The sequence below is a fragment of the Winogradskyella vidalii genome, from assembly GCF_013403955.1.
In the GTDB taxonomy this organism is placed as follows: domain Bacteria; phylum Bacteroidota; class Bacteroidia; order Flavobacteriales; family Flavobacteriaceae; genus Winogradskyella; species Winogradskyella vidalii.
The window spans coordinates 230,687-288,357 of the sequence record NZ_JABFDG010000004.1 but is presented as its reverse complement, the minus strand read 5'-3'; the positions used below and the strand labels follow the sequence as shown (position 1 = coordinate 288,357).

The 57,671-nt window shown below is 32.4% G+C and carries 52 protein-coding genes (2 of these 52 running past the window's edge); 7 read left to right on the top strand and 45 right to left on the bottom strand.

Features of this window, described 5'->3' with window-relative positions:
• Nucleotides 1-223, bottom strand: the 5' portion of a protein-coding gene (locus HM982_RS11705; RefSeq protein ID WP_179353418.1) for a lysophospholipid acyltransferase family protein. Its footprint begins 533 nt before the window's first position; 223 of the gene's 756 nt are visible here — the first part of the coding sequence; its start codon is at nucleotides 221-223; its stop codon lies off the left edge, out of view.
• A gap of 124 nt (nucleotides 224-347) precedes the next feature.
• Between HM982_RS11705 and trpS the strand changes: the two genes are divergently transcribed.
• Nucleotides 348-1,316 (top strand): tryptophan--tRNA ligase, encoded by a 969-nt coding sequence (gene trpS, locus HM982_RS11700; RefSeq protein WP_179353498.1) that lies wholly within the window; start codon nucleotides 348-350, stop codon nucleotides 1,314-1,316.
• 84 nt (nucleotides 1,317-1,400) lie between these two features.
• Here trpS and HM982_RS11695 read toward each other — a convergent pair whose 3' ends face one another.
• The 3 genes from HM982_RS11695 to dprA all read right to left on the bottom strand — a co-directional run bounded on the left by HM982_RS11695 (nucleotide 1,401) and on the right by dprA (nucleotide 10,084).
• The gene (locus tag HM982_RS11695; RefSeq protein WP_179353417.1) at nucleotides 1,401-4,706 is read right to left on the bottom strand and encodes a T9SS type A sorting domain-containing protein; all 3,306 of its coding nucleotides are present in this window, start codon (nucleotides 4,704-4,706) and stop codon (nucleotides 1,401-1,403) included.
• Between the two features lie 747 nt (nucleotides 4,707-5,453).
• Nucleotides 5,454-8,741, bottom strand: a complete 3,288-nt coding sequence (locus HM982_RS11690) for a T9SS type A sorting domain-containing protein (protein ID WP_179353416.1) — start codon at nucleotides 8,739-8,741, stop codon at nucleotides 5,454-5,456.
• A 239-nt stretch (nucleotides 8,742-8,980) separates the two neighbouring features.
• Nucleotides 8,981-10,084, bottom strand: coding sequence for a DNA-processing protein DprA (gene dprA, locus HM982_RS11685; protein WP_179353415.1), 1,104 nt, complete (start codon nucleotides 10,082-10,084; stop codon nucleotides 8,981-8,983).
• A 249-nt stretch (nucleotides 10,085-10,333) separates the two neighbouring features.
• On the opposite strand from dprA, the gene HM982_RS11680 reads away from it, so the two are divergent.
• Both HM982_RS11680 and HM982_RS11675 read left to right on the top strand, forming a co-directional pair.
• Nucleotides 10,334-11,272: an HU domain-containing protein gene (locus tag HM982_RS11680; RefSeq protein ID WP_179353414.1), complete on the top strand. Its 939-nt coding sequence runs from the start codon at nucleotides 10,334-10,336 to the stop codon at nucleotides 11,270-11,272.
• Between the two features lie 174 nt (nucleotides 11,273-11,446).
• Nucleotides 11,447-11,956, top strand: coding sequence for an acyl-CoA thioesterase (locus HM982_RS11675; RefSeq protein ID WP_179353413.1), 510 nt, complete (start codon nucleotides 11,447-11,449; stop codon nucleotides 11,954-11,956).
• Between the two features lie 8 nt (nucleotides 11,957-11,964).
• Here the strand turns inward: HM982_RS11675 and HM982_RS11670 are convergent, their stop codons facing one another.
• From HM982_RS11670 to HM982_RS11560, 23 genes are all read right to left on the bottom strand, one after another.
• Entirely contained in the window at nucleotides 11,965-13,185 is a 1,221-nt protein-coding gene (locus HM982_RS11670) for a murein hydrolase activator EnvC family protein (protein ID WP_179353412.1), read from the bottom strand.
• 80 nt (nucleotides 13,186-13,265) lie between these two features.
• Entirely contained in the window at nucleotides 13,266-14,057 is a 792-nt protein-coding gene (locus HM982_RS11665; RefSeq protein ID WP_179353411.1) for a DUF4292 domain-containing protein, read from the bottom strand.
• Nucleotides 14,058-15,419 carry a tetratricopeptide repeat protein gene (locus HM982_RS11660; protein ID WP_179353410.1) on the bottom strand — a complete coding sequence of 454 codons (1,362 nt, stop codon included), beginning with the start codon at nucleotides 15,417-15,419 and terminating at the stop codon, nucleotides 14,058-14,060.
• Nucleotides 15,420-15,579: 160 nt separating this feature from the next.
• Nucleotides 15,580-16,599 carry a sugar phosphate nucleotidyltransferase gene (locus tag HM982_RS11655; RefSeq protein WP_179353409.1) on the bottom strand — a complete coding sequence of 340 codons (1,020 nt, stop codon included), beginning with the start codon at nucleotides 16,597-16,599 and terminating at the stop codon, nucleotides 15,580-15,582.
• A 169-nt stretch (nucleotides 16,600-16,768) separates the two neighbouring features.
• Nucleotides 16,769-17,203, bottom strand: coding sequence for a dUTP diphosphatase (gene dut, locus HM982_RS11650; protein ID WP_179353408.1), 435 nt, complete (start codon nucleotides 17,201-17,203; stop codon nucleotides 16,769-16,771).
• Nucleotides 17,204-17,349: 146 nt separating this feature from the next.
• Complete coding sequence (locus tag HM982_RS11645) at nucleotides 17,350-18,807, bottom strand: oligosaccharide flippase family protein (protein WP_179353407.1); 1,458 nt, start codon at nucleotides 18,805-18,807, stop codon at nucleotides 17,350-17,352.
• A 174-nt stretch (nucleotides 18,808-18,981) separates the two neighbouring features.
• A complete protein-coding gene (locus tag HM982_RS11640) occupies nucleotides 18,982-19,521 on the bottom strand; it encodes a hypothetical protein (RefSeq protein ID WP_179353406.1) in 540 nt (179 codons plus the stop codon).
• 333 nt (nucleotides 19,522-19,854) lie between these two features.
• Nucleotides 19,855-20,715 (bottom strand): ATP synthase F1 subunit gamma, encoded by an 861-nt coding sequence (gene atpG, locus HM982_RS11635; protein ID WP_179353405.1) that lies wholly within the window; start codon nucleotides 20,713-20,715, stop codon nucleotides 19,855-19,857.
• An 84-nt stretch (nucleotides 20,716-20,799) separates the two neighbouring features.
• Nucleotides 20,800-22,380 carry a F0F1 ATP synthase subunit alpha gene (gene atpA / locus HM982_RS11630; protein WP_179353404.1) on the bottom strand — a complete coding sequence of 527 codons (1,581 nt, stop codon included), beginning with the start codon at nucleotides 22,378-22,380 and terminating at the stop codon, nucleotides 20,800-20,802.
• A gap of 58 nt (nucleotides 22,381-22,438) precedes the next feature.
• Nucleotides 22,439-22,975, bottom strand: a complete 537-nt coding sequence (gene atpH / locus HM982_RS11625) for an ATP synthase F1 subunit delta (protein ID WP_179353403.1) — start codon at nucleotides 22,973-22,975, stop codon at nucleotides 22,439-22,441.
• Nucleotides 22,976-22,982: 7 nt separating this feature from the next.
• A complete protein-coding gene (locus HM982_RS11620) occupies nucleotides 22,983-23,483 on the bottom strand; it encodes a F0F1 ATP synthase subunit B (RefSeq protein ID WP_179353402.1) in 501 nt (166 codons plus the stop codon).
• Nucleotides 23,484-23,572: 89 nt separating this feature from the next.
• Nucleotides 23,573-23,761 (bottom strand): ATP synthase F0 subunit C, encoded by a 189-nt coding sequence (atpE, locus tag HM982_RS11615; protein WP_173587677.1) that lies wholly within the window; start codon nucleotides 23,759-23,761, stop codon nucleotides 23,573-23,575.
• Between the two features lie 38 nt (nucleotides 23,762-23,799).
• Nucleotides 23,800-24,969, bottom strand: coding sequence for a F0F1 ATP synthase subunit A (atpB, locus tag HM982_RS11610; protein ID WP_179353401.1), 1,170 nt, complete (start codon nucleotides 24,967-24,969; stop codon nucleotides 23,800-23,802).
• A gap of 90 nt (nucleotides 24,970-25,059) precedes the next feature.
• Nucleotides 25,060-25,452, bottom strand: coding sequence for a DUF6168 family protein (locus HM982_RS11605; protein ID WP_179353400.1), 393 nt, complete (start codon nucleotides 25,450-25,452; stop codon nucleotides 25,060-25,062).
• Entirely contained in the window at nucleotides 25,445-25,696 is a 252-nt protein-coding gene (locus HM982_RS11600) for an AtpZ/AtpI family protein (RefSeq protein WP_179353399.1), read from the bottom strand. Before HM982_RS11600 ends, HM982_RS11605 begins: the two co-directional genes overlap by 8 nt.
• Nucleotides 25,656-26,039, bottom strand: coding sequence for a bactofilin family protein (locus tag HM982_RS11595; RefSeq protein WP_394354354.1), 384 nt, complete (start codon nucleotides 26,037-26,039; stop codon nucleotides 25,656-25,658). Before HM982_RS11595 ends, HM982_RS11600 begins: the two co-directional genes overlap by 41 nt.
• 60 nt (nucleotides 26,040-26,099) lie before the next feature.
• Entirely contained in the window at nucleotides 26,100-28,688 is a 2,589-nt protein-coding gene (gene porW / locus HM982_RS11590) for a type IX secretion system periplasmic lipoprotein PorW/SprE (protein ID WP_179353397.1), read from the bottom strand.
• Nucleotides 28,689-28,899: 211 nt separating this feature from the next.
• Entirely contained in the window at nucleotides 28,900-29,625 is a 726-nt protein-coding gene (locus HM982_RS11585) for an ABC transporter ATP-binding protein (RefSeq protein WP_179353396.1), read from the bottom strand.
• Between the two features lie 5 nt (nucleotides 29,626-29,630).
• Nucleotides 29,631-31,103 (bottom strand): DUF5687 family protein, encoded by a 1,473-nt coding sequence (locus HM982_RS11580; RefSeq protein WP_179353395.1) that lies wholly within the window; start codon nucleotides 31,101-31,103, stop codon nucleotides 29,631-29,633.
• A 50-nt stretch (nucleotides 31,104-31,153) separates the two neighbouring features.
• Nucleotides 31,154-31,843: a hypothetical protein gene (locus tag HM982_RS11575; protein ID WP_179353394.1), complete on the bottom strand. Its 690-nt coding sequence runs from the start codon at nucleotides 31,841-31,843 to the stop codon at nucleotides 31,154-31,156.
• Nucleotides 31,844-32,566, bottom strand: a complete 723-nt coding sequence (locus HM982_RS11570; RefSeq protein ID WP_179353393.1) for a hypothetical protein — start codon at nucleotides 32,564-32,566, stop codon at nucleotides 31,844-31,846.
• A 57-nt stretch (nucleotides 32,567-32,623) separates the two neighbouring features.
• On the bottom strand, nucleotides 32,624-33,271 hold the full coding sequence (locus tag HM982_RS11565) for a hypothetical protein (RefSeq protein WP_179353391.1): 648 nt from the start codon (nucleotides 33,269-33,271) through the stop codon (nucleotides 32,624-32,626).
• 64 nt (nucleotides 33,272-33,335) lie between these two features.
• A complete protein-coding gene (locus tag HM982_RS11560; protein ID WP_179353389.1) occupies nucleotides 33,336-33,668 on the bottom strand; it encodes a PadR family transcriptional regulator in 333 nt (110 codons plus the stop codon).
• 129 nt (nucleotides 33,669-33,797) lie between these two features.
• Here HM982_RS11560 and HM982_RS11555 point away from each other — a divergent pair, with 129 nt between their 5' ends.
• Entirely contained in the window at nucleotides 33,798-34,856 is a 1,059-nt protein-coding gene (locus HM982_RS11555; RefSeq protein WP_179353388.1) for a ferredoxin--NADP reductase, read from the top strand.
• 157 nt (nucleotides 34,857-35,013) lie between these two features.
• On the opposite strand, the gene HM982_RS11550 is transcribed toward HM982_RS11555, so the two are convergent.
• Nucleotides 35,014-36,030, bottom strand: coding sequence for a glycosyltransferase family 9 protein (locus tag HM982_RS11550; protein ID WP_246296754.1), 1,017 nt, complete (start codon nucleotides 36,028-36,030; stop codon nucleotides 35,014-35,016).
• A gap of 133 nt (nucleotides 36,031-36,163) precedes the next feature.
• Complete coding sequence (locus HM982_RS11545) at nucleotides 36,164-36,772, bottom strand: DUF4254 domain-containing protein (RefSeq protein WP_179353386.1); 609 nt, start codon at nucleotides 36,770-36,772, stop codon at nucleotides 36,164-36,166.
• A 72-nt stretch (nucleotides 36,773-36,844) separates the two neighbouring features.
• Between HM982_RS11545 and upp the strand changes: the two genes are divergently transcribed.
• Nucleotides 36,845-37,504: a uracil phosphoribosyltransferase gene (gene upp, locus HM982_RS11540; protein WP_179353385.1), complete on the top strand. Its 660-nt coding sequence runs from the start codon at nucleotides 36,845-36,847 to the stop codon at nucleotides 37,502-37,504.
• Here upp and HM982_RS11535 read toward each other — a convergent pair.
• Nucleotides 37,493-38,410, bottom strand: a complete 918-nt coding sequence (locus tag HM982_RS11535; protein WP_179353383.1) for a DUF6427 family protein — start codon at nucleotides 38,408-38,410, stop codon at nucleotides 37,493-37,495. The genes upp and HM982_RS11535 overlap by 12 nt on opposite strands.
• A 208-nt stretch (nucleotides 38,411-38,618) precedes the next feature.
• Between HM982_RS11535 and HM982_RS11530 the strand changes: the two genes are divergently transcribed.
• The gene (locus HM982_RS11530; RefSeq protein WP_179353381.1) at nucleotides 38,619-38,846 is read left to right on the top strand and encodes a DUF6341 family protein; all 228 of its coding nucleotides are present in this window, start codon (nucleotides 38,619-38,621) and stop codon (nucleotides 38,844-38,846) included.
• A 25-nt stretch (nucleotides 38,847-38,871) separates the two neighbouring features.
• Here the strand turns inward: HM982_RS11530 and purD are convergent, their stop codons facing one another.
• Nucleotides 38,872-40,143: a phosphoribosylamine--glycine ligase gene (purD, locus tag HM982_RS11525; RefSeq protein WP_179353379.1), complete on the bottom strand. Its 1,272-nt coding sequence runs from the start codon at nucleotides 40,141-40,143 to the stop codon at nucleotides 38,872-38,874.
• A 166-nt stretch (nucleotides 40,144-40,309) separates the two neighbouring features.
• On the opposite strand from purD, the gene HM982_RS11520 reads away from it, so the two are divergent.
• On the top strand, nucleotides 40,310-41,560 hold the full coding sequence (locus tag HM982_RS11520) for a phenylacetate--CoA ligase family protein (protein ID WP_246296752.1): 1,251 nt from the start codon (nucleotides 40,310-40,312) through the stop codon (nucleotides 41,558-41,560).
• Here the strand turns inward: HM982_RS11520 and HM982_RS11515 are convergent.
• From HM982_RS11515 to HM982_RS11450, 14 genes are all read right to left on the bottom strand, one after another.
• Nucleotides 41,544-42,323: a glycosyltransferase family 2 protein gene (locus tag HM982_RS11515; RefSeq protein ID WP_179353375.1), complete on the bottom strand. Its 780-nt coding sequence runs from the start codon at nucleotides 42,321-42,323 to the stop codon at nucleotides 41,544-41,546. The genes HM982_RS11520 and HM982_RS11515 overlap by 17 nt on opposite strands.
• A gap of 23 nt (nucleotides 42,324-42,346) precedes the next feature.
• Nucleotides 42,347-43,759 (bottom strand): exopolysaccharide biosynthesis polyprenyl glycosylphosphotransferase, encoded by a 1,413-nt coding sequence (locus tag HM982_RS11510; protein WP_179353373.1) that lies wholly within the window; start codon nucleotides 43,757-43,759, stop codon nucleotides 42,347-42,349.
• Between the two features lie 6 nt (nucleotides 43,760-43,765).
• Entirely contained in the window at nucleotides 43,766-45,112 is a 1,347-nt protein-coding gene (locus tag HM982_RS11505) for an exopolysaccharide biosynthesis polyprenyl glycosylphosphotransferase (protein WP_179353371.1), read from the bottom strand.
• 204 nt (nucleotides 45,113-45,316) lie between these two features.
• Entirely contained in the window at nucleotides 45,317-46,447 is a 1,131-nt protein-coding gene (locus HM982_RS11500; protein WP_179353370.1) for a glycosyltransferase, read from the bottom strand.
• A complete protein-coding gene (locus HM982_RS11495; RefSeq protein ID WP_179353368.1) occupies nucleotides 46,440-47,639 on the bottom strand; it encodes an O-antigen ligase family protein in 1,200 nt (399 codons plus the stop codon). Before HM982_RS11495 ends, HM982_RS11500 begins: the two co-directional genes overlap by 8 nt.
• A 1-nt stretch (nucleotide 47,640) precedes the next feature.
• The gene (locus HM982_RS11490) at nucleotides 47,641-48,441 is read right to left on the bottom strand and encodes a glycosyltransferase (RefSeq protein ID WP_179353367.1); all 801 of its coding nucleotides are present in this window, start codon (nucleotides 48,439-48,441) and stop codon (nucleotides 47,641-47,643) included.
• Nucleotides 48,434-49,816, bottom strand: a complete 1,383-nt coding sequence (locus HM982_RS11485) for an O-antigen ligase family protein (RefSeq protein WP_179353365.1) — start codon at nucleotides 49,814-49,816, stop codon at nucleotides 48,434-48,436. The genes HM982_RS11490 and HM982_RS11485 overlap by 8 nt, the downstream gene beginning before the upstream one ends.
• A 6-nt stretch (nucleotides 49,817-49,822) precedes the next feature.
• Nucleotides 49,823-50,731: a sulfotransferase family protein gene (locus HM982_RS11480; RefSeq protein ID WP_179353364.1), complete on the bottom strand. Its 909-nt coding sequence runs from the start codon at nucleotides 50,729-50,731 to the stop codon at nucleotides 49,823-49,825.
• Nucleotides 50,732-50,745: 14 nt separating this feature from the next.
• Nucleotides 50,746-51,987, bottom strand: coding sequence for an MATE family efflux transporter (locus tag HM982_RS11475; RefSeq protein ID WP_179353362.1), 1,242 nt, complete (start codon nucleotides 51,985-51,987; stop codon nucleotides 50,746-50,748).
• Between the two features lie 270 nt (nucleotides 51,988-52,257).
• Nucleotides 52,258-53,721, bottom strand: a complete 1,464-nt coding sequence (locus tag HM982_RS11470) for a hypothetical protein (protein WP_179353360.1) — start codon at nucleotides 53,719-53,721, stop codon at nucleotides 52,258-52,260.
• A gap of 9 nt (nucleotides 53,722-53,730) precedes the next feature.
• Nucleotides 53,731-55,101, bottom strand: a complete 1,371-nt coding sequence (locus tag HM982_RS11465; protein ID WP_317167428.1) for an MBOAT family O-acyltransferase — start codon at nucleotides 55,099-55,101, stop codon at nucleotides 53,731-53,733.
• Between the two features lie 164 nt (nucleotides 55,102-55,265).
• On the bottom strand, nucleotides 55,266-56,123 hold the full coding sequence (gene rfbD / locus HM982_RS11460; protein ID WP_179353356.1) for a dTDP-4-dehydrorhamnose reductase: 858 nt from the start codon (nucleotides 56,121-56,123) through the stop codon (nucleotides 55,266-55,268).
• A complete protein-coding gene (rfbC, locus tag HM982_RS11455) occupies nucleotides 56,120-56,665 on the bottom strand; it encodes a dTDP-4-dehydrorhamnose 3,5-epimerase (protein ID WP_179353355.1) in 546 nt (181 codons plus the stop codon). The genes rfbD and rfbC overlap by 4 nt, the downstream gene beginning before the upstream one ends.
• A 21-nt stretch (nucleotides 56,666-56,686) precedes the next feature.
• Nucleotides 56,687-57,671 carry the 3' portion of a hypothetical protein gene (locus tag HM982_RS11450; RefSeq protein WP_179353354.1) on the bottom strand. Its footprint extends 68 nt past the window's final position, so 985 of the gene's 1,053 nt are visible here — the last part of the coding sequence; its start codon lies off the right edge, out of view; it ends in the stop codon at nucleotides 56,687-56,689.

Sequence of the window (57,671 nt, the reverse complement as noted above, 5' to 3'; positions counted from 1 at the left end):
TATTAGGGTCTGGCGTTTGATCTCTTTTAATTTTATAGCCAAAGCCCATACCTATTAAAATAAATTTAGACCATATACGCGCCAATTTAAAGAAGTAAGGGTACCATTGCTCTTTTGCGATAGAAATAATCAACAAAGGAAACAGCACAATGATAGGAATGGCTACTAAAATATAGAACCAAATACGATATAGAAGCCAAAGTGGATACTTTATAATAGACATGGCATCAAAACTAGTTAATTAAATTAAATGCCTACATATAGTTCTACTAAAAAATTTACCTTTGTTTATTATTTTAATACTGAAGTTTAATTTAAAAGAGATACCTGCTGTAGTAGGTAATGTTATGGCTAGAATTTTAACCGGTGTTCAAAGTACAGGTACACCACACTTAGGAAACATTTTAGGAGCTATTTTGCCAGCAATAGAAATGGCAAACGATGCTAAAAACGAATCGTTTTTATTTATTGCAAATTTGCATACACTTACGCAAATTAAAGATGCTGAAGAATTAAGAAACCACACCTATTCTGTCGCAGCAACTTGGCTTGCTTTTGGCTTAGATATAGATAAAACGGTTTTTTATAGACAAAGTGATATTCCACAAGTAACCGAACTCTCTTGGTATTTAAGTTGCTTTTTTCCCTATCAACGTTTAACCTTAGCACATGGCTTTAAGGATAAAGCAGATCGTTTAGAAGATGTTAATTCAGGTTTATTTACCTATCCCATGTTAATGGCTGCAGATATTTTATTGTATGATGCTGAAGTTATTCCAGTAGGAAAAGATCAATTACAACATATTGAAATGACCCGTGATGTCGCGTCTCGTTTTCATGCTAAAATGGGTGAAACTTTTGTATTACCTAAAGGGAAAATCCTAGAAAGCGGTATGCTTATACCAGGAACCGATGGTGAAAAAATGAGTAAAAGTCGTGGCAATTTTATCAATATCTTTTTACCAGACAAAAAACTACGTAAAAAGATAATGTCTATTGAAACCGATAGTACACCATTAGAGGAACCAAAAGACTGGGCCACTTGTAACTGTTTCGCAATCTATAGCTTATTGGCTTCAGATGTGCAAATTGCAGAAATGAAAGCTAATTATGAAGGTGGTAACTACGGTTATGGTCACGCCAAACAAGCACTATATGAATTAGTTGTAGAACGTTTTGCAGAACAACGAGAACGCTATCATTATTATATGAATCACCTAGATGAAGTTGATGCAGCATTAGCCGTTGGCGCAGAAAAAGCTAGACTAGTTGCAGATGATGTTTTAGGACGTGTGAGAGAGAAAGTTGGGTATTAACGCTACGTTTAAGAAAATCATTATAAATAAAAAAAGCCTTCAGTTATCATAGCTGAAGGCTTTTTTTAATACTAAATGCGTCATTTAGTGAATTACTTTCCTCGTAACAACAGCGCCATTATCTAATTTTATAGAAGCGATATATACACCATTAGAAAACGTAAACGGAGAACTAAAATAACTACCGTTGTCACCTACTACATAGTTGGTAATTTGTTTACCACTCATATCATAGATTTCAATTGATTTAATCGTTTGTGAGGACTTTACATATAACATGCTATTATTAATATAGGCAAAAGCATCTGAAGCCGAAACTTCAGTTACAGAAAGTGCAGATGCTGTATACCTAAGTATAAAACGATCATTAAATTCACCCGCTTCACCTGTAAATGTATAGGGCGCTGCTCTTAAATCGTGAATCTCATTAGTATATGTATCTTCAAGGTAAATAGCTTGTTCTTGTTCTTCAAATAAACTTCCTTCTAAATGAGCTATAGCAATAGTATAAATACCCTCTTGTTCTAACTCAAAACCTAAAGGCACTGTATTTGTTTCTACAAATGGTAACGGCAGTCCTTGGATGACTAATTTTTCGTCTTCTGAAATTAAAGAATATAAATTAAAGTCTTCATTATTAGTGTATGCATCATAAAGTCTATCTTTTCCTTCAGTAGCGCCATCTACGTAACCTATTAAAGTACTAATAGCATGGTCATTTTCATTAGATAAGCTTAACCAAACTAATTGTTTTTCTAGCGTAACCATTTCTTCTGAAATACCTCTAAAAAATTGATTATTATCATAAGCAACTATACTATCATGACGCATTGCATTAGTGAAATCAACAGGATACCCACTATCACTATATGGTGCATCATCATCAACTCTTACAAAAAAGGCTTGACCTGAAGCAATCTTACCATTAAATGTGTTTGATGGATCTGGTGTTGAAGTTCCTGTACTATTGAATGTAATATATTGGTCTCCGTAATTTACTCCAAAATCATCGTAAAATGCATCGTCTGCACCTGTAACATCAAACAGACCTGTATCATGCGTCCATATATCTACACGGCCTTCAAGAATTGTATTAGCAGTTAAAAAAGTTTCAGCATCTATCGCTGAAGGGTAAGGGTTACCTATTAAATTCCAACTACTATCATTATAGTCCATTGTGTCATATTCAGATGATTTTTCAACGTTAATACTAAGAGGTCCATTATTTGGTTCTCCATAAAATTCTGTTGTAAAACCACTTAATTGACTATTAGCCACTCTAACAATATAACCTTCTCCAGGAGTCATTATAGTGCTAGCCGCAGACACCCAATTTCCTACACCTGTATCATTATTTGAGGCATTAACATCCCATTGGTATGTTGGTGTGTTAGAAATCCCTGAAATATTAAAGGCTGTTACAGGAGATGCCCAATACACATAATCATATGGATTAATTTCACTCCCACTCAATGCGCGTTTTACTTTAATTTTTCCACTATTTTCAACATCATTAATTTGAATTAAACTGGCATCATCTTCTAAGGTGAAGGTACCTGCATCAACCCCCTGAACAATGACGACTTCATCTCCTTCAACTGTATCTGTTACCTCTATAATTTCTGGTTCTACAGTAATTTCGTTGTAAATAACCATTTTTGATTCTTTGGGCATAATAACGTTAGCCCCTGAGGTTACTCTACAATCACAACCAACTAAATCTTCTACTTCTTCAGATAAACTTGGATAATCTCCAGTAAAAACGAATCCTCTTTCTTTCTCTTCTACCGCGCCATAAGGAGATGACCAACTCGTACCATTCCAATAATAAGGTGTACCACCCTCACTCAAGGTAACAGGTAATATTATTGTACCTCCATTTTCATTAGAAATCTCTACCTTATAAGTTGCTAAATCTGTAGAATTTACACCAGTGATACTAAAAGTTTCACTCGTCTCTCCTGGGATAGCTGAATTATATTTTCGCCATTTATAATCTAACACCAAGTCCGTATCACTTGGGTCTGGTGTTACCATATTTCCATTACCATCATCTATACCTGCAGTGACACTAAAAGTTATATCTGTAGTACCATCAGCTTTACAAACAAACTGAGGTAATATTGGTTCGGCGATAGGTGCTTTTATATCAAAAGCAGATTGGTTGTAAGCAATAAAAGCCATATCTGCAGAACCTCCTGCAACAGAATTTATATTCTCTACAGAACTTAAGTTGCTGCTATCTAAATCAAAATCCTCCAAATTGAAGCCAACAATCTTGATATACCTGTATTCATTATTTCCAAATGTTCTTGATTGCGGGTTTGCGGTATTTATATCTGCACCGCTTGGGAGTGAATATAAATCTAAACCCCATCTTCCCAAATTATTTGTACCATTATGCAAATATAGTTGCACTGGCGTTCCTACTACGTTTCCGAATTCATCAGCATAATAATAGTTATCCCAACTACCTGAATCTGCTATTTGCGTAATAATTAAATCGGGTACTCCATCAGATACAGCACCAACATCACCATTTCCACTAAAAAAACGAATAGAAGCCGATTTATTGTAATTAGTAACACCTGTTCCTAAATCTAAACCATTAACTCCATCTACCATAACCTGAAAAACAGTTAAATCTAAAATATCTGCTGACGTAATGGTAGTACCTTCATTAACAACACCGTCAACCAAATCTCCAGTGGCTATAAAATTGGCACCGTTATTAATAGTCCCCGTAATTCCATTTGTAGAATAGGCTTTAAACACTTCATCACTGTAAGAAAATCCACTAATACCATCAAGAAGGTCGTCATCTACTCCCGTAGAATAATAAACTCCATCATATTCAAAAGCCAATAATTCATGACTATCATTAGGGTAAGTACTTGAATCCCCATATGTATAATCAGTAGAAGACCTCCAGTATCCCTGATTATCATAATTCCAATTGGTAATAATACTTGTTATCTTCTTAAAATACTCAGAGTGACTACTATTAGTTTCATTGTTCTTTTTCAACTTAGCGCCTACATATTCAAATTTCACCTGATTTCCAGGTGCATCGGAACCTTTATAGACATTTTGGTTATTTATTTTTAATGCTTTATTGGTAAGAATTGTGGTATGAACATCTCGAGTAATCTCAAAACTTAACTCCGTACCATCTGGAGTTACCGATACCGTACCAATTGAAACACCATCTATTGAAACGGTGGTAGAACCTGAAAATCCAGAACCAATAACTGTGATTAGACTACTTTTAGTAACACGTGTCGGAAAAACGTCAGTGACCACTATTTGTGAAAAAGACAAAGCACTTATAAAAAGCAAGAGCGTAGCCATTACTTTTTTAGATGAGACGAAGGATAAAATTGCTTTCATAGGTTAAGAATTTAGAATTGATATTAGCAAAAAATCAGTCTTTACTATAAATATCTCTTAAGTGTAATTTAGGGCTTACAGCACAAAGATTGTGCTGTTTATAGAATAATCAAAATAAACTAGTTGACGCGTAGGCAATCTCCTTTGAGATGCAAATTTTAACATTATAATTAACAAAAAAATAATGTTTTAGAGCTAGTAAAAAAAACAGTTAACAAATAACTTTAATGAATTTAGCTGGCGCTACTGTTAATAGACCTTTGGCCTATATTTAGAAATAATCTGAAGAGGTAAAATTAAGGTGTTTCGCATAGTGATATAATGGCACCAACGACTATCTTTTTAGTTAATTTTATAACAACAAAAAGCCACACAAACAACTGTTATTTAAGAGATTAAACAACTAAAAATTGGAGTACTATTATGCAATTACGCTTACTGATTTAATCTCTAAGGCACTTTGAATAACAGCTATAACTTTATGGTATTTAATACCAGTAGACCTCTATGTTTCAACTCGCTGTAGCCCTTTTTGAAACCGTAAATTGTTTTTTACTTTAAGGATTTAAAGTTGTAGTTTCCCAAATTTTAAGACCGCTAAAATCTAGAAAATAAGTGTATTTCTTATTTCCTTTTTAATCATTTAAACAGCACCTAAAACTTGTAAATTAGATGATTATTGCAAATCTATAGCTATCAAGACAGTAAACCCGTAAAAAAGCTTTTGAACATGAGCCTGCTTAAAGCTTAGTTTACAACCTTTTTTATAAATTCTCTATCACCTTCTAAGGTTATAGAAACGAGATAGACACCTTTAGAAAATTGAAAGTTTTCAGTGAGTTGTAGTTGGCCATTTGATGCATAAGAAATTACATTTCTTCCGTTTAAATCATAAACTTTTACCGCTGTAATACCTTTATTAGATTTTACATTTAAGACACTGTTTTTTATATAAGCAAATGTACTATTAGCTGACGCTTCGGCAACAGAAAGCGAGGACGATTCTGAATATCTAAGAACAAAACGATCATTAACAACACCCGCTTCACCCATAAACGTGTATGGTGAAACTCTTAAGTCATGAATCACTCCAGAGTAAGTATCCTCTATGTATATATTTTGCGCTTGATCCACAAACAAACTGCCTTCTAAATCTCCAATTGCAATTTTGTAAATTCCATTTTCAGCTAATTCTACACCCAAAGGCACAGTACTAGTATCATCAAATGGTAGTGGAAGTCCTTGTATTTCTAATTTTTCAGCTTCAGAAATTAGAGAATATAAATTAAAACCTTCATTATTAGAAAACGCATCGTAAAGTCTATCTTTACCTACCGTTGCCCCTTCAGCATAACCCACTAAAATAGTAGAAGCTTTATTATTTTCATTAATTAAGCTTAACCATATTAGTTGTTTTTCAGTGGTTTCTGTAGTTGCATCGGAATTGCTTCTGTAGAATTCTGAATTATCATAACCATTTTCAGCATCATCATAGCGCATATTATTAGTAAATGTAATTGCCGGATTAGCACCTGCACTTTCTAAAACCTTAACAAAAAATCCTTGTCCAGACGCAATAAAGCCATCAAACTCAGTTTCAGGAGTAGAAGCCCCCAATTTATTATAGGCTAAATATTGATCGCCGTAATTAACAGGAAAATTTTCATAAAACGGATTGGTATTAGCTGTTGAAGCTGGTGAATGGTGCTGCCATAAGTATATACTACCATCTATATCAGTATTATCCTCCGTAAATTTATCTGCACTTAGAGCTGAAGGATATGGATTACCGACTAAATTCCAATGGGTATCTGCTTCAACCATACCTGTTGTAGTTCCTGTTTTATAAACATTCCAAGATAGATTACCATTATTTGGCACACCTGTAAATAAGGCCGTATAATCGCTTGCAGAAGGTACTCTAGCAATATAACCTCTTCCTACAGACATTGTACCACTAGCAGAAGACCAATCGCCACGAGTTCCTAAATCATTTATATCATTTGTATCCCACTCATATTTTAAATTCCCTGGAAGCGTGGACATTGTTGCATCTCCTACTGGTGATGACCAAAACACATAATCGTTTGCATTTAAATTATCTGCTATTCGCTCTACTTTAATCTCACCACTATTAGTGACAGCATTAATCTGAACTAAACTAGCATTATTCTGTAAAGTAAAAGACCCTGCTGGCACTTCATCAACAGTAACACCATCCTCTACCGTTTCAGCAATCATAGGCTCAACAGTAATAGCATTAAAGAGCACCATAGAAGATCCATCTGGAATCACAACTACTTTTCCTGCATTTACAGTGCAATCACAACCTACCAAATCTCCAGATTGGTTATAATTATCAGAAAAAATTAGATTACGATCCTCGTCATTAATTGTTATACCATCATAGATAGAAGGCAGCTCCCAACTTGAACCATCCCAATACGCAGGCGTACCTCCTTCAGAGATTTTAAAAGGTAAATCTACAGCGCCATAGCTGTTTGCTACTCTTACTTTATAATTATTATCTGTTAAATCTGAGCTAGTTAATCCAGAAGGAATGGTAAGTGTATTAGACGTCTCTCCTAATTCTATGTTGTTTTTAAACCAGGTATAGGTAATTGCTTCTGCTGCTGCCTCAGTAGGATCAGTAGATGGAGTTCCCTCTATATCTCCCTCTGCGCTAAAAACTAGACTAGAAACTGATGGCAATCTGCAAATAAATCGTGATACTGGAGATTTTGAAATTACTGGAGATTTAATTTCAAAAGCAGCTTTATTGTAAGCCATAAAAGCCATATCAGATGAACCACCAGCTCCAATATTAATATTATCAATATCATCAATAGTGGCGTTGATGGTTCCATCAATACCAAAATCTTCTAAATTAAACGCAGCCATTCTATAACCTCTCGTCTGTCCATTACCAAAAGATTCCGTTGTTGGAATAGCAGTTTCAAAGGTTGACCCAGTAGAGAAATCTAATCTGTAAAAATCAACTTTCCATTCGTATAATCTAGTAGCATTATTATTTACAAATGATAATTTAATAGGTCTACCAACAACATTACCATCAACATCGGCATAATAATAGACATCACTACCTCCTGGCTGAGCTATTTGCGTAATTAACAAATCTGGAACACCGTCATTAACGGCTCCAACATCTCCATTACCGCTATAAAACCTTATATCTGCTTGATTATTAAAATTGGCGATTCCTGTGCCCATTTCTAACCCTTTATCTCCATCAATGATAACATCGTAAACTGTTTTACGCACAGCATTGTTTAACACTATAGAGCCATCAAAACCATCTATTTTATCAGCAAATCCCATATAATTATTAGAATTTGGTTTTCCACTAATTCCATTGGTAGAATACGCTTGAAAATTCTGACCTACATACTCAGTACTAGTTTCAGACACGTCTACGCCTAAGCTTGATAATTGAGCTTCTAATAACGTATCATCAATTCCTGTTGAAAAAATAATATCATCACCATCATATTTCATTTTAAATCCTAATAACTCATGACTATCATTAGGCATGTTATTATTTGAGCTAAAATCTGAAGATGCCCAAAAACCAACACCATCATTATCATGGTCCCAAGTGGTATAAACTTCTCTAATCCTATTTTCACTATTTTCAGAAATGGATTTACTTGCTGGCCCTACGTATTCAAAATCTCTGTCTAGCCCAGAACCATATGTTGCACCGCTCATAGTAAGTGTACCATTAGTATCTCCTGAAATTCCGCCAGTATTCCTAGATACTACGCAAGTAACTTCTGTAGAGCTAACCAAAGTTCTTCTTACAATATTTATTCCTACTATATAAATATCACCAATATTTGAAGCTGTAAATCCTGAACCAATAATAGTAACCTTACTACTTGTAGTGACTCGTTTGGGAAACGCATCTGTTATAGTCTGAGCCATAACTAGAGTTGAAGATGACATAAAAATTGCTAAAGTAAAAAGCAGTGATAAGGCAAAACGGCCTAAAGCGCGAGTAGTTTTTAACATCATAAGTAGGAAATTATATAATAAAACAAACACCAATTTGGTGAATCTTATTATTTTAATTTAGTTGAGGGCCTACAAATATGATATAAAAAAACGGAAAAAAAAATTAAAAATCAGTTTATGTGTGCAAAAATCACGATTAAATACGGTTTAGTGGTTGTTTTAGGTAAAAAATAACTTACAAAGCCTTGTTTATAAATCACAGAAACCACTTATTGTATCCTTTTAAGAATTATACTTATCTATATGGCTTCAAATAACTTTCCTGGCAACGGTCTAACAACCCCTTTCAATTCCATTTGTAGCAATAAGCCTACGAGTTTATAGGTTGGCATTTCGCAACGTAAGGCAATAACATCTAGTAGCACCTTATTATTTGCTTTCAAAAAATTATAAACTATTTTTTCATCCGGTTCTAAGTCTACAAATAACTGCTGCTGCACTATGGGTTTTTTATTGGCTTCCAATTCCCAATTCAACATATAAGGCACATCTAAAGGCGTGGATAGTAAATGGGCCTGTTGAAATTTGATTAAATTATTGCAACCAACACTTTGGCTATCAGTAGTACGGCCAGGCACAGCAAAGACGACTCTATTATAGGAGTTGGCGATATCTGCAGTTACTAAACTACCGCCTTTTTCTGCAGATTCAATGACTATAGTCGCCTCACTAAGTCCTGCTATAATTCTATTCCGTTTTAAAAAGTTATTCCGGTCAAAATTATCTGAGCTCCAAAAATCTGTATAAAACCCACCATGATTTTCTATAGCTTCGACGTATTTCTTATGGACTTTAGGGTAGATTTGATTTAAGCCATGCGCCAAACATCCTATCGTTTGTAAATTGTGTTTTACAGCCGCTTTTTGTGCGGTAATATCAGTGCCGTAAGCAAAGCCAGAAACAATAATGGGGTTAAATGGCGCTAAAGTCTCAACCAGTTTTTCGCAGAATGCGATTCCACTAGTCGTTATTTTACGAGCCCCAACAATACTTATGATGCGTTTCTGTTTAATATTAATGTTTCCTGATTGAAATAAAACAAGAGGTGCATCGATACAATGTTTTAAACGTTCAGGGTAAGTGTCATCTGTAAAATAATGTGCAATAATGTTATTGTCTCTTATAAATTTTAATTCTTTTTCCGCTTCTTCAATATGGCTTTTATCAAAAAGGCCTTGAATAGTAACGGATCCTATACCATCAATTTTTAATAGTTTAGACTTCTTTTCTTTTATAACAGCTTCAGCAGAACCACAATGATTAATTAATTTTTTAGCCGTTGTCGCTCCAATTTTTGGAACGTGCTGTAAGGCTAAAGCATAAATAAGTTGTTGATTTGTCATTGATAATTAAGCATTTGAAGCGTTACATCTTTGATAACGAATATAATTATTTAATTTTTAACCTATCTTTACTTTTTAATTTTACACAAAAAAGTATCCCTATTTTAGAACCTGTTATTTATAATTTTTAAATTTATTTCATTAAGAATCTATAGAAAATCAAACACATAGACTTTAAAATTTTTTGATGTTAATAACTAAATCCAAGTAAACTTCGTTCACAAATAAAAATTTTTAACTTTGCCTTATATGCAGTTAGAGACTTACATTAGCGACCTTTTATACCGTTACGATTGTGTTACTGTTCCTGAGTTTGGAGCATTTTTGACGCATCGTGTATCGGCTAAGATTCATGAAACCACTCATACATTTTATCCGCCAAAAAAAGCCTTATCTTTTAATGAGCAGTTACAACAAAATGATGGTTTATTAGCAAATTATATTGCTGAAGTTGAAAAAATCCCATACGCAACAGCCTTAAACCAAATCAGTAAGGAAATAAAATCAATTAAATCTTATTTAGTTGAAGGCGAGACTATTCAATTTAAAAATATAGGTGAGCTTGTATTAAATAATGCTGGGAAAATTCAATTTGATCCTTCTAGCCATATTAATTATTTAACCGATGCTTTTGGTTTGTCTCACTTTACCACTGCCAACGTTACTCGTGAAATTCACAAAGAAACCGTAGCAACTATTGAAGAGACTACTCCAATAGCTTTTACACCAGAAAAACGTGATAATCGCAACTGGCTAAAATATGCTGCAGCCGCTGTAATATTATTAGGCATTGGTAGTTTTAGTGCTGCTACTTACCACAATAATGCTGTAGAAAATCATAATGAAATAGCCCAAGAACAAGCCAATGAGCAACTTGATGCTAAGGTGCAAGAAGCCACTTTTGTAATTAGCAATCCTTTACCAGCTGCAACATTATCTTTAGAAAAACAAAGCGGCAATTACCATATTGTTGCAGGAGCTTTTAGAGTAGAAGCTAATTCTGAAAAGAAAGTTGCCCAACTGAGAAATCAAGGATTTAAAGCACGCAAAATCGGTACTAATCGCTTCGGTTTACACGAAGTGGTTTATGCGAGTTTTGAAAATAGAGCTGATGCACAAATTGAACTTTCTAAGATTCGTCGTGATTATAATCGTGATGCTTGGTTGCTCATAAAGAAGCTTGATTAGTTTTACATGGATTTCTTCTAATCTTAATTAGAAAAAGCATTTGATAAGGGTTTAATTAATGCGTTTGTTTAGTTTTTGGCTTTACGTTATAAATACTATAACATAGATTTACCGTATTTCCTTACCTTTCTACCCATAATCACTTTATATTCGCACTTATTTTTAAATCTATTTATGCCATCTAGAACCGCATCTCAATCTCAAACTATTGCCACTGATTTGGTATTACCAAGTGAAACCAACCCACTTAACAATTTATTTGGAGGCGAGCTATTAGCGCGTATGGATAAAACCGCCAGTATTTCTGCAAGACGCCATTCTAAACGTATTGTTGTAACGGCTTCCGTAAATCACGTCGCTTTTAATAGAGCGATTCCCTTGGGTAGCGTTGTTATGATTGAAGCTAAGGTATCACGTGCATTTACATCATCTATGGAAGTGTATATGGATGTCTGGGTTGAGGACAGAGAGTCTGGAGAGTGTGTGAAAGCTAATGAAGCCATCTATACTTTTGTAGCTGTAAATGAAACCGGACACCCCGTAAAAGTGCCAGAACTTATACCTGAAACAGAATTAGAAAAACAACGTTTTGATGCTGCTTTGCGTCGAAAACAGCTGAGTTTAGTATTAGCAGGAAAAATGAAGCCGTCTGAAGCTACAGAGTTGAAAGCCCTTTTTGTATAGTTAATTAACTATTGATTTGCTAACCATGATTGTGGATTCAACTTTAAATCATTTTTATAGATTCTAAAGTCTAAAAGCGTTTCTCCTGTTACGTTGTTACTAAAGACCTCACCAATGACTTGGTTGGTGGTAATTTTGTCACCTCTTTTTACATAGAGTTTTGATAAGTTATGGTAGATTGTTAAATAATCACCATGTCTTATTATAATGGTTGGGTTTCCTCTTTTCATTACATGAATGGAAGATACCACACCATTAAAAACAGCTTTAACTTCTGCGTTCTTATCTGTTGCAATTTTAACTCCTGAATTATTGACCTCAACCGAACTATCAGTTAATGATCGACCTTTACCAAACTTAGCTTTAATAACACCTCTTGTTACTGGCCAACCTAGTTTTCCTTTATTAGCAGCAAAACTCGAGGCTAGCTTTTTTGCTTCAGGTGTTAAAACAAATTTGCCCGTAGAAGATTTTTTACCTGCTTTTTTATTAGATGCAGCAATAGCCTCTGCAATTAAACGGTCTATTTCCTTGTCTAAACGATCCGCCTCTTGCTGCTTTTGTTTAATCTGAGACGCAAATTTACTCATATCTGTCTTTATGGATGCCATTAAGACTTCACGCTCCTTTAATTCACTTTCTAGTTCTCTTTTAGCAATGCGGTTTTCTTCTATGAGCTTTTGTTTGTCTTCCTTTTGCTTAGATAATTGAATATTTAAAACCTGTAATTCCTTCGTTTTTGTTTTAATGGCTTCGCCTTGTTCTTTTTGATAGTCTCTATACTGTTTAATATATTGAAGGCGTTTATAAGCTTGTTGAAAGTTACTAGAGGACAACAAAAACATCACTTTACTTTGCTCAGATTTGCTCTTATACGATTTTACAACCATTGCAGCATAATCATCTTTTAACTCTTGTAATTGCGCTCTAAGGCTTGTAATTTCGTTTTGATTTGTATTTATTTCTCTGTTTAAAAGGTTGGCTTGTTCATTAGTTATTCTAATGAGGTTTTTTCTAACGTTTACCTTATAATTAAGGTCCTCAATTAATGTAATAGCGGATTTCTCTTCCTTTTTTTTCGTAAATAACAAAGCATTGATTTGCTTCATTTCTTTAATAATCTGCTGGCGTTGAAGCTCAAGTTTTTTTTGCTTTTCGCTTTGAGAAAATAGTGCAGCAGAAGACAGCATAAACACGATACAAAAAAGTATATAAAAATTCTTCTTCATTAATTATTTAATGATATTTAATCTGAGATTATACAAACATTCCTTTAGCTTTTAGAAGGAAGTAATAAGCGTTTTTAAACTTACTTTATCACAATTTCTTTATAACCCGCAGGAATATTAAAAGGAAAACGAACTTCACCGTTCAAAGATACAGATTTAAACGCCATAGAAATGGCTATTTGGTCTGCATTTTCAACTGCAATAATTCTAATATTTTCAGGTATAATTTGCTTTTCAACTTCTTGATAAGACGAATAATCTACTTTAAGCATTCGCTTTTCTAGCTGTTGAAACATCTGCAAACTATCCATTTTAAAATGCGAAGGGTTAATCAAATAAAATAATTCGATTAGTGCATTTTGGTCTTTTGGACTTAATGCATACGAGTTTTCATTCACTGAAACTTGATAAGGCTCGTCGTTAAAATCATATATGGTTTGACCTAAAAGAATGTTCTGGACTTTCATAAAATCTAAATCTACACCAACAACATCGCTCAATAACTTGTAATCGCCATCAAAATATTCATTATCAAGTTTATTATAAAACTTCACTTTATCTGGTGTAATCATCATACGTGCAATACCAAGTGGTGCACTTAGCCAAATGGTTTTATCTTTTTCCATTCTAAAGCTAAATGTATAGCCTTGTTCACTTTCACCTTGAACAAGATTAATTGCAACTCTAGCATTCATGGTTTTAAAGTCCGTTTCATTTTTTTGATATTGCTTAATCACTTGTTTTGCAGAAAGCTTATCACTAGCCTCTCCTGAAGCAATAACACTTCTGGCACCACTACAACCCAATATAAAAACGAAGAGAAATATACTTAACGTAATGTGTTTTATAAGATGACTTTGAGGTATTTTCATTTACTGTTTTACATTTAAAGCTTCTGCCTTTTTAGCAAACGCTTCAGATTTACTAATATTATTTAAAGCTTTGTAGGCTTGGCTTAATTCAGAATAGAAATCGGCTTCCATTTTAGGGTTATCAACTAAAAAGTCTAAGCCCATTTCAAAATTATCAATCGCTTTTTTTGGTGCACCCAAATTGTTTAGCGCAACACCATTCACTAAATACAAAATAGGTTGAGCAGGATATAGTGCCAAAGCATGTTCACTATCATTTACAACCGCTTGATAATCCTTAATATCGAGCTGAAGTAATAAGACGTCTTTAATTAATTTAAAGTCGTTAGGGTCTTGTTTTAAAGCTTCTTTAAAATTTGAAAGCGCCTTAACCTTATCACCTGCTTTTAAATAATAATGCCCTAAATCGCTATGCGTTTGTGCATCTTTATTGTCATCAATTAGAGCTGTAATATCAATGAGGTCTGATTCATATTCGGGGTTTTTGGCTACAAATGCCACAAAATCTTTAAGCACTTTAGCTTTAGCATCTGCATTAATTTCAGGACTAGTTAATACTGTTTTTACAGAACTAATAGCCTTATCGACCTTTTCTTCTTGAAGATAAAACTTATACAAAGCTAAATGCACAAACTTAGAATCTGGCTTCTCTTTAAGTAAGTTTTGTGCAGCTTTATAAGCTTTTTTATGGTCGCCTGTTTGGCTATACCTATATATAAGCTTTAAGTGATTATCTTCGTTATTAGGATTATTAGCGACTCGTTGTTCTAGGTTTTCAATTCTATCATCGGCATTACCTGTGATGCTGTAAATATCGTTTCGCATGGCGTCCCTAGACTCGCTCAATCCGTATTCAGCATCCAATTCATCTAATAAATCTAAAGCTTGCTTATACTTTTCTTCTCTAACATAAAGCGTGGCTAAATCTTCCTTATAATCCGGATGATATTTTACCAATTGTTTTATGGTTTTTAAAGCATTTCTGATATCATCTTGTTGAAAATAAACATCGTAAAGTTCATCTAAAAACCACACATTATCGGGTTGCATGCTGATGGCATCTTTAAGATAATCTTCAGCAGCACCAAAATTTTTAAGTTTATTATAGTTTTTACCGAGCTCGAAATAAATGACTGGTTTTTTACTGTCTAAATTCAAACATTTATGAAGTGCCTCTACTGCTCTATCGTAATTTTCAATGCCTTTTTGCTTTAAAGCTTCAAAGAAATGTTCTTGAAATTCATCTTCTACATTTCCTAAATCGTCATCTGGGCGTTTATTAAAATCGACTTGGGCATAAGTAACCTGAGGAATAAATAAAATTCCAATTAGTAGAATAATAATGTAGCATTGTTTTTTCATATGTGTTCTCCTTTGGGACAGAGCATATCATTTTAATAGATGCTTAGGCACACTCAGCATGATAAAATAACTTTCAAAAGTTATACCAAATATAAGCAGTACTAAAAGTCTTAAGATGAGCTTCGCTGAATCTTTGATGTATTACTTTTGCAGCAATTTGTTATTCTATAACAGTATAATCGCCGATACTAATTTTAGTGAATTCGCCATTATACTTCACGTGATTACCTATCATAGCTTCGTCTAAATTAGCATTTTTAATAGTGCTCTCATTCTGAATTAAGCTATTTTTAACGGTTGAATTTTCAATCACACAATCTTTTCCGATGGATACGTAAGGACCAACTGTAGTGTTTTTTAAAACCGTGCCTTTACCGATAAAACAAGGCTCTATAATGTTTGAGTTTTCTAGAACAACAGATGCATCAACTAACTGCTCTTCATTATCGGCTTTTAAGAAGCCAAGCATTTTAGCATTTGTATCTAGTGTCACGGCTTTGTTACCACAGTCCATCCACTCATCAACGGTTCCTGTTTTAAAGATTTTCCCTTCAGCCATCATGCGTTTTATACCATCATTAATTTGGTATTCGCCACCATGCATTACATTTTCATCTAAAACCTCTTGCAATTTATCTTTTAGGACAGCCACATCTTTAAAGTAATAGATTCCGATAACGGCTTGATCGCTCACGAAATTTTCAGGCTTTTCAACCAATTCAACAATGTTTTGTTCATCATTAAGCTTTACCACACCATATGCTTCAGGGTTGGCAACACGCTTAGTCCAGATAACACTATCTGCAGTTGGGTCTAAATCGAATTCTGCTCTAATTAAAGTATCTGCATAAGCAATAACTGCGGGCCCAGATAACGACGGTTTTGCGCTCATTATAGCATGCCCAGTTCCTAAAGGTTGGTCTTGTCTATAAATAGAGGCTTTAGCTCCTAAACCTTCGGCTAAGGCTTTTAGACTGTCTACAACAGCATCTCCAAACCATGCTGGATCACCTAAGACAAAAGCAATTTCTTCTATTGGTTGTTTTAAAACTTTAGCAATGTCCTTTACCAAACGGTGTACTATTGGTTCTCCTGCAACAGGAATTAAAGGTTTTGGTACGGTTAAACTATGTGGTCTAAGGCGAGATCCACGACCTGCCATTGGTACGATTATTTTCATCGAAAACTATTTTTCGTTTCCACGAAAGTGGAAATCTTTTTAGGTTAAACTTAATTTATATGTTTGGTTACGATTAAATATCCAATTCTATAATAAAATAATATCTACAAGGTTTTAGAAACCTTGCAGGAAATTTCTATGCTGAGATTCCTGCGTTGGCCGGAATTTATTACTTAACTCCAGTACTCCCAAAGCCACCTTCGCCGCGATCGGTTTCCGACAAGACTTCGACTTGTTCCCATTCAGCACGTTCGTGTTTTGCAATGACTAATTGGGCAACGCGTTCGCCATTTTCAATGGTAAAATCTTCGTTAGAAAGGTTGACTAAAATCACACCGATTTCGCCTCTATAATCGGCATCTATTGTTCCTGGTGCATTTAATACGGTAATTCCTTTTTTTGCTGCCAGTCCGCTTCTTGGTCTTACTTGTGCTTCGATACCAACAGGTAATTCTATAAACAAGCCTGTACCAACAATACTGCGTTCTAAAGGTTTTAATACTCTAGGTTCTGATAAGTTGGCACGTAAATCCATACCTGCAGATGCAATGGTTTCGTAATGTGGTAATTGATGCGTGGATTTATTTATAATTTTTATTTTCATATTTACTTTCCGTAAAAGCGGTAATCTTTATTTATTAATTTATTGAAATGCTTTAAATGTTCTTAAGCTTTTAACCTTCATAACTATGCCTGTACGGCAAGTGGGCAAAGCCTCAGCAACACACGTCGCTCAGTATAACAACATTCTTAACTTTTTAGTATTTCTTTTATATCGTTCTTTTCAAGCGAAATAACTAATCCCAAAAATACAATTAACATTGTAATTCCAATCATATAATTTTCGCGATATCTATAGAAAAAAACGAATGAAAATAGAATTGAGACACTAAGATACAAACCTATTTTCTTCAAATTATAAGGGATGGGGTAGTATTTTCTTCCGAAGTAAAATGATAATAAAACCATGATACTATAGGCGGAAAGTGTTGCTATGGCCGAACCTTTAAAACCAATTATAGGAATTAAAATATAGTTTATAGCCAAGGTTACAAGAGCACCAAGTATAGAAATATAAGCTCCAAACTTTGTGCGGTCCGTTACTTTATACCAAACCGATAGGTTGTGATAAATACCCAAACAAAAATTAGCTAAAAGTATGAATGGTACAATCCACATGGCTTCATAATAGGCTTCACTTCTAATAATAAAAGGTTTTAAAACATCGGCAAAAATGACCACTGCTAATAAAATTAAAGCGCCTAAGGCTACAAAGTATTCTAAGATTTTAGCATAGTTTTTTTGTGGGTTTTGAGCTTTAGAGTGACTAAAGAAATACGGTTCTATGCCTAGACGAAATGCTGTAGCAAATAAGGTCATAAATAAAGCTAATTTATAACAGGCAGAATACATACCAATTTGTTTATCTGCAGTATCAGGCGGCAATAGGTATTCTAGTAAAATACGATCAAACGTTTCGTTAACAGAGTAAGCAACACCTGCAATAAGAACTGGCATCGCATAACGCATCATTTTTTTCCAGAGAATCGTATCGAAGTTCCATTTGATTTTAGCGTAAAAGGGCAACAATATAAGTAAAGTTAGACCGCTTGCTATAAGGTTAGAAATGAAAATGTAACTGATTTCAAAGTTGGGCTTATAAATACTATTGAAAAATGAATGGTCTTCTGCCCAACCTTGTAGATATAGTAATAGGAATACATTTAGCCCTAAATTAACTGCAACATTTAGAATTTTAATAATGGCATATCGCATTGGTCTTGCTGTAGCTCGTAACCATGCAAATGGAATAATAACCAAAGCATCTAATAACAAAATAACAAAGACCAAGTTGAGATACTGCAATTCAATATTTATCAGTGTAGATATATGATTTCTTAATAGAAAAGCGATACCTAAAATCGACAAGGAACTGACTATTAAGGATATTGTTGATGTACTTGTAACTTCTTCCTGATTATCTTCTTTATTAAAAAACCTAAAGAAAGCAGTTTCCATACCATAGGCCAAAATCACATTAAACAATACAAAATAGGCAAATATAAAAGACACACGACCGTACTCTTCAACCGACAATACACTTGGGTCTGTATAAAGTGGTACTAAAATAAAACTCAACATTCTAGGCAGCACAGTAGCTAAACCATAGATAAATGTTTGTTTAAAAAGTGATTTAAATCCGCTCAATGTAATTGTTTAATTGAGTTCAAAAGTATTGAAATAATTTGATACCTAATCAACTTCAAAACAGCAATAGGTAAAACTTAGCACAATAATACCGGCTCAAGTTATTGTTTTAATTTAATATAAAAAAAGCCTCACTTTACAGTAAGGCTTTTTAAACATATTTGTAGTATTTTTTTACAAATCAGCATCGTCATCATCTGTTGTTGCTAAAATTGTAGATGTAGCACTTTCATAGATTGTTGGTGGTCCATTTTCATAATAAGTACCTGCAACCTCTGTAAGGTCACGAACTTTTAAATACTTAGTAACACCGTTTTCAATAAAGCTAATAGCACATTCGTTATTAGTTAAGGTAAATGGGTAATCACTTGGTTTTTCTGGAATTTGAAAAGTGTAATAAGGAGAATCATTCTCTAGTAAAGCAACATATTTACTGCCTTTTTTTACAAGTTTTCCTTTAAGATTTCTGAAGTAGATACTATCAATTTCGATATTATCACTTACATCTGAAATAGGAACAAAAACATTTACACCTGTACCTCCAACTTTAATACCTGCATACCATTCTTGAAATTGTATGGGTTTAACTTTAAATGATGTAGAGTTTACAAACGTTGGTGAGGTTGTTACTGGTTTTGAACTTGCACACTGAAAAGTGAAGGAAAACACAAGGGCAAAAATAATGGCGAAACTCGCCTTTTTTAGTAGTTTCATATTAATGTAGGTTAAGATTTGGGACTGCAATATAAAAATTATTTCAAACAACAACCATAAAAAACTGATTAATACGTTGAAATGTTTAAATAAGTAAGTATTTACTTTAATTTATTAAAATTTTAACTGTAATATGATAAATTTTAGATGTTAACGAAAACTAATTAACAAAATAAACACAGTATTTACAGCTATTAGCGCAGAGTAATAAACACCTATGTTTTAATCAATTAAAAAAAAATACTTAAAAATTAATGACATAAAAAAAACCTAACTCGTCAAAGTTAGGTTTTTGTATTTTGGTTAAGAATTTCCTACAGATGCGGGAATTGCTTAATTATTTAAAGCTTCAGCACCACCAACAATCTCAAGGATTTCGTTTGTAATCGCTGCTTGTCTTGCCTTATTGTAAGTTAATTTTAATTGATCTCTTAGTTCCGTAGCGTTATCTGTTGCTTTGTGCATAGCCGTCATACGAGCACCATGTTCAGAAGCAAAAGAATCTCTGATACCTTTGTACAATTGTGTTTTTAAAGACTTAGGAATTAAAGCTTCAATAATTTCTAACTTAGAAGGTTCAAAAACATAATCTAAATTTACATTCTCGTCACTTTCAACAGGTACTATTGGTAAGAACTGCTCAGTGAGTATAACTTGTGTAGCAGCATTCTTAAAGTGATTGTAAACAACTTCTATTTTATCGAATTCACCAGAAACAAATTTCTCCATAAGCATTTCAGCGATCTCAGAAACATTTTCAAAAGTTAAGTCATCATACAAATCACTTTTGTTAGCAATAACTTTGTTTGTCTTTTTAAAGGCATCATTGGCCTTCTTTCCGATAGCTAAATACGATACATCTTGATTAGCGTATGTATCCTTTGTAAGCTTAGAAACTTGTTTTATAATATTAGAGTTAAATGCACCTGCTAAACCTCTGTTAGACGTTACAGCAACAATAAGTACTTTATTGACTTCGCGTTGTTCTGCATATTTACTTCCAGAGTCTTCATCTAAAGTTGCACTTAAGCTTTGCAATAATTCAGTTAACTTATTAGAGTAAGGGCGCATTGCCGTAATAGCATCTTGAGCTTTCTTTAACTTTGCAGCAGATACCATTTTCATGGCACTGGTAATCTGCATCGTTGAAGACACCGATGATATTCTATTTCTAATTTCCTTTAAATTCGCCATAATCTGTTTTTGTCATTACGCACTAAATGCGGCTTCAATTATATTAACTCAAACATGAGATTCCTGCTTTCGCAGGAATAACAACTATGCTTTATATTTTGCTGAAAGGTCTTTAGCTACACTTGTTAATGTATCAATAACCTCATCGGTTAATTTACCAGCTTTTAGCGTATCTAAAGTATCTCTATGCTTCGCATTTAAGAACTCTAAATAATCTCTTTCAAATTCTTTAACTTTCTCTACAGGAACATCTTTTAATAAGTTCTTAGACCCTGCATAGATAATAGCAACTTGATCTTCTACTTTGAAAGGATCATTTTGCGCTTGCTTAAGAATCTCAACGTTACGCTTACCTTTATTAATTACGTTTAAAGTCACCGCATCTAAATCTGAACCAAACTTAGCGAATGCTTCTAATTCACGGTATTGTGCTTGATCTAACTTTAAAGTACCAGATACTTTCTTCATTGATTTAATCTGAGCGTTACCACCAACACGAGATACAGAAATACCTACGTTAATCGCTGGACGAACACCAGAGTTAAATAAATCACCATCTAAGAAAATCTGACCATCAGTAATAGAAATTACGTTGGTTGGAATATAAGCAGAAACGTCACCTGCTTGTGTTTCAATAATTGGTAAAGCTGTTAAAGAACCACCACCTTTAACCATAGGTTTTAAAACTTCTGGTAGGTCATTCATTTCTTTAGCGATATCATCATTATTAATCACTTTTGCAGAACGCTCTAATAATCTTGAGTGTAAATAAAATACATCACCAGGATAAGCTTCACGTCCCGGTGGACGTCTTAATAATAAAGATACCTCACGGTAAGCAACAGCTTGTTTTGATAAATCATCAAATACAATTAACGCTGGACGACCAGTATCTCTAAAATACTCACCAATAGAAGCTCCTGTAAAAGGTGCATATACTTGCATTGCAGCAGGATCTGATGCATTTGCAGCTACTATAGTGGTGTAAGCTAAAGCGCCTTTTTCTTCTAAAGTTTTAGCAATAAGTGCTACTGTTGAAGCCTTTTGACCTACAGCAACATATATACAATATACAGGCTCACCTGCATCGTAAAATTCTTTTTGATTTAAAATAGCATCAATACAAACGGCTGTTTTACCAGTTTGACGGTCACCAATAACCAACTCACGTTGACCACGACCCACAGGAATCATAGCGTCAATAGACTTAATACCTGTTTGTAATGGTTCTGTTACTGGTTCTCTATAGATAACACCTGGTGCTTTACGCTCTAAAGGCATTTCATAAGTTTCACCAGCAATAGGTCCTTTACCGTCAATTGGGTTACCTAAAGTATCAACAACACGTCCTACGATACCTTCTCCTACTTTTACAGAGGCAATACGTTCTGTACGTTTTACTGTAGATCCTTCTTTAACTCCTACTGAAGTTCCTAAAAGTACAATACCTACATTATCTTCTTCAAGGTTAAGAACGATACCTTCTGCACCACCTTCAAATTCTACTAATTCACCATATTGTGCATTAGCTAATCCGTAAGCACGTACAATACCATCACCTACAGTTAATACGGTTCCTACTTCGTCTAGTGAAGCACCTGCTTCGAAGCCTGAAAGTTGTTGTTTTAAGATTGCTGATATTTCAGCTGGTTTTACTTCTGCCATCTTTATTTAGATATTAGACGTTAGACAATAGACGCGTTAGACGCCTTTTCTGACGTTTTTAATTTAATGTAAATTCTCTTTTTAATTTATTTAATTTGTTAGAAATACTCGCATTATATTGAATATCACCAACACGTAACACAAAACCACCAATAATGCTTTCGTCTATTACGTTTGTAACTTCTGCGTCTTTTCCTGTAAGGACTTTTACTTTAGCTAACACTTTAGTTTTTAAATCATCACTTAAAGGAATTGCTGTAGTTACTGTAGCAACTTGTGTTCCTTTCATTTCATCATATAACTGCGTATAACTTACAGCTACATCATTTAAAATAGCTAGTCGCTTATTAGCGATTAAAGTATCAATTAAGTTCACAGTAGTAACGTTAGCCGTTTTAAACACCTCCATTAATACCGCTTTTTTATCTGAAGCTTTTACTACAGGACTTTGAAGCATCTGACTTAAATCCTCACTTTCTGCAATAGTAGAAGTGATTAATTTCATATCACTGTTTACTGCATCTGTAGATTGTTGATCTGTTGCTAAACTTAAAACTGCTTTAGCATATCGTATGGCCGCTCTTGATCCTGACATATCTAGATTAGTTTAAGGTTGCTTCGCCTAACATAGTTTCAACCAATTCTAATTGCTTGTCTTTGTTAGATAATTCTTTACGCACCACTTTTTCTGCAATCTCTAGAGATAAACCTGCAACATGAGTTTTTAACTCAGCCATTGCGGCTTTCTTTTCACCTTCTATAGCAGCTTGTGCTTGCTCAATCATTTTATGGGCTTGTGCCTGTGCATCAGCTTCTGCTTCCGCAATCATTTTAGTTTTAAGCTCGCGTGCTTCCTTAATCATCGTTTCTCTTTCTAAGCGTGCTTCTTGTAATAATCTTTCATTATCAGCTTGAAGATTTGCCATCTCACGTTTTGCTTTTTCAGCTGCATCTAATGCATCCTGAATACCTTCTTCTCTTTCTGTAATAGAACCGAGGATTGGTTTCCACGCAAACTTTACCATTAAGAAAATTAATAATAAAAGTAATATGGTTTGAACTGCAAATAATCCTGGTGAAAAATCGTTTATTAATGTTTCCATCTTATACTAAATAAATGTTTCTTTAATTCTTTTAAATAAAATAGGCTCTGCAACCAACCGTTGCAGAGTCTCTATTCTGTTTTTTAAGCTTACTTTCCTAAGATTAAAGCACCAAATGCTAAACCTTCTAAAAGTGCTGCTACGATAATCATTGCTGTTTGGATTTTTCCAGCAGCTTCAGGTTGACGAGCAATACCTTCCATTGCTTTTCCACCAATTTGACCAAGTCCAAAACCTGCTCCGATTACGATTAATCCTGCTCCAATTAAATTGTACATAGTAAATAAATTATATAGTTAAATTAAAAAAACTCTTATTAAATGAAATCTCCCCTCACGTCTTCTACGTCAGCGGTTTCATGCTCAACATCATGCCCATGATCATGTTCTGCAACGGCCATACCAATAAATAAGGCAGAAAGCATTGTAAAAATATAAGCTTGTAAAAAGGCCACTAAAACCTCAATAAACATAATTAAAACAGATAATATAAAAGATAAGCCTGTTGCTCCTGCAACACCTAAGGTATCTTTCATAACAAACATTATAGCAATTAAAGCCATAATCACAGTGTGTCCTGCAGTAATGTTTGCAAATAGACGTACTAATAATGAAAAAGGCTTAATGATAAATGTACCAACCAACTCTATAACAGCTAAGATTGGTCTAATTAAAATAGGTACTCCTGGCATCCATAAAATGTGCATCCAGAAATCTTTGTTTCCACTAAATGCATAAATGATAAGTGTAAAAATAGCTAAACTTGCGGTTACTGCAATTTGACCCGTAACATTGAAGCCTAAAGGTGTTAAACCAACCATGTTTAAAAGCCAGATAAAAAAGAACACGGTTAATAAATAACCCGTAAATTTTCTGTAATGTTTTTCACCAATATTTGGTCTAGAGATCTCGTCTCTAACATAAAGCACTAATGGCTCTAATACACGACCAAAACCTGTAGGTATTTGTTTCTTTTTGTATTGTTTTGCTAATCTAACAAACCAGAAGAACATTAATAAACCAATCACTAAAATACCAACAACACTTTTAGTAATAGAAAAATCTAAAACGCGAGCGGCATTTGTAGCATGGTGTTCTTCATCAAAATCAACAGCTTCTGCTCCTGCTTCTAATTCATAAATTTTAGAATGTATCTTAGCAAATTTAGACCCATTTTTTTCAACAATTACATCACCATCATCATTATGATGAAACTCTGAAGACATAAATGTAACCAAGCCATTAGATGACCATAATATCACAGGAAGTGGAAATCCAAAATGTTTACGCTCTCCTTCATCGTTAGTGTAAGAGAAAAGTGCGAAGTCATGAGAGTCTTGAAGGTGATGAGAAATATAGGCGTCCACCTCTTCTCTAGTATCTATTTCTCCACCATCTTCATTAGAAGAATATGCATAAATAGTTGTTGACAAGAACACTAAGACTATAAGTGCGAAAAATTTAAAACTTTGCTGAAATATCTTCATTGTTAAAAAATCAAAAAAAATTACTCTTCTCAAATTCGGTGCAAAAGTACGTAATTAATTAAAATAACAATATGTTTTTATGCTTATTATTTAGTCCTCTACTTCCTTGATGATTTTAATAACAAAAAACACTTCTAAGGCTAGAAATAAAAAAAGTGGTATTAATAAATTTAAACGCTCATCGAAGGTTAAATTGTTGAGTTGAAAAATGGTTGATTTAAACATTAAAAAAAACAAGCCTCCTTTGATAAAAAGTGTTGGCAAATAAATAAATCCCAACTGCGTATGAAGGCTCTTAATTGTAGACAATAATTTTAAGTTTACACAAATTAACAGCGACGCTACAGCAAAAAACTTATTAACATCCCAAAGCTCGTATCGAAGCGATTTATTTAATAACTCAAGACCATATTCTTGAGTAAGCTGAACAACAAAAAATAATGCAATAAAAGCTATTGCGTATACGGCAAACGATTTAATCATCTTCTTTAGAAACTTTTGTAACCTGTGAAATCACCAAATAAATAGACATAAAGACAGCAAAAAGTGTTATTGTGGTTTCTAAGAAGTCTTTATGATACTTAGCATCTAACCATTGTCCCAGATAATTACCGAGAATGATGGTGCCTCCCATCTGAAAACCAACAGAAACAAACTGAATATATTTATTTGGGCCTTTGTTAAGATTAGGCTTTAACGGCGGCTTTTTCGGATTTACTTGACTCATTAGCTAATGATTTAACGGTACCTTTCATACTACACGTCGCATTGAAGGTAGCGCCCGGCTCTACAGCGAGTTTATTAATGTGCACTTCGCCTTCGATATGTGCTGTGGTTTTTAGAGATAATGTTCCAGACAGGATTAACTTTCCTGAAAACTTGCCTTCAAAGTCGGCATTTTCGCCTTGTAGTGTGCCTTTAATATAACCCGTTTTTCCAACCACTATTTTACCTGAAGTCTTTACATTACCTTCAATAGTTCCATCAATTCTAAATGGCCCTTGGCTGGCAATGTCACCCACAATTTTAGTCCCTTGAGCTATGATGTTTTGCTGAGTAGTTGTTTCCATAAATGAGTTTTTTGTTTTTTTATTGTCTGAAGAAAACATGATGATTTGGTTTTTTTATAATTACTTTATCTCTAAATAAGCATTTAAATTCTTGTGTCTTTGTATGATAGCATAGTTAGGTGATGAAATTGCAAAATAAGATCGTGTAATTTTAGGTTTTACCACCCGCCCCCTACTATCTCGCTCTTCTGATCTAAGCAATTCTGCAAATCCTCTTGCACCGTCTATACTTTTTAATCCATGAACCACAACAAAAGTTATGTTTTCATCGTAAACATCAGTCGAAGTACTGAGGTCAAAGTAATCTACCTTAGCGACTTCTTCGTCTAAAGTTTTAATAAAGGCCTCTATATCTTCACCTGAATTGTTTTCAAACTGAAAAATGACATTAAAATGTTGCGCTTCATCATCTGACAAAAATTCTTTTTTTGCTAATACAGGAATTGAATTTTCAATTATATCTTGCGCTTTTTTACCTTCTTCAGTATTGCCGTAGGTCAATGCAATATGGTTTACAGCTTCCTTGTAGGCTTCAAACCCATAGAGCCTTCCTTTTGCTGATGCCTTTAAAATTTCAAACTTAGCAACATAATCATCACCTTCTAATCGTTTTATTTGCACGTCAGCTCCTGTAATCACAGCGGCATAGTTTTCAGCTTCAAATTCTTTATACAGTTGGGTGTAGATTGCTTCTGGGCTGTTTTCGTCCTTAGACAATTCAGATTGTGGATTTAAAAGAATTTCAGCATAGCGCGACTCTGGGTATCCGTTAATAATAGCCATTTTCATTGTTTCGGCCTTTCGGTTTAAACCTAATTCTTCATAGATACGAAACAAATTGTATCTTGAAGGTAATATCAATCGGTCTTCTGGTTGAAATGCTAAAAGATCTTCTAGCTTGGTTTTAGCCAATTCTAACTCTTTAAATTTTTCTTTATAAATAATTCCCAATTGGTAATAAGCAAAATTACGTTCTTTAGTAATGCTATCTATTTCACTTGGTTTTGTAGGAAGCGATGCTAAATAAATTTCTGGATTAAAAAGTTCTTCTAATGCTGTTGCAGAATCTACTACACTATCTTTAATTGTATTATTTATAATCGTTTCACGATCCGTAGAATGTCTCCAATTATCTTGAAGTTTACGATCGCCCCAAAGTTTTAAAAACTCATTTTTACCATAAGCAACAGTTGTTGTATTGTAAAAATAAAAACTACTACTGTTTGGATTGCCACCACCAACATTTAAACTTTCATTTTTGGCTGATAAACTTTTAGACACACTAGAAGCCCTGTTATTAATTTGTTTTTGCGGATTGGTATTAGCCGCTAACATTGCTTGGTTTTTTTGACGTTCTAAAGTTTCTTTATGTTCTTTTTCAGCCTCCAAAGCCTTTAGACGCTGATCTTCAGCAAGCTTGGTGTAAATTGCTAATTGTTCGGCTTCTGGTAAGCTAATCATCCTAAGGATACTATCATTTGTTATCGCAATACCTTCGTAATAAATAACATCATCAAGATTTTCTCGCTTCTTTTTTATCACCCTGTACGGCTTTGAGTTTTCTACCATGACTGTCATCGTAGAATCATAGTACGCACCTGCAGTTTTATAAATATTATTGTCAAAATACATGTTACCCAAAGTTTCATAACTTAGAGACTTAAGGTAATTGTCTGAAGTTGTTTTTCTAAGGGATTTATTGTAGTACACTTCCGAAAGACTATCTGACATTTTATTACGGTGATACTCGGCTATTCGGAAATATATTTTATCTAAAAAAGGTCTGTTTTCTCTATTTTCTTCTAATTCTGCGAGGTATTCTTCAAATAAGAGTTCATCACCGGTTAAAGCATCAAAACTATTCGATTTTTCAAGGTGTGCATTGATATAGAAAGACCTCGGGATTTGACGATGCATATCTATAATAGCATCAAATTCTTGATTGGCACTATCCTTCTGTCCAAATTCATTATACAATTGCCCTTTTATAAAATGATAACGGGCTTTTTCTCTTTTAATTTTGGTGTTTTCTGCTGCAATAGTAAGCTGTGCAATGGCGCTATCTTTAGATTTTGTATTAATATAAGCCTGCGCCAATGCTGCAGTAGCATCCGCCAAATCTTGACCTTCTATAGGCTCTTCTCTAAGCAAGCGTTTTAGTTTTTCTATAGCACCAGCGTTGTTGTCTAAACGCATATTTGTTTTTTCGCGCCAGATTTTAACTTGATTAATTTTATCGCTTGTTGGGTATTTATTGAGTATGTTATTAAATGCTGCCATCGCAGGTACAAAACGCTGATCAAAATAACGCGCTTGCCCCAAAAGTAAATAGGCCTCATCTATTTGTGGATTTTTCTCCTTTCCGTCAAAACTCATTCCGTGTAATTGAATGGCTTTGATTGCTTTTTCTTCAGCACGTTCAAAATCGGCATTTTTAGTTTCCCCAGGAAGAAAAATATCTTCGGAAATAGCCATGCGTTCTACTGGTAAAAGTTCCCAGAAATTTTCAGTAAACTCATTGTTAACACCATCAATACCGCGTTGTAATGCAATGTTACCATTGTATAGCACATTATATTTTGTACCTAAAGCGTGAAATTTTCGGTTAATGAATTTGTCTTTTTTACGCGAGCAACTTTGAGTTAGCATTGCTACGCATGAAAGCAATAATATGATTTTGTAATAGGTTTTCAAACGTCGGTTCTATTTGGTTAATAGATAACTGAAAAACACCTTGTTTAGTGTGTTAGATGGTAAAAATAAGCATCTTTTTGAAATTGGGGCTGAAATTGGGGCTGAATTTAAAATTGTACGCACGGACAACTTGCGAGTTGTCCGTGCGAAACCATATTGATAATTTTTACTCTTCTTCCTCTTGAAGCACAACTGATTCACCTGAAAAATGTGCTTCTAATTCTCTTAATGTTGCAGGATTGGTTTCTAAATCTTTAACAACGGTTCCTTTTTCTAACACAACAATGCGTTCACAAACATCAGTGACATGCAATAAATCGTGACTAGATACTAATACAGTAACCCCCTTTTTTTGTGCTAAATCTTTAATAATTTCCTTTAATCTAATTTGTGTTGTTGGGTCTAAATTAGCAAAAGGTTCATCTAAAATTATAACTTCTGGATGACCAATTAAAGCGGCTACAATGCCTGCTTTTTTCTGGTTTCCTTTACTTAAATCTCTCAGGTATTTTTTCTGATTTAATATTTCACCATGAAAAAAATCTGTAAACTGCGCTAATAAAGCATCAACATCACTCTTATTTTGTCCTCTTAATTCGCCAATAAAATAAAAATATTCTTCAGCAGTTAAGTAACCAATTAAAAAGGTTTCATCTATAAATGCCGACGTAAAGGGTTTCCAATCTTCACTTTCATTCACTTGAATCCCATTACTTTTTATTGCGCCAGTTGTTGGCTGAATTAAATCGAGTAACAAACTAAAATAAGTAGTTTTACCAGCGCCATTATTTCCTACCAAACCAAAACTTTGTCCTTTAGGAATTTCGAGAGCATCAATACTTAAAACAGTCGTTTCGTTATAGGTTTTTGAAAGCTTATTTGTTGTAATCATAGTTTTTAGTTTTTTTGTTTGTATGCCGCTAGTGTTTTATACTTTTCAGCTTTATAAATTTTTTCAACGATTGCAAATACCTTGTTTTTAAATAGTAAACCTATTAAACCTGCAATAGCCACCAAGATAAATCCTAAAGCTTCACCATGTGCAAAATGGCCTATCGCGTAGATTGCTACTGGCAAGACCAACTTCGGTAATGTGAGCAATAATGTTTTTACATTAAAGGCTTTTTTGTCTCCAAAAGCTTTTTTATTCGTTGATAAATCTATGGGAGTTTTAATGTAAGCACCACCCCAAAGTACAATATGAGAATTAACCCCAATATTATAAATCGCACCAACTACAACAGCTGCATAAGCTTGCCATCCAAGGTATAAATAAAATGAGGCTAGCACTGTTGTAACGATAGTTGCTATAACCATGAGATACCATTTGGACTCTAAATACTCCTTATATCTAATGTTTTGACTCATCATTAAAGGATAATACGCACTATCCCAACTTGGTACAAACTGACCGAAGCTAAATAGGAAACCTCCCGACACAAAAATACCTGCAAAAACACGCCAAAACGGACCATCATATGCAGGAATTGCGCCTGTAAAAAATAACAAACCATAAAAGATGAATAGAAAACTCACTATTACTGTTGTTCTTGATCGCTTGTTTCGCTTTATAAGTTTAATGTCGTTTTTTAGAAACGTAGATACACTACCAAAACGATCTAAATAAGCCATATTATCGGTTTCACCAATCTCAACTTTTTTTGCTAAACCAGCGTCTAAATAGAAGTTTTTTCTGAAGTAACTAAATGCCATTTTATAAAGTACAACCATTAGAATTAGAGGTATAATGGCTAAATATGGCATATTATAAAAAGCTTCAAAAATAGGTGCTGTAAAAGTGGTGACATCAAAAATATTATAATACGTTAATCCTGCCGAAACCACTACAATAGCAACAATACCATAAAAGACGACATCTTTATTATTCACAAAAATATTAATGAAGTTATTGCTATAAATCAGTGCGAATATTGCAAAGTGCCAACCTAAAACAGGTAAAAAATCGTGCCCATTAAGCATTAGCACTACCGAAAATGGAATAAAGAAGAATGCATGTATAACATTGAAGAACGAAATGATGGTTTTATTAATTCCGAAGCCGACAACCTTGTCTTTTTTAAGCGGTAAATACAAGAAAGGCTTAATATTTACAATGGGCATTTTTTGAAGAAAATAACGCATCGCTAAATCCCCAAAAATGTAAAATATCATAATTTTATTAATGACAACTAAAGGATCCTTGTCGAGATACTCTTCAATGATATAATAAGCACCTGCTCCCAACATTAGCATATAAAGGATCATGATAAAGGCTCCAAATAGCATTAATATTTTTAGTGCTAGATTGACTTTAAAGGACGCTGAGCGTGTAAATGCTTTCCATTCTAGATTAATAAATTGTTTTAACATAGTCTGCAGGTTGGTTATTATTATAGTAAGTATATAAAAGTTGTGTTTTGTTACAAACTAAATTCTGGATAGGTTTCGTTGAGTAATTTTTCAGCTTTACTTGGAATCACTTCTAAACTGATATAGTTTATTAATGTTAAGGCGGTAAATGCTAAAGAAAAGAGAATTAAAAATAAGGTGGTAATTTCAAACTTTTCTGGAATCGTAAAGACATTGTATAATTGTGAAAAAAAGATTAATGATGCTCCACCTGCTTGCTTAAAAATTAGTTCTTCCAACAGCCATTTTTTATTAGAGATTTCTTTTCGTTTTCTAAATTGCCTATTTAACAGTGTACTTTTATAGATAGACCATGCTGAAATAATAACGTAAAAAACTATAGTAAAAATAGCGGTATATTTTGAAGAAAACGCCATATAAAACACCAAAAACAAAGCGATGGTTCCGATGAGTTGTGGGAGTTCAAACCATTTTTTAAGTTCATTCCACAAATACCCTCTATAGCGTTTATTCATGGCTTTTTGTCTTTGCTCTATAGCATCCATAAAACCAAAAATGCCAAATTTTTTAAAGGCTTTGTTTTTAGCGTCTTCAAAACTAATTTTTGGCTGGCTCTGCCATTGTGTTTCTATATCATTAGCTAAATGATCTACGAGTTCGGTTTGCAAATCGTAGTGCTCTACAAAATGTTGTCTTGTAAAAATGTAGAGGTCTTGTATTTGGGATTTGTTTAGTTTCATTTATAAAAACTTAAGGTTAAAAGTTTTCTTATTCTCTTTATATACGTTCTGATACACTTCAATAGTAGCTCTAATCATGGGATAAAATAAGCAGGTTACAATAACAAAGAAACCATGAGGCATATTTGCAACATTCTCATGACTATCCTTTAAGATATAAAATGAAAGATTATATAACGACCACACTGCCATCGCAGAACTTGTAGCCATAGCAAAATTTAATGATTTTCGAGTAGACTTATCTTTTAAAGCATAATACGCAGAATATATTGTAGGTAGAATTAACACCAACAAACCTATAGGAAAACATAACTCTGGTTTAAATTGATAGAGCATAATAAATAGTACAATAACCGTCAAATACTCTAACCAGAACTTAAAAATAGAAAACTTAACTATAAGGTGATTCCAAGTCATTTTTCGGTATTTCCTGCCCAATTCTTTCTGTTTATTTCTCGTAAACTTCTTAAACCCAATATTGCTTTGGTATAATCCGCACTCAAATATTTTGCTTTTAGGAACACCAAATTCTATAAACTGGTTTCCAAAACCTCTATGCACTTCGAGCAAAGCTTCATTAAAAGAAATGCCCTCTTTAGCTATTTTCTCTTCAACAGCAGATACAATATGATCCAACAATTCTAAGCGCACATCCCAATACTTCACCTCGTTTTTTATGAGGTAATTGTCTATAAATTGTATTTCTTCTTTGGTTAGGTTCATTTTCTAACAATACTTAGACCTGCAAGGTTTTAAAAACCAGCTAGGTCTCTTTCTATTTTAAGCAATATTTTTAAATCGTTTTTCGTAATTCATAAATAATTCGATGCTAATTACAACTAACAATATCTTTATAGTTAGAATAAAACTTACAAATCCTATAACCCAGAGTATCGTTCTTAAATCTTTAGTCTGATTACTAAAATTAAAAACTAAATTTGGTAACTGATAAAAGACTAAAAACGGAAAAGCCAATCGTTCTACAACCGAAAATCGTTTTAGATTCTTTACTTTATGATACACCACATAGGTTAATAAAAAGCCCGACAACCCAATTAATGGAACATAAGAAATGATTAATCTAAATGTTTCTATACCTACATTTAAATACACAACATAAAAAACAACATAAGCAATCAAAAACAATAATGGTGTCATTGGACTTAAAAGCGCTTTTAAGAATGCCTTCCAAATTTTCTTATCCGCAGATTTCAAAAACTGTTTGTTATCCTTTAAAAGTTGTCCTTTATTTTCCACCATATAAGTTTTAAACACGTCATAAAAACTTCTAGTGTCACCAGCCTCCATTCGGCTTTCTATATCCGAAGCGACATGGTCTACCATTTCCATTCTTATATCTGCAAAAACTACATCAGAATTTTCTAAATAGGTATTTATAAATTGTATGTCCTCTTCAGATAGCTTCATTTTGGTTAACTCCTCAAGACCCGATAGGTTTTAAAACCTGCAGGGTCAATATCTTTTTTTTACTTTATACTAATTTTGGATTCACTAAAGTTTGCATGGTTTTAATATACTCTGCTAATTCTTCTAGTTTATTTACGGTTTCTTTAGTTCCTGTTTCAGTAAGCTTATAATATTTACGCAGTCGGTTATCTACTTTTGCCACCTCAACATCTAACAACCCTTCGGCTTCTAACTTGTGTAAAGCTGGGTATAAAGCGCCTTCTGTGATTTTTAACTCCCCTTTTGTCAGTGCCTTTACCTTTTGGGTAATCTCGTAACCATACATTTTATCGTGCTCATTCAATAGCTTTAAAATGATGGTGGTTAAACTTCCTTTATATAATTTTGAATTGCTCATGGTATTACAAATATATGCATAATTTTCTTATGTATAAGAAACTTAGGTGTATAAAAAAGACCCTACAGGCCTCAAAAACCTACTAGGTCTGTTTAAGATTAGTTATCTTTGCCAAAAATTATTTTTTTAATGTCACAATTTCATACACTCTCTATAAAATCAATTGAAAAGGTAACAGAGAATTCAGTTGCCATAACTTTTGACATTCCTGAAAACCTAAAGGAGAAATTCAGCTTTAAAGCCGGACAATACATTACTTTAAAAACGACTATAAACGGAGAAGATATCCGAAGAGACTATTCTATCTGTGCGTCACAAGGTAGCGGAAATGTTACGGTTGCCGTTAAAGCTGTTGAAGGTGGAACATTTTCCATTTATGCTAATAATCAATTAAAAGCAGGTGAGACCTTAGACGTGGCCGAACCAAACGGTCGTTTTGTATTTGAAGCCAATGAAGCTAAAACCAGAACTGTAGCTGCTTTTGCCGCAGGAAGTGGTATTACGCCCGTATTAAGTATCGCTAAAACGCTGTTAGAAGAAGAGCCTTTTAGTAATTTCATCTTAGTGTACGGGAACAAAACCTTAGCTGATGCGATGTTTATTGACGACTTACTTCAGCTAAAAAAACAATATGACAACCGTTTCCATGCACATTTTATCTATAGCCAATCGCGCGAAACTGATGCGCTTTTTGGTCGAATTGAAAAAAGCACCGTTAACCTCATCGTTAAGAACAAATATAAAGACGTTACTATAGAACAATTTTTTCTTTGTGGACCAGAACAAATGATTCACGCTGTAAAAGACGTCTTATTAGAAAATGGTATTAAAGAAAAAGCCATTAAATTCGAATTGTTTACGCCACCTGTAGAAGAAAATACTGAAGACGCTGGAGACTTACCTACTGGACATACAAAAATGAAAGTTTTAGTGGATGAAGAAGAATTTGAATTTAACATGTCGCAAGAGCAATCTATTCTTGAGGCAGCTTTAAAACATGATATTGATGCACCTTACTCTTGTCAAGGTGGTATTTGTAGTAGTTGTATAGCACGACTCACGGAAGGTGAAGCCAAAATGCGGCAAAATAATATTTTAACCGATAGTGAAGTTGCCGAAGGTTTAATCTTAACCTGCCAAGCACATCCTACTTCAGCTTCGGTTGTTGTGGATTATGATGATGTTTAGAGAAAAGAGACTCAAATCTAGACCGCTTCGCTTTTAGAGTAAAAATGCTTTGTTTTTCTATTATCGTTTCAGTTAAAAAACAACTTAAGAGATAAGACTTTTTAAATTTAGACCTACTAGGTTTTGAAAACCTAGTAGGTCTTTTTATTTTCAGAACCTATATAATCGCTTTGATTTTTGAAACAATTATAGTTTCAGAAACACTTCCAGCGGCATTTTCATAACCTTCAGGAAATTTATTACCGTAAATTGAAGTTGGGATTAGAGGAAACTGTTCTCTATCCGCTGTTAGTGCAAAATCATTCGGTTGGTTGAAAGGTGCAAAACCAGCAAACGGATGTGTAACTCCCCAAATGGTAATTACTTTTTTGCCCAACATGGCTGCCAAGTGTGCATTACCAGAATCCATAGCTAACATAACATCTAAATTGGAAATCAATGCTAGTTCCTCTTCAAAAGTTATTTTTCCTGCTACGGATTTGACGTTGTCAAAACCTTGTTCAATCTGGTTTAAAATCGTTATTTCTTTTGCACCTCCTCCAAATAAAATAACATTGTGATTTTTGGAAACATCAGCAATTACAGATTTCATTTTTTCAATAGGATACATTTTACTTTCATGTGCAGCAAAAGGGGCAATTCCTATAGTTTTTAGGGCTTTATTGGAGATAAACGCACTTAAGTTATCCGATAGTTCTTTGGGTGCTGAAAAGCTTGGCTGCGTTAAATCGACAGAAAAACCCAAGGCTTCAAAAACGTCTGCATAACGTTGGTGTGTGGTTTTTAATTGTTGAAATGTTTGCCCAGAAGTCAATGCTTTTTTTTCCGCTCTACCTTTATCTAATTGCACGACTCTTTTCCCGAAAAAAAAGAACTTTAGAATTTTGCTACGCAATACATTATGCAAATCTGCAACAGCATCAAACTTTAAGGCTTTTAATTCTTTAGAGAGTTTATAAAGTCCTAACACGCCTTTGTGTTTCCCTTTTAAATCGGCTTCATAAACAGTAACATTATCTAAGTCTTGAAAAAAAGGCTTAAAAAAGGCTCTAGTAACAACCGTAATTTTTAATTCAGGATACTGCGACGTAAGTGCACGTAACACAGGCACAGTCATTGCCACATCTCCCATAGCGGAAAACCTAAGGACTAATATGTGTTTTAGTTTTGGCATTTTAATTTAGACCTGCTCGGTCTCAGACATCATTTTGGCATGTCATATTGAGCGCAGTTAAGATGTCTATAATTGAGATTCTTTACTTTGTTAAGAATGACAACATAGAGATTCCTGCCTTCGTAGGAATTTATTACTTCTGTCCTCTTAAAACAGGATTAAGCTCATCGTCGTTATACATTTTCATTTGCTTGTAAACTTTCATGTACTTATCACCATTGGAGATGTCGTTAAGCAAATCATCTATAGCTGTACTTAAATCTACACGTTGCTCTAATAACACGTTTAATTTGGTTTCACAAGCCGCTTTATGAGCCTCAGAAGCATCTTCTCTTACAGTTTCAAGATGCATATGGTAGATTTTTAATGCTAAAATTGACAAACGATCAATCGCCCAAGCAGGACTTTCAGAATTAATTTTGGCATCTGATTTTATTGAAACGTCTTTGTATTTATCTAAAAAATAACTGTCAATATATTCAACCGTATCTGTTCGGTCTTGGTTAGAAGCATCAATCTTTCGTTTTAGCTTTAAAGCCGCAACAGGATCAATGTTGGGATCTCTTATGATATCTTCGTAAGCCCACTGAACCGTGTCTATCCAAGATTTTCTGTACAATAAATGCGCGATTAAATCTTCGTCTTTATCATACTTATTTGTAAAAGGTTGATCTACGGTATTTAAAACTTTATAAGTTTTTATAACGTCCTGAAAAATGGCGTTTGCTTTTTGTGAAAACATAATGAAATCGATTTAATGTTTACAAATATACTTGGAATTATTAACTTTAACGATTGAATCAAATTCCTTTATATGCAAATTCACAACCTTTCTGAGACGCCTTCAATTTTAAATACATTTATGGCCGAATTACGAGACAAAAACGTGCAAAAAGACAGTATGCGCTTTAGGCGAAACATCGAACGTATTGGTGAAATTATGGGTTACGAATTAAGTAAATCTCTCGAGTTTGAAAAACATAGCATTGAAACCCCTTTGGGTAATTCTGATACCGTTTTACATAAAAAAGATATTGTTTTGTGTTCTATTTTAAGAGCAGGCGTACCGCTTCATAATGGTCTATTAAACTATTTTGATGCTGCAGAAAACGCTTTTATTTCGGCTTACAGACAACATAAGCACAATCCGGAAAGTTTTGAAATTGTGGTTGAATATTTAGCCTGCCCAAGTTTAGAAGGTAAAACTCTAATTCTAGCAGATCCGATGTTGGCTACAGGGCAATCTATGGTTTCTACGTTTGAAGCTTTAAAGCCATTTGGAACCCCTAAAGAAATTCATTTAGCAAGTGTCATTGGTGCACAACCCGGTATTGATTATGTCTCTAAAGCATTTGATTCTGATGTTCATCTTTGGATAGCAACAATTGACAATGAATTAAACGACAAAGGGTATATTGTTCCTGGACTTGGTGATGCTGGTGATTTAGCCTTTGGCAATAAATTACAGCAATAAACTAATAATTGGTGTTAGTATTAAAAGCACCACAAATACTTCTTTAAACCAACGTTCTGAAATCATTTCCATATAATTCGCCATGATTATAGAAAATGGCGCCAATAAAAACAGGTACTCACTTTGATTTTTTACAGGTGCTATTACCGCTATTAAAACAGCAATAATAGAAGCCCAAGCTATTATAAAATAAGAAGGTTTTAGCTTTTTGTTCTTATCAGGAATGAGCCTAAAATAATAAACAAACGTCCATATAAATAAACTAAACAGGACTGTAAATTTTAAAATACTCCCCTTACTATTATAAGCTGTAAAATCTAAATTTGCATAGCGCTCAAAATCCGATGGTGTAAAGTACACATCATGCAATATGATATTATACATTAACAGTAATATTATTGCGGTAGCAACACCTGCAAAAGGAATGATAATATTTTTAAAGTCATTTTGAGAATAGTAGATTAAAGCCACAATAACTAAAGCAAAAAACAGTATAGACCAAAAATAGAATAGGGCCGCTAGAGTAATCCAAAAGGCCGCATCAAACAATTTCTTTTTAATATGTAGCTTTGTGTGTAAACTTATTAATCGCCTAAAAGAAAAAAGTATAAATAGATTCGCCAACAATAAATCAATGTGCAACATAACTTCGGGAAACATGCCCAATAATAACCCGAAAGCCATTATAGCGTAACTATTTCTTTGCGTCAAGCTATTTTTTGAAACTATGAAATCTAATAAAAAGACTAAAAACAAAGTAATTGTCCATTTAAAAAGCGTTGCTAAAGTGGTATTAAGGTCTAAAAAAAGTAATGTAGAATTACTAATTACAAAAAGTAAGGAAATATAAACCACAACAATTATGAAGTTTATAGGCTTAGATTTACTAAAAATACTTGTAATCATAAATAGACGTTGCGTAAAATTTTATTTTATTAGAAATCAAAAACAACCTTAAATACTAAATTTAAGCTATGCTATTGCAGATGGCACTAGGGTTTAATTAGGTATAAAAATTCTAACTACCATTTATATCAGTTTCATTTCTTTTTGTATTTTTGCTGCTCGATTCCAATTCTAAATCAAATTAGAGTTGTTGTAAATTTATAAAGTTATGAAGGATTTCTTCGAAGGAATAGCGGATTTATTTGTAAATGTATTACTTGCACCATTTGATGCACTTAAAGCATTAGAATTAGAAAATTGGTTTGCTGCTAATATGTTTTCATGGTTGTTTATGTTTATTGGTGTTGTAGCCTTTGTATATTGGATGCTACAACTTAAAAAATTCAATGAGAACAATGAAGAAGACAAAAGTATTTCTTCACATTCTTATCTTTAATTTTCTGTAAATTTTTGATTTATAATTATAAATCAAATCCAATATCCTTACGATAATACATCTTATCAAAATGTAGTTTTTCTATACTTTGGTAAGATTTTTTTATGGCTTCTTGGTACGAGTTGCCATAAGACGTAACTGCTATAACACGACCTCCAGAAGTCACTACTTTACCGTCTTCTGCTTTTGCACCTGCATGAAACACAATAGAGTCGGTAATATTGTCTACACCTGTAATCTCTTTGCCTTTTTCATAAGCTTCAGGATAACCACCAGATACTAACATTACTGTGGTTGCAGCACGTTCATCAATATCTATAGCAACTTTAGATAAGGTTTGGTTCGCCATAGCTTCAAAAATGTCAACCAAATCGGTTTTTAATCTTGGTAACACCACTTCCGTTTCTGGATCTCCCATTCTAACATTGTATTCAATTACTTTTGGGTCATCGCCTACTTTGATTAAACCGATAAAAACAAAACCAACATAAGGTAAATTATCTTTCTTTAGACCTTCAATTGTAGGTTTTACAACTTGATTTTCAATTTTATCTAAAAATTCTTTTGTAGCAAATGGCACAGGAGAAACGGCACCCATACCACCAGTATTTAGTCCTGTATCACCTTCGCCGATACGTTTGTAATCTTTAGCCGTTGGTAAAATTTTGTAATCTTTTCCGTCAGTTAAAACAAAACAACTCAATTCAATACCGTCTAAAAATTCTTCAATGACTACTTTGGTACTGGCATCACCAAATTTAGCATCTACAAGCATACTTTTTAGCTCGTCTTTAGCCTCTTGTAAATCATTTAGAATTAAAACGCCTTTACCTGCCGCTAAGCCATCAGCTTTTAAAACATATGGAGGCTTTAAGGTTTCTAAAAATTTGTAACCATCTTCTACATTAGCCTTCGTAAAACTCTCATAAGCTGCTGTTGGAATGTTATGACGCATCATAAATTCTTTGGCAAACTCTTTACTCCCTTCAAGCTCTGCTGCGGCTTGTTGTGGTCCGATAACGGCTACTTTTTTTAAGGCTTCATCCTCTAAAAAGAAATCGTGAATACCTTGTACTAAGGGATCTTCGGGACCAACGACTACCAAATCAATTTTATGTTCTAAAACTGAAGCTTTTATGGCTTCAAAATCGGTAACACCAATATTTAGGTTGGTCGCAATAGCTGCTGTGCCTGAGTTTCCTGGAGCAACAAAGAGTGCTTTACAGCGATCGCTTTGTGATAGTTTCCATGCAAATGTGTGTTCTCTTCCGCCAGAGCCAAGTACTAAAATATTCATGTCTAAAAATTGTTTCAACAAAAATAATTGGTTTTAAGTTTAAAAAGCAATTATTTTACAAAAGAACTCTATAGAATAGTGAGTTCATAACTATAAAGGCAATTTCACCTTGCGAATATTCGATTTATCTTTAAAATTAAATGGCTTCGACATAAATAAAGCTAAAATGGCTTTAGCTGAAATTCAGGCTAAAACTGATGCTGATTTTGAAGTTTATATTGAAACGCAAAAGAAGCGTATACTTACTTATCATTTAGAAAACAATCCGTTTTATAAAACCTTTGGAAACACTATTGATTTAAAGGACTGGAATTCGGTTCCGATTATTACTAAGAAGCATTTACAACAACCTTTAGAGCAACGATTAAGTGATGGTTTTACAACAAAAAATGTTTATTTAAATAAAACTTCGGGCAGTTCTGGTGACCCTTTTATTTTTGCAAAAGACAAATGGTGCCACGCATTAACTTGGGCAGAAATCATGGATCGATTTGGTTGGTATGGCATTGATTTTAATAGCTCTAAACAAGCGCGTTTTTATGGTATTCCTCTCGATAAAAAAGGCTATTACAAAGAACGTGTAAAAGATTATTTTGGTAACCGATTTCGGTTTTCGGTATTTGACTTAAGTGATGAGGCGTTTGATAAAATCTTGTCTAAATTTAAAAAGACTGATTTCGATTATATTAATGGCTACACGAGCTCCATTGTTCAGTTTGCGAAGTATTTGAAGCGCAAGAACATTAAACTAAATTCTGTTTGTTCGACTTTAAAAGCTTGTATTGTGACTTCAGAAATGCTGTTTGATGATGATAAAATATTGCTGGAAACCCAGTTAGGACTCCCTGTAATAAACGAATATGGTGCTTCGGAATTAGATTTGATTGCTTTTCAGAACCCCAAAGACGAATGGCAAGTGAATAGTGAAACCTTGTATGTTGAAATTTTAGATGAAAATGATGCGGTTTTGCCTTATGGTGAAGAAGGTCGGGTTGTTATCACCTCGTTATACAACAAAGCACATCCTTTTATTAGATATGATTTGGGTGACATTGGTGTTTTATCTGAAATTAGTACGGTTAAAAAGCCGATTCTAAAAAAACTAATCGGTAGAACTAACGATATTGTAGTTTTACCGAGTGGTAAAAAAGCAGCCGGATTAACCTTTTATTACATCACTAAAAGTGTGATTGAAAACGATGGTAATGTTTCGGAATTTGTGGTGGAACAATCTCGTTTAGACACTTTCAAAATTAGTTATGTGAGTAAAAATGAACTTTCTGAGGATGAAAAAACAAGTATAAAAAATGAAGTGATTCGCTATCTAGAACCCCATATTACAATTAATTTTGAGCGTGTTGAAAGGCTTAAACGTTCAAAATCTGGAAAATTAAAACAATTTATTTCGAAATTATAGGTGCTATTAAACGCTTTTTTATAAATAAGTGTTCAAACAAGAACTGAATTAAGTATGCTAAAGATTTTATTAAAGAAAACTCAAGACCTTTTCGGTACACATTAAAATTATGTTTTATTAAACTGGTTTTGTTTGATGATAATGAACCTTCTGTAATTCTGTAATAAGCAATAGTTTCCTGTATACCAACCGCTGGCTTATCACTTCTATTTAAGACTTCCAACCATAACAGCCAATCTTGTCGTTTTTTTAAATTCTTAGTGTATACTTTCCCTAACTTTCCGCAATTATAAATTCCAGTTAAATTACCTATATAATTTGCTTTTAGCAATCTATTGTAGCTAAGCGATTTTAAAGCATTAACTTTTATATTTAGAGAATCTCCTTTGGAATCTATCCATTCATAACTTCCAAAACTAAGGTCTGTAACATTTTTAACAAGATTGTTAATTTGTAACTCTAACTTATTTTCTTTCCAAAGGTCATCAGCATCTAAAAAGGCAATATAATTTCCTTTAGCCATTTTGGTTCCTAAATTTCTCGCTTTTGCTACACCTTTATTTGTTTTATGTACAAATAGCTTAACTCTTGAATTAACTTCAATAAATGGCTTTACAACACCCACTGTACCATCTGAAGAAGCGTCATCAATAAGAAGTAATTCCCAATTAATATATGTTTGATTAAGGACACTATTAATCGTATTTTTTATAACATCCGCATTGTTATAAATTGGAGTAACAATGGAAACTAGTGGTTGCATATGTTTTTTTATCGTCTGTTTTTTTAATAAGCTTTGTCGTCACCTTTAATAACGTTAATCACAGTCTGACCAATGATTTTTAAATCTAATAAAAGCGACCAATTTTCGATATAGAAATTATCGTATTTAACTCTATTTATAATATCCTCATCACGTTTAATTTCTCCTCTACAGCCTTTAATTTGTGCTAAGCCTGTAATACCAGGTTTTACTTTATGTCTAAAAATAAAATTATACTTATTAATTTTTTTAGAATAGTCTTCAGTATATGAAATCATATGAGGTCTTGGTCCAACGACAGACATATCTCCTTTTAGGACATTAAAAAACTGAGGTAATTCGTCTATACTTGTTCTTCTAATAAATCTTCCAATAACAGTGAGACGGTTATCATTTTCCTTTACATAAGTACCCTTTTGCTCTTTAGTTACCGTTAAAGATCGGTATTTATAACAGTTAAATTCATTATAATTAATTCCTGTTCTTTTATGTTTATAAAACAAAGGCCCTTTGGACTCTAATTTAATCAAAATAAATAAAATAACAGATAACCAGGATAAGACAAAAATGATAATTAGTAGTGAAAAAACAATATCGAATAGTCGCTTTAAAAGTTTATTAACTTCCTTATTCAATGCCACTTCTTGAATCGATAAAACGGGAATATAGTTGTAATAATCTGTTTTGTAACGCTTAGTAATTAGCTTTTTAGTATTAGGAATAAACTTAATATTACAGTGATTCACGTTGGCATACCTGACATATTCGTTAAGTTCTTTTTCTGATAAATCGGAAATTGAGCAGTAAATCTCATCTATATTATCATTATTATGTTCTAGGTAAGCAAAGCTATCTTCAATAGAACCTAAACTATTTTCATCTTCTGCATTATTAAATACAGCTGTAATATTATAGCCTAATTCTTTCTTTTCTAAAAATATCTTTTTTAATGCGTTAACACTCTCTCCACCACCTATTACGATGATGTTTCTAAAGTTTCCTTTAAGGTAAACTCTAATGGATTTTAAAATATAATAACTTAATAGCTTCACAAAACTAATGGCTATAAAACTATAAGCTAAGTAAGCCAAAGTTATGAAAACGTCTATGTTTATGCTTCTAAAAAAACCTTCAAAAGCATAGACCATAAAACTATAAACAAAGAATTGTTTTAGGATTAGAGATAATACGTCTAATAAGGAGGTGTATCTATAAACTTTGTAAAAGTTGAGTAAGTGTGTAGATAAAAGCCAAAATACGGTAGAGTAAATTAGGTATAATATATTTTTATTATTGAGCAGTTCATAGGAGAAAAAGTATAATTCTTCGCTATTAAAATTTAACAACTTATAGGCAAGAAGGTTGATGATAAAGAGATCATATATAATCAATAAAGGCCTTAGAACCCATGAATATCTTCCTCGTACAAATTCCATACTTTATTAATAGGCTTTCTCCTCTCCCTTAATTATATTAATAACTGTTTTAATAATAATTTTGACATCTAAAAACATCGACCAGTTTTCTATATAAAAGATATCGTATTTAACTCTATTATGCATATCCGAATCCTTTTCTATATTACCTCTATAGCCGCTTACCTGAGCTAAACCTGTTATACCTGGTTTAACCGTATGTCTAACCATAAACTTGTTTATTTTATTCTTATAGTCATTAGTATGGCTTAATAAAAGTGGTCTTGGTCCTACAACTGACATATTTCCAAATAACACATTATAAAACTGTGGCAACTCATCAATGCTTGTTTTTCTTATAAATTTCCCAACCTTTGTTATTCTCATATCATTTTTAGATGCCTGAACACTATCTGACTCTCTATTGGCACTCATAGAACGAAATTTGTAACAAGCAAAAAGTTTAAAGTCTGCACCGTATCTTAATTGTCTGAAGAAAACATCACCTCTTGACTCTAACATTATCAACATCGCAATAAGCGGTGTAAACCATGAGAGAAAACCAACAATAACTATAAGTGAAAATACAATATCAAAAGTCCTTTTAATAATTATATTTAAGTTCTCTTTTAAGGGGATATTACTTAATGAAAATATGGGTATAAGGTCATGATTTTCAAACTTTAATTTTTTTGAAAAAACATACTTATTATTAGGGATAAGTTTTAATGTTTTTAAATTATTATCAGCAAAATAAACTAACTCAGTCATTTGCTCATCAGATAATTCTTTTACAGAACAGTATATTTCATTTATATCATTCTCAATTATATATTTGAATGATTTATTTATATTTCCTAATTTACTGCTTACTCCTTTGTTTGTAAAAAATCCTTGATATTTATAATTGTGGTCTCTATTGTTTTCAAAAAAATACTCTAATTTTTTAGTAGAATCGTTATGACCTATGATAACAACATTATTATAATAAATGCCCTTATAGTGCAAATACCGCTTAAGTAGAATAAAGGTGAATATTCTCCAAAAACAAAGAACAAAAAATAAAAGCAAAAAACAATTAACTATTTTTAGAGTCTCTATTTTGTAATCTATAATATAAAAATAAGAAAGCACTAATAGTAAAAATAGAGATATCCTAGCTGTTAAAGTAATAACGATAATTCTGATGATTCTTAAGATTTTATTACCGTTCTTAAAAGGAGAAAATAAGGCAAGTATAATCCAAAAAAATAATGGTATAATTATTTTGTTGATGTCTGAAGTTAAAAACCTAAAAAACAGCAAGAAAACGAACAGTAGATCTACAAAATAAAGAACAAGTCTTAAAAATTGTGTGTAAAATCTATTATTCATAATGCTCCTCTAATCTATATAATAACTGAAGTTTTCGGGACAAATATAATTGAATCTAAGTAATATAAATAAATTTGAGCCTATATTTAAATCGCTAAAAAAATCTATCATATAATTGCTAAATTGAATTTCTCAATTAATAAAAATTTCAATAGCTGAATTGACTGTTAACTTTGAATTCTTATAAATAAAACGCCTTTATATTTAACAATAACTCACATATAATGCTTCTAAGTTTTTAATGTTTGTTTCTATATTAAAGTTTTTATTAAAAATATCTAATGATTTCTCTTCAAACGCTAACCTTTTAGTATCATTTTGAATTAATTCTATTGTTTTTTTACTCATTAAACTAATAGCATCTTCATCTAGCAAAAACCCATTTTTATCATCAAAAACTAAATCTCTATTGCCATCACAATCCGTTGCAATAACTGATTTAGATAAAGATAAACTCTCTATTACAGCATAAGGAAGCCCCTCATACCTAGCCGTAGTAATGTATAGTTTTGATTTGGAAACGATATGAAAAATCCGTTCGCGTTCTGTCCACTCAATTAAAGTTGTATTAGCTTCTAAACCATAAGCTTTAATTAAATGTTTTACATTTTCTGTGTTTGGACTTACCACACCAATTCCCATAATGACTAAATGTATATTTGGAATTTCTTTTTTAATCTCTTTCAATACTTCAATCATCAGCTCAATATTTTTTTGAAATGATGGTCTTCCTACGGTACAAATATATTCTTCAGGAAGGTTATAATTTGATATATCACTAAACTCTGGATTTAGAGTTATTGGAGATATGCAGTTATTAAAAAGTGCTGTTTTAGATTTCTTATAGTGTACCTCCCTGATACCTCTTTCTAACTCAGAATTAGATGATGCTAACAAAATTGAGTTTTTGTTTTTAAGTACTCTTTCTATTAACACATAAAAACGACGTTTAAGGCTACTACTAGCACTCAAAAAAGAATATGCTTGTGGTGTGTGTAAAACATTAATAGTATTTAAAAAAAAACCTGTAGTGTTACCTAATAATCCCCCTTTGGCACTATGCGCATGAATAAGATCGGGCTTTTCTTTTTTAATTATTTTGTACGCTTTTATTATTGATTTAAAATCTTTCAACAAGTTTATATCACGCTCTATTGGTATCTTGTACTCATCTACATAATTACCAGAATCATCTAAAAAATTCGAATTATCCTTTGTACCATGAATAACAATATTCTCAAATTTTGAGGAGTCGATAGCTTTTAATAACACTCGTAATGAAGTATCTACTCCTCCAACTGAATGAAGAATATGTATGATTTTTTTTTTACTCATCTAATAAATTATCTTCTGATTTTAGTGTTAATACAGTTAAAATTATCGCGAACAAATATACTCCTATTTGTCTATGAAATAAATTTTCTACTAAAGCAAATAACACTAGTACCAACAGTATGTTTAATTGATTAACCTCTTTCTTGTTGTACCACATAAGGCCATAGATTAAAAGTAAAAAAACAACAAGACCAATAATACCCTTACTTAATAATAAATCTAAGTACTGATTATGGGTATTAAAACGTGTTTCAAGGAAATAGGAAACTCGGTTCTTTTTAGAAATTGCATTAATATAACAGTCATTTAGACTGCCTTGGGTTTCATAAAAACCATCGCCTACAAGTAAATTATGTTCTGAGTTACCAACATGTGATAAGCCACAATTCCAAATGACATATCTAGGTTCCCATTCTCTTATCTTATGGAAGAAGTCATTTTTCTTATCCACGTACAAAAAACGCTTTGCCAAATTATCATTGAACAGAAAAAAAGCAGTAATCGTACCCAATATGAGCACTATAGTTATTAGTGATTTCTTAAAATTAGTTTCATAAAAAATCTTAATCATTATTAATAATAAAACGGTTATAATTGCCATTCTAGAAACCACTAAAAAAAGCAGACAAACACTTAGAAACATATTAAGTGCTATAATTATTTTATATTTTTTAGATACTTTAGACCATATCTTTAATGAAAAGGCAATACTTATAGAGTTTATAAAACCAAAATACAAGCGTTCTATAATTAGTAAATCATTAATATGCTGTCCTGATGCAATTTCAAATGAACCGGCTTCTAAAGTGAAGTTAACAAGGTTAAATACTGAAATAAGATTACCTAAAGTCACAGATGCGATAAAAAATAGTAGAAGCTTAAAATCTTTTTTTAAAGGAAGTGATAATACTAAAACGGCGATTAAGATAAACAACTTTTTGATAACGAACATATCCTCTGAAATCGTCCCTATAATTAACGATGATAATGCGATAAAAAGCACAAAAACTATGGCTATTAGGTATAATTTATTTGCTAGAAGTTTTCTAATAGGCTTTTTCTCAACAAAAAGAAGTAGCGCAAACAATACTCCGATAAGAATATTTGGGACTGCTCTAATATCATCTTCAAACGGAATGGTGAATACCAACGCGTAAAATAGATAATGATATATTTTATTAAATAATTTCAACCTAACTTAATTTTTTCTTCAATGCTGTTGTGAATTTTCGAGATACAAATAGCAACGGAATATTTCTAAGTAGCCCATAAATTGGATAAAAACCAAAATAAAAATTATCTAGAATAACACGAATCCTATTAAACACCTGAAGTCTTCTTTTCTGTGTTGAAATAGAATTAGGATCTGACACATAATACATTAAAATTTCTGGATAGTTTTCTACTTTATAATGTTTTATTGCCTTAAAAAAGAAAGCATAATCTTGAGATGCTCTTCGGTATTTTATTGGGTAGTTACCAACTTTTTCTAAAATTTCCGAATAAAAAATTACTGAAGGGTTTAAAAACATACTATTTAAATACATTTTTTTCTTTATTGTTTCATAATCTGAAGGTAGTTCTAATTCATGTAAAAACTCACTGTCTTCATCAATTACATTTGCCCATGTTCCTAATAGTTTCACGGATTTGTTTTGATCTAAATAATTGATTTGTTTAGAGCATTTATCTTTCATAAATATATCTCCACAATCAAAACGACCAATGAGTTCATAATTTTTATGTAATGCCACTTCTAATCCAAGGTTTGCAGCAACACCTACACCTTTATTCTCCTCCAGATATTTAAAATAAATAGCACCTGAAGTATAAATTTCATTTAATTTTTGCTCATTAGGTTTATGTTCACTTCCATCATCGATTACAAGGATATCAATATCAATTTGTTCATCTATTGATGCTAATGACTTCTCTAACCCTTTAGGGTTATTGTAATGCGCCATTACAAGAACAAGTCTACTTTGATTACTCATTTAATTGTTTATTTTGTTTTTTTATTACCATTATAAAGGCAAGACATAACCAAAAACCGTATATTCTAAATGTATCTGCTTTTAACCAATTAAAAACAAAACCTACCATTGAAATTGTTATAACCAGTGCTATAATGTTGAATTCATTTTTTATCTTAAACGTTTTGTTATAACACCAAAGTAAAATACTCATAAGAAATAACAATAAAATAGCAAAACCTATTATTCCCGTTTCTGCCAATATCCTAAGATATAAATTAAATCCTGGAGGGAATGGTGGGTGATCTTCATTTAAGTGTTTAAGTCTAAACTCCCAATTATCTACAGTAGCCCATTCTGGGTATTTATCTTTAGATTCAAAAGCCTGTAAACCATAGCCTGTACCAACAATAGGGTTTTCTTTAAAAACCTCGAACATGGCGGTTTGTATTCCAAATCGGGTTTTGTTTGATGTAGAGTGCACACCGTCATCAATCTTAAAAGAGGTGAGCTCATCATAAATATAATCTACTGTCGTTTTCATAAAAAAAACGAGAACTGCAGAACCTGTAAATACAGCTATAAGCGCTATTTTTACAAACAATTTATTAAATTTTCGGTCTTTAATTAAATAGAGCACAAATATAAAAGCTTGAACAATAATAATAAAGAACACCGCTCTTGATTCTGACAGAAAAGAAAAAAGTACCACCAATAATCCTGGTATAAAACGTTTATAACTTTTTTCGGTTAGAATATAGCTAAACATCCAGCCTGCAATACTCAACAAGTATGTTGCTAAAGCAGGAGGTTCAAAAGTAACTGAAGAAATTCTAAAGGTCCAACGATCAATTTTAACAGATGTAAATGGAAAATAATCAAAAAGATATAATGTGGGTCTTAGCCCATCCATTTTAAACTTAATAATCAATAGCTCAATAGTACCATAAACAACTACAACAATTAGAGAGTATAAAAACACTTTTCTTATCTTAAAAAAAATGTCTTTCAAATCATATTTCCCAATAATATTATAGAACGTAAGAAATAAAATGATAGCAGATATGAATATTGAAAAATATTGTCGAATAAAACGAGAAATACCTGTGGTGTGCTTAAAATAATACTGAGTAATATCATAGCTATTAAACACTGCGGAAAGAGCAAACCAAAGCAGAAGCAGTATTAATAGTTGAAAAATTGTATTTTTATAAGGTATACTTATTTTACCTGTAAAAAATATAAACACAGAAGCCAATAAAAAAAAGAGCACACACGAATCTCTACTGTACTCACCCAATATACCAAACCCTTCAAATGAATTAAAGGGTATAAAGAATATTCCTAATAGAAACAGCAGTAATGATATGCTTTTTAAATCCTTTGTAATTTTCATTATTGGTTATTCAAAATATTTAGGATTCCATGTAGAAACATCAACATTTAGTGTTTTTAATTTATTTACATCATCTTTAAAAGCTGCTACTAGATACGCCTCCGTTTCAACGCTAATTTCAGCCGTTTCTACCTTATAACCCTTAATTATATTTTGTTTAAGATGTTTAGCCCATACTGGAATTGGAAAACGTTTTTTAAAAGCTGTTTTAAGACTATTATCTTTAAATATCATTTTAGTAATAAAGTTACTTTTATAAGAACCTCCTGGGTTGTATCGCTTATCTAAATTAGAGGGTTCAAAATTAGTATCGACTCCTAAAAATTGAAATACTTTTTTTATTGTAGATTCTGTATGACGAGAAAGTTCTTCTTGAGTAATAATCAATACCTCATCAAAAACAGCTTGAGCTGCTTTTATCTTCTCGAAATACAATGAATTAAAGGTATAATACCAGAAATCAGAATAACTAAATTCTTTCCGTTTATTTTCTTCCATTAAGCCCTCATAAAAACTTAGTGTCTCTCTGTGAGCTCTTACTAAATGTAAATAGTTAGAATGCGCTCTCTTAATTGGGTCTCGTAATAAAATAATAACTTTTGGATTATTTAACGCTTTTTTTATGTTTTGAAACTCAGAAGGATAATTCATATATGACGGCGAAGCATCTCCTATAGCAATTTCATCTTTTACATTATGATAACAGTTTTTATAAGCTTCTAATGTTTTTATTTGTGTTTTTTTTATCTCTTTATCACCTGGTCCTTGATTTTGTTTCCCTAAAATATGGTTTGTAAAAAAATGCAATTCTTTTTGCTTAGGCATAAATATTTCAGGGTGCTCATCTAAATAATAATGCAGCGCTGTAGAACCACATTTTGGAAAACCAGAAACTATAAAATTAGGTAGGCTCATTCGTTCGTTTTAATTTAAGATATAAAAGTCTTTACGCTATCTTGTTTATACGTTATAATCGCCGCCATGGACTTCCATAAAATTATACTAAATGCAGTTGAAGATGCAGCTCCAATCATACCATATTTAGGAATAAAAATGACGTTTAAGACGACATTAACTAATAATCCAAAAATAAGCATTCTTTGTAACTTATTTTGTTTTCCAGTCATGTTCATATAAATACCAACAGGGCCACATAATGAATTAAAAAACTGACCAAATAAAATAATTAAAAGCGGAATTTGGGCAACGACATATTCATCCCCAAATAAATTAAGAATCCATTCTGAAAAAAAGGCTATAAAGGCTATTGCGGGGAAACTTAAAGTTAAAATAAGCCGATTACTATTTCTAAGTAAGGTTTTTAACCCATTATTATTACCGTTAGCATACATTTCCGCAATTTTTGGTGCTATGATAACATTTACAGATAAAAGTGCCAGAGAAGTTATCGTTGCTAATTTAACAGCTACAGCATAATATGCCACTTGTTCAAAAGTACCGTATTTTGTTAGGAGTAAAATATCTACACTTTGCATTAAAAAATAAGACAGTGCACTTATCGCCATAGGATAAGATTTTAGAAAAATGTGTTTATACGATAACTCTGAAATATCAGTTTGAAATTCTACTTTTGATATATTTAAATAAATAATTAAGAATGATGCTATAGCCAAACCTAAAAAACTCAACAGGTAAGCATCAATGATATATCTCTCATTAGAGGTATATGATAAATAAATTGCCAGAATAAAAAATGGTGTATACCTAAAAATATTTCTAAACAACTCCGACAAAATAGTCTTCCCCATCGCTCTTAGCATATCAATATTTAAAAAGGTAATAGCATATAAAGAAATAGCATACAGCACTTTATCTATGAGATATGAAGCTTCCTCCTTATTAAATAAATTGGTTATTATTTTATTAGGGATCAAAAGATTTATGAGTAATAAAACACAAGAAGTCAGAACAATTAAAGCTAACATTTTAAAATAAACTTTCTTAAGCGACCCTAACTTGTTTTGAGACTTAAAAAAACCCGAATAATAAATTATAGATTGGTTAGTACCTACTATAGAAAGCCCTCCAATGATCATTAATACGGTACGAACAAAATCATACTGACCAACTACACTTGGCGAATAAAAGTTGGTTAAAAAAAGAGATAGTAAAAATAATAATAATACGCCTGCAATTTTTATGAACAGCACCTTTAAGCTTCTGCCCATCAGGTCAGACTTCAAAAATTTTGTAACAAGGGCATTCATATTCAGAAAGACATATTTTTAAGATACTTACAAAGAAGTAATTAATGATTTATAAATAGTCACTCATAGAATTAAGATTCATCTTCATCGGCTAAGTACACTATTAATAAAAACCATACTTATAAACGGCAAAAGTAATCTTTTATTTGAGTTAGGGAAGTGTCATTACAGTTAGATGTTTTAGAAATGGGACTATTTGTATTTTAATATAAATTATTCAATTATGATACGTTTGTATGTGTTCTTCATGTGATATTTTTTATTCTTATCTCTAATAATATGAAAAATCGAATAACTACCTGTCTCTAATAGCTTTTTAGAAAGCTTTAATTCATATCCTCCATTTTCAAAATCTTCCCCATATTTTTTCACCAACATAGGCGCTTTCCTCTCCCTTAACTGATCTTCTCTCACAACATAAACAAAATTATTATTTTTCTTAAATGCAACAATCTTATCTCCTATTGAGCTTGAGATATCATTTTTATGCATCCATCCTTCAAGATTTATTGTCATTATATGCTTTGGTATAGTAATAACTTTATCACCTTTTATATCATTATAAAATTGTCCATTTATTTTATTTACAGAACCAATAAAATCCTCTTCTTGTTTAACTTTATCTGTGTTATAAATTAAGTTTTCTGGTGTGTTAAGAAAGTTATTTTGAAAAACCCCTTTAAGTTCTAAAGAATAATTATTATTCAAATAGTTAGCTAACAAAGCACTTGTTTTAATTTGACCTTTATAATTAACATGTTGATTGTCTGATACTTTTTCATTCATCATGCATGTGTAATCAAACCCTGTTGTTAAACTATTTAAATCAAAAAAATCAACGTTCTTATGATTTTTAGAAATACGTTTAATTTCTTTGTGCACTACATCAAACCCTTCTTTTGTTTTATTATAAAATGGTCGGTATACAGGAACACTATAAAAGAGTATTTTGAAACCATTACTATTTGATAAATCAATAATCTTATTTATATATTTCTCTTCATACGCTGTTAATTCCATACCCTCAGTGCTGAAGGTTTTTTCATTATATTTCTTAACTCTATCAAAAGATAAATGCCAATTTATTTTTTTATCAAGACTACGCTCACTAGCCGAATAAGTAAATTTTGAATATAGGGATTTAGACCATTTCTCAGTATCCTGCCAATTTTCATGGAATCTAAAAGCATTGAACATATGAAACAATTTACTTTTAGGATAGATACTTGCTATTTCTTTATATTTAGCTTTACCAAATCGCTTATTGTATTCCATTTTATATGGCGAAGCCATTAAGTTTCCACTTGAATCTATTATCTTATTATATCTAACCCCTTTATCAATAAGTGCCCAAGTTTCAATAGCAACAATTTGAGGGGATTGATATTTTAACGTTTCTAATAAATTATAGTAAATCTGAGCAATATTTATACCTCCTCCATTAATTTTAATTGAGTTTGTTTCGCATTTAGCATTTATAATATTAGTATCTAACCCTTTACCTTGGTGAGAGTTTCCTAAAAAAACTAAACTAACAGACTCTTTTTCTTCTTCATAAACTGTTCTATAAGAACTAACGGAAGAGTTATCATTTTCAATAAAAAAAGAATCGAAATACACCAATAAAGAAGCTAAAATTGCAACGAATACTAAAAGTTTTAGGACTAATTTTTTCATGTTAACTTTCTAAAATTGAAAATAAATAAATTCCTGAATATTACGATCACCATAGATACCAAAAACTATGATTGTCAACACAATACTTAAATAAAATGACCATCTAAATATTGTGGCTTGGTTATTTAAAAATTTTATTACATTGTATGTTCTATGGAGGTATTCAAACATAAATAATAATAAAATAGCGATTGTTATAATCTTAAATTCGTTGGGTTTAAAGCCAATTAAATAGGTGTTTTTATTGAATACGTCTCCCAGATTTACACCATTAAAAAAACCATTAATTATTTGAAATGAATCGCTTAAAGAGTTCGCTCTAAAAAATACCCAAGCAAAACATACAATAGTAAAAATAATGAAGCCAAAGAAAAGGTGGTTTGAAAGGTTGCTTTTTTGTAGACCTAGCTTATTAAACAGTTTTTTTCTTATCGTAAAAGTTCCTTTTTCAATCATTAATATAATACCATGGATAGCGCCCCAAATAAGAAATGTCATTGCCGCACCATGCCACAAACCACTAACTACAAAAACAATAAAAATGTTAGCATAGGTTCTAATCTTTCCTTTTTTATTTCCCCCTAAAGGAATATATAAATAATCTCTAAACCAAGTTGATAGTGAAATGTGCCAACGCCTCCAGAATTCAGTAAGTGATTTTGAGATGTAAGGACTGTCAAAATTTTTCATTAAATCAAAACCCATGGTGCGTCCCAATCCTATAGCAATATCTGAATAGCCTGAAAAATCACAATAAATTTGAAATGCAAAGAGTACAGTGGCATAAATATAACCAACGCCTCCATAATCATCAACGTTATTATAAACCTGATTAACGTAAAGTGCCGCCCGATCTGCTATGACCATCTTTTTAAACAAACCAAAAGCCATTAATAATAGACCAGACTTTACCAGTTTATAATTAAATATATAGGTTTTATAAAATTGAGGTAAAAGGTGCGATGCTCTTTCAATTGGGCCAGCGACCAACTGGGGGAAAAACGATACAAAGGCACTGAATGCTATAACATCATGTGTTGGTTTTAATTGTTTTCGATAGATATCAATCGTATAACTTAAGGTCTGAAAGGTGTAAAAACTAATACCTACAGGGAGAATGATATTTAATGTAGACACTTCTAATTCATTACCAAATAAACGGAAAGAGTCTACAAACGATTCTATAAAGAAATTAGTGTATTTAAAATATACTAGAAACCCTAAATTGACCAACAAACTGACAAGTAAAAGCTGTTTTCGTTTGCGCTTTTCTTCAGTTTTATACATTTGTTTGCCGACATAAAAATCGACCAAAGTACTTACGGCTATTAAAAACAAAAAACGCCAATCCCACCAACCATAAAAGGTATAACTCGCCACAAGTATTAATACGTTTCTTAGAGTTAGATTTCTTGATACAAGCCAATAAAGGACAAAAACTATCGGAAAAAAGATAGCAAAATCAAGAGAGTTAAATAGCATATATAATATTAGATTTCTTAGTTATAATTTTGACTCACTATTTCAATTATTTAATAAAAAGATTACTCTAGTTTTGAGTAAGCCATAGCCAAACTAGCTTTCCAGTTCGGAATTTTAATAGCTAAAAGCGGACTTATTTTTGTGGTATTTAAAACACTAAACTGAGGGCGCTCAGCTGGTGTTGGATAATCTGTTGTTTCTATTTTATTGAGTTTTATAGAACTGCCGCTTAATCTAAAAATTTCTTTAGCAAAATCGTACCAACTTATTTCACCATCATTACTATAATGATAAATGCCGTAAGCGCTACTTTTAGCTTCTATTATTTGCAATACAGCCTCAGCTAAATCTTTTGCATACGTCGGGCTCCCAATTTGATCACCAACAACCCCTATTTCATTACGCTCACTCGCTAATCGTAACATCGTTTTTAAAAAATTATTCCCAAATTCAGAATATAACCAAGAGGTCCTAATTATAAAGTGTTGCTCTAGCGTTTTAGAGATGGCTTGTTCACCTTTTAATTTAGTTTTGCCATAAACACCTAAAGGATTAGTGATGTCACTTTCTAAGTAAGCTTTAGACGATTTACCATCAAACACAAAATCTGTAGAAATATGAATTAAAATCACCTGGTGTTTTTTACATGCTAAAGCTAAATTTTGTGCACCAATATGATTTACTTGATCAGCAAGCTCAATGTTGTCCTCTGCTTTATCTACAGCTGTATAAGCTGCTGCGTTTATGCAATAATCAAAAGGGACTTCTGAATTAAATACCGAGTCTACAGTAGCTTTATTAGTAATATCTAATTCCGAAGACGACTTAAAAAAAAAATTGATTTCTGGATAATTTAAAGCAATATCCTGAAAACATTGCCCTAACTGTCCATCTTTTGCAGTAACAAGAACATTAATCATAATTTAGCATTTTTAAAGTTTGGCAACACTAAATCCTTCTCCGAAATAATCAATTCTTCATCTGATAGTCGCCAATCAATCCCTAAATCTTCATCATTGTAAATAATACCTGCTTCTGATGCCTTATGATAATAGTTATCACATTTATAACTAAAAATAGTATCGTTTTCTAACACAATAAACCCATGAGCAAAACCTCTAGGTACAAAAAACTGTGTTTTATTCGCTTCTGAAAGTTCTACTGTGACATGTTCTCCAAAAGTTGAGGAATCAGGTCTTAAATCGACAACAACATCTAAAACACGCCCTTTTACAACTCTTACAAGCTTTGACTGTGCGTGTTTACCACGTTGATAATGTAATCCTCTTAAAACGCCTTTAGAAGACTGAGATTCGTTATCTTGTACAAAGTTAATATCTATGCCTAAAGCGTTATTAAAGGTAGCTTGATTGTAGCTTTCTACAAAATAGCCGCGTTTATCTTTAAAAACTTGTGGCTCAATAATAAAACAGCCTTTTAATTTTGTTTCTTTTATAATCATAGAAGTTACGATATTTATTTCTTAATCATAATTCTTGATGTAATTAAATGCTTTGTAAGCAAAAGAAACTAAGAGGAAAAGTACTAGTGCTAAAAACGGAAACAATAATGAATAACGATAAGAAAAGCTTTTATCTCTTTTGCCTAATTTATCAAAACTAGATAACACATCATAATAGGTGTTTTCTTCGGCTACAGTTCTGTTTAGGTCATTTAAATCTTTTCTTATGTAGATTTCTCGTAAAAATAAATCGTATTCCTTAGTAGCCGTTTTCTCCTCTTGAAGTGGTAATACATTTCCTAATCCAAGTGATAAATTTGGATTTTTAGAATCGTTTTCAATCGCCTTTAAATAGGTTTTTTGAATGCTATCTAATCGGTCTAATTGAGTTTTTAAGTTATCACGCTCCATAAGCGCTACGGTATCTCTAACTCTTTTTTTGTACTTAGAAAAATCATTCTCAAAGGTTTTTCTGAACCCTTCTTCTAAGTGCGGAAAAATATCTATTTTACTTGATTTTGCTTCTATAGCAAACAGTCTTCCAGACATTAAGTCTCTATTTTTTATATATTCAACATAGCTCAACTCATCCACCAAAGAAGTATCTACAGATTGTACATACTCATCGTATTCTATAAATAAGTCATTTTGAGTTTCTGGACCAGCTTCAAAATTAAAACTCACTAATTCCTTAGCGTCCGTAGAGTCAATATTAAAAATTTCTGATAGTTCTTTAACATTTTCTGAACTTATCAAAGCATTAAAATAATCAATATTACTAGCCAGTTTGTATTTAGAATCGAAGTTTGGTTTTACCACCATTTCAGAATAATATACAGGTGCTTTACTCTTTTCATAGATATAACCAATAACAGCAGTAATTAATAAAATAGGGCCTACAAATTTAAAGTATACCACAAGTGGCTTAATTGCATAGATAATAATAGAGAAAAGCCCCTTTAAAATCCGACCTATAAAATTAAAAAATCTTTGAAATAAATTGCCA

Coding starts and splice junctions, on each gene's coding strand:
- trpS (WP_179353498.1), top strand. CDS start 348: ATGGCTAGAATTTTAACCGGTGTTCAAAGTACAGGTACACCACACTTA.
- HM982_RS11695 (WP_179353417.1), bottom strand. CDS start 4,706: ATGAAAGCAATTTTATCCTTCGTCTCATCTAAAAAAGTAATGGCTACG.
- HM982_RS11690 (WP_179353416.1), bottom strand. CDS start 8,741: ATGATGTTAAAAACTACTCGCGCTTTAGGCCGTTTTGCCTTATCACTG.
- dprA (WP_179353415.1), bottom strand. CDS start 10,084: ATGACAAATCAACAACTTATTTATGCTTTAGCCTTACAGCACGTTCCA.
- HM982_RS11680 (WP_179353414.1), top strand. CDS start 10,334: ATGCAGTTAGAGACTTACATTAGCGACCTTTTATACCGTTACGATTGT.
- HM982_RS11675 (WP_179353413.1), top strand. CDS start 11,447: ATGCCATCTAGAACCGCATCTCAATCTCAAACTATTGCCACTGATTTG.
- HM982_RS11670 (WP_179353412.1), bottom strand. CDS start 13,185: ATGAAGAAGAATTTTTATATACTTTTTTGTATCGTGTTTATGCTGTCT.
- HM982_RS11665 (WP_179353411.1), bottom strand. CDS start 14,057: ATGAAAATACCTCAAAGTCATCTTATAAAACACATTACGTTAAGTATA.
- HM982_RS11660 (WP_179353410.1), bottom strand. CDS start 15,419: ATGAAAAAACAATGCTACATTATTATTCTACTAATTGGAATTTTATTT.
- HM982_RS11655 (WP_179353409.1), bottom strand. CDS start 16,599: ATGAAAATAATCGTACCAATGGCAGGTCGTGGATCTCGCCTTAGACCA.
- dut (WP_179353408.1), bottom strand. CDS start 17,203: ATGAAAATAAAAATTATAAATAAATCCACGCATCAATTACCACATTAC.
- HM982_RS11640 (WP_179353406.1), bottom strand. CDS start 19,521: ATGAAACTACTAAAAAAGGCGAGTTTCGCCATTATTTTTGCCCTTGTG.
- atpG (WP_179353405.1), bottom strand. CDS start 20,715: ATGGCGAATTTAAAGGAAATTAGAAATAGAATATCATCGGTGTCTTCA.
- atpA (WP_179353404.1), bottom strand. CDS start 22,380: ATGGCAGAAGTAAAACCAGCTGAAATATCAGCAATCTTAAAACAACAA.
- atpH (WP_179353403.1), bottom strand. CDS start 22,975: ATGTCAGGATCAAGAGCGGCCATACGATATGCTAAAGCAGTTTTAAGT.
- HM982_RS11620 (WP_179353402.1), bottom strand. CDS start 23,483: ATGGAAACATTAATAAACGATTTTTCACCAGGATTATTTGCAGTTCAA.
- atpE (WP_173587677.1), bottom strand. CDS start 23,761: ATGTACAATTTAATTGGAGCAGGATTAATCGTAATCGGAGCAGGTTTT.
- atpB (WP_179353401.1), bottom strand. CDS start 24,969: ATGAAGATATTTCAGCAAAGTTTTAAATTTTTCGCACTTATAGTCTTA.
- HM982_RS11605 (WP_179353400.1), bottom strand. CDS start 25,452: ATGATTAAATCGTTTGCCGTATACGCAATAGCTTTTATTGCATTATTT.
- HM982_RS11600 (WP_179353399.1), bottom strand. CDS start 25,696: ATGAGTCAAGTAAATCCGAAAAAGCCGCCGTTAAAGCCTAATCTTAAC.
- HM982_RS11595 (WP_394354354.1), bottom strand. CDS start 26,039: ATGGAAACAACTACTCAGCAAAACATCATAGCTCAAGGGACTAAAATT.
- porW (WP_179353397.1), bottom strand. CDS start 28,688: ATGCTAACTCAAAGTTGCTCGCGTAAAAAAGACAAATTCATTAACCGA.
- HM982_RS11585 (WP_179353396.1), bottom strand. CDS start 29,625: ATGATTACAACAAATAAGCTTTCAAAAACCTATAACGAAACGACTGTT.
- HM982_RS11580 (WP_179353395.1), bottom strand. CDS start 31,103: ATGTTAAAACAATTTATTAATCTAGAATGGAAAGCATTTACACGCTCA.
- HM982_RS11575 (WP_179353394.1), bottom strand. CDS start 31,843: ATGAAACTAAACAAATCCCAAATACAAGACCTCTACATTTTTACAAGA.
- HM982_RS11570 (WP_179353393.1), bottom strand. CDS start 32,566: ATGAACCTAACCAAAGAAGAAATACAATTTATAGACAATTACCTCATA.
- HM982_RS11565 (WP_179353391.1), bottom strand. CDS start 33,271: ATGAAGCTATCTGAAGAGGACATACAATTTATAAATACCTATTTAGAA.
- HM982_RS11560 (WP_179353389.1), bottom strand. CDS start 33,668: ATGAGCAATTCAAAATTATATAAAGGAAGTTTAACCACCATCATTTTA.
- HM982_RS11555 (WP_179353388.1), top strand. CDS start 33,798: ATGTCACAATTTCATACACTCTCTATAAAATCAATTGAAAAGGTAACA.
- HM982_RS11550 (WP_246296754.1), bottom strand. CDS start 36,030: ATGCCAAAACTAAAACACATATTAGTCCTTAGGTTTTCCGCTATGGGA.
- HM982_RS11545 (WP_179353386.1), bottom strand. CDS start 36,772: ATGTTTTCACAAAAAGCAAACGCCATTTTTCAGGACGTTATAAAAACT.
- upp (WP_179353385.1), top strand. CDS start 36,845: ATGCAAATTCACAACCTTTCTGAGACGCCTTCAATTTTAAATACATTT.
- HM982_RS11535 (WP_179353383.1), bottom strand. CDS start 38,410: ATGATTACAAGTATTTTTAGTAAATCTAAGCCTATAAACTTCATAATT.
- HM982_RS11530 (WP_179353381.1), top strand. CDS start 38,619: ATGAAGGATTTCTTCGAAGGAATAGCGGATTTATTTGTAAATGTATTA.
- purD (WP_179353379.1), bottom strand. CDS start 40,143: ATGAATATTTTAGTACTTGGCTCTGGCGGAAGAGAACACACATTTGCA.
- HM982_RS11520 (WP_246296752.1), top strand. CDS start 40,310: ATGGCTTTAGCTGAAATTCAGGCTAAAACTGATGCTGATTTTGAAGTT.
- HM982_RS11515 (WP_179353375.1), bottom strand. CDS start 42,323: ATGCAACCACTAGTTTCCATTGTTACTCCAATTTATAACAATGCGGAT.
- HM982_RS11510 (WP_179353373.1), bottom strand. CDS start 43,759: ATGGAATTTGTACGAGGAAGATATTCATGGGTTCTAAGGCCTTTATTG.
- HM982_RS11505 (WP_179353371.1), bottom strand. CDS start 45,112: ATGAATAATAGATTTTACACACAATTTTTAAGACTTGTTCTTTATTTT.
- HM982_RS11500 (WP_179353370.1), bottom strand. CDS start 46,447: ATGAGTAAAAAAAAAATCATACATATTCTTCATTCAGTTGGAGGAGTA.
- HM982_RS11490 (WP_179353367.1), bottom strand. CDS start 48,441: ATGAGTAATCAAAGTAGACTTGTTCTTGTAATGGCGCATTACAATAAC.
- HM982_RS11485 (WP_179353365.1), bottom strand. CDS start 49,816: ATGAAAATTACAAAGGATTTAAAAAGCATATCATTACTGCTGTTTCTA.
- HM982_RS11480 (WP_179353364.1), bottom strand. CDS start 50,731: ATGAGCCTACCTAATTTTATAGTTTCTGGTTTTCCAAAATGTGGTTCT.
- HM982_RS11470 (WP_179353360.1), bottom strand. CDS start 53,721: ATGAAAAAATTAGTCCTAAAACTTTTAGTATTCGTTGCAATTTTAGCT.
- rfbD (WP_179353356.1), bottom strand. CDS start 56,123: ATGATTAATGTTCTTGTTACTGCAAAAGATGGACAGTTAGGGCAATGT.
- rfbC (WP_179353355.1), bottom strand. CDS start 56,665: ATGATTATAAAAGAAACAAAATTAAAAGGCTGTTTTATTATTGAGCCA.